Source organism: Lachnoanaerobaculum sp., assembly GCF_057250505.1.
The window spans coordinates 47,834-105,504 of the sequence record NZ_DBHIEQ010000004.1 but is presented as its reverse complement, the minus strand read 5'-3'; the positions used below and the strand labels follow the sequence as shown (position 1 = coordinate 105,504).

The 57,671-nt window shown below is 35.8% G+C and carries 46 protein-coding genes and 2 pseudogenes (1 of these 48 cut by a window edge); 44 read left to right on the top strand and 4 right to left on the bottom strand.

What is annotated here, in order from left to right:
* Positions 1-158 carry the start of an IS110 family RNA-guided transposase gene (locus tag ACO6FI_RS03150; protein ID WP_485456072.1) on the bottom strand. It extends 1,090 nt beyond the left edge of the window, so the window shows 158 of its 1,248 coding nt (coding positions 1-158); it begins with the start codon at positions 156-158; its stop codon lies off the left edge, out of view.
* A 316-nt stretch (positions 159-474) separates the two neighbouring features.
* Here ACO6FI_RS03150 and ACO6FI_RS03145 point away from each other — a divergent pair, with 316 nt between their 5' ends.
* The 9 genes from ACO6FI_RS03145 to ACO6FI_RS03105 all read left to right on the top strand — a co-directional run bounded on the left by ACO6FI_RS03145 (position 475) and on the right by ACO6FI_RS03105 (position 16,497).
* Positions 475-4,095 (top strand): restriction endonuclease subunit S, encoded by a 3,621-nt coding sequence (locus ACO6FI_RS03145; RefSeq protein WP_485456071.1) that lies wholly within the window; start codon positions 475-477, stop codon positions 4,093-4,095.
* Between the two features lie 12 nt (positions 4,096-4,107).
* Complete coding sequence (locus ACO6FI_RS03140; protein WP_485456070.1) at positions 4,108-5,253, top strand: aminotransferase class V-fold PLP-dependent enzyme; 1,146 nt, start codon at positions 4,108-4,110, stop codon at positions 5,251-5,253.
* Positions 5,254-5,270: 17 nt separating this feature from the next.
* On the top strand, positions 5,271-7,427 hold the full coding sequence (locus ACO6FI_RS03135) for a DEAD/DEAH box helicase family protein (RefSeq protein ID WP_485456069.1): 2,157 nt from the start codon (positions 5,271-5,273) through the stop codon (positions 7,425-7,427).
* Positions 7,417-7,581, top strand: coding sequence for a hypothetical protein (locus ACO6FI_RS03130; protein ID WP_485456068.1), 165 nt, complete (start codon positions 7,417-7,419; stop codon positions 7,579-7,581). Before ACO6FI_RS03135 ends, ACO6FI_RS03130 begins: the two co-directional genes overlap by 11 nt.
* A 13-nt stretch (positions 7,582-7,594) precedes the next feature.
* Positions 7,595-9,607: an AAA family ATPase gene (locus ACO6FI_RS03125; protein WP_485456067.1), complete on the top strand. Its 2,013-nt coding sequence runs from the start codon at positions 7,595-7,597 to the stop codon at positions 9,605-9,607.
* 10 nt (positions 9,608-9,617) lie between these two features.
* Positions 9,618-10,169, top strand: coding sequence for a hypothetical protein (locus ACO6FI_RS03120; RefSeq protein WP_485456066.1), 552 nt, complete (start codon positions 9,618-9,620; stop codon positions 10,167-10,169).
* Between the two features lie 13 nt (positions 10,170-10,182).
* Positions 10,183-12,894 carry a DNA-directed RNA polymerase subunit alpha C-terminal domain-containing protein gene (locus ACO6FI_RS03115; protein ID WP_485456065.1) on the top strand — a complete coding sequence of 904 codons (2,712 nt, stop codon included), beginning with the start codon at positions 10,183-10,185 and terminating at the stop codon, positions 12,892-12,894.
* Between the two features lie 65 nt (positions 12,895-12,959).
* Positions 12,960-14,918, top strand: coding sequence for a DUF262 domain-containing protein (locus tag ACO6FI_RS03110; RefSeq protein ID WP_485456064.1), 1,959 nt, complete (start codon positions 12,960-12,962; stop codon positions 14,916-14,918).
* A gap of 421 nt (positions 14,919-15,339) precedes the next feature.
* Complete coding sequence (locus ACO6FI_RS03105) at positions 15,340-16,497, top strand: ATP-binding protein (protein WP_485456063.1); 1,158 nt, start codon at positions 15,340-15,342, stop codon at positions 16,495-16,497.
* A 414-nt stretch (positions 16,498-16,911) separates the two neighbouring features.
* Here ACO6FI_RS03105 and glmS read toward each other — a convergent pair whose 3' ends face one another.
* The gene (gene glmS, locus ACO6FI_RS03100) at positions 16,912-18,753 is read right to left on the bottom strand and encodes a glutamine--fructose-6-phosphate transaminase (isomerizing) (protein WP_485456062.1); all 1,842 of its coding nucleotides are present in this window, start codon (positions 18,751-18,753) and stop codon (positions 16,912-16,914) included.
* 316 nt (positions 18,754-19,069) lie between these two features.
* Between glmS and ACO6FI_RS03095 the strand changes: the two genes are divergently transcribed.
* From ACO6FI_RS03095 to ACO6FI_RS03070, 6 genes and pseudogenes are all read left to right on the top strand, one after another.
* Positions 19,070-20,077: a hypothetical protein gene (locus ACO6FI_RS03095; RefSeq protein WP_485456061.1), complete on the top strand. Its 1,008-nt coding sequence runs from the start codon at positions 19,070-19,072 to the stop codon at positions 20,075-20,077.
* 84 nt (positions 20,078-20,161) lie between these two features.
* Entirely contained in the window at positions 20,162-21,715 is a 1,554-nt protein-coding gene (guaA, locus tag ACO6FI_RS03090) for a glutamine-hydrolyzing GMP synthase (protein ID WP_485456060.1), read from the top strand.
* Between the two features lie 118 nt (positions 21,716-21,833).
* Complete coding sequence (locus tag ACO6FI_RS03085) at positions 21,834-23,633, top strand: AIPR family protein (RefSeq protein ID WP_485456059.1); 1,800 nt, start codon at positions 21,834-21,836, stop codon at positions 23,631-23,633.
* A gap of 728 nt (positions 23,634-24,361) precedes the next feature.
* On the top strand, positions 24,362-25,132 hold the full coding sequence (locus ACO6FI_RS03080) for a nuclear transport factor 2 family protein (protein ID WP_485456058.1): 771 nt from the start codon (positions 24,362-24,364) through the stop codon (positions 25,130-25,132).
* Positions 25,133-25,189: 57 nt separating this feature from the next.
* Positions 25,190-25,630, top strand: a pseudogene (locus tag ACO6FI_RS03075) (Rrf2 family transcriptional regulator).
* A 39-nt stretch (positions 25,631-25,669) separates the two neighbouring features.
* Positions 25,670-26,290: a DUF362 domain-containing protein gene (locus ACO6FI_RS03070; RefSeq protein WP_485456088.1), complete on the top strand. Its 621-nt coding sequence runs from the start codon at positions 25,670-25,672 to the stop codon at positions 26,288-26,290.
* 35 nt (positions 26,291-26,325) lie between these two features.
* Here the strand turns inward: ACO6FI_RS03070 and ACO6FI_RS03065 are convergent, their stop codons facing one another.
* Positions 26,326-27,228 (bottom strand): LysR family transcriptional regulator, encoded by a 903-nt coding sequence (locus tag ACO6FI_RS03065; protein ID WP_485456057.1) that lies wholly within the window; start codon positions 27,226-27,228, stop codon positions 26,326-26,328.
* Positions 27,229-27,367: 139 nt separating this feature from the next.
* Here ACO6FI_RS03065 and acgA point away from each other — a divergent pair, with 139 nt between their 5' ends.
* Genes acgA through ACO6FI_RS03045 form a run of 4 tightly spaced genes read left to right on the top strand, consistent with a single transcriptional unit; the run spans position 27,368 to position 30,125 of the window.
* Positions 27,368-27,562 carry an ACGX-repeat peptide gene (gene acgA / locus ACO6FI_RS03060; protein ID WP_485456056.1) on the top strand — a complete coding sequence of 65 codons (195 nt, stop codon included), beginning with the start codon at positions 27,368-27,370 and terminating at the stop codon, positions 27,560-27,562.
* A gap of 34 nt (positions 27,563-27,596) precedes the next feature.
* Positions 27,597-28,652: a radical SAM/SPASM domain protein, ACGX system gene (gene acgM, locus ACO6FI_RS03055; protein ID WP_485456055.1), complete on the top strand. Its 1,056-nt coding sequence runs from the start codon at positions 27,597-27,599 to the stop codon at positions 28,650-28,652.
* 4 nt (positions 28,653-28,656) lie between these two features.
* Positions 28,657-29,145 (top strand): pyridoxamine 5'-phosphate oxidase family protein, encoded by a 489-nt coding sequence (locus ACO6FI_RS03050; RefSeq protein WP_485456054.1) that lies wholly within the window; start codon positions 28,657-28,659, stop codon positions 29,143-29,145.
* A gap of 14 nt (positions 29,146-29,159) precedes the next feature.
* Positions 29,160-30,125 (top strand): zinc-binding dehydrogenase, encoded by a 966-nt coding sequence (locus tag ACO6FI_RS03045; RefSeq protein WP_485456053.1) that lies wholly within the window; start codon positions 29,160-29,162, stop codon positions 30,123-30,125.
* Positions 30,126-30,470: 345 nt separating this feature from the next.
* Here the strand turns inward: ACO6FI_RS03045 and ACO6FI_RS03040 are convergent, their stop codons facing one another.
* Positions 30,471-31,346 (bottom strand): LysR family transcriptional regulator, encoded by an 876-nt coding sequence (locus tag ACO6FI_RS03040; protein ID WP_008753010.1) that lies wholly within the window; start codon positions 31,344-31,346, stop codon positions 30,471-30,473.
* Between the two features lie 170 nt (positions 31,347-31,516).
* On the opposite strand from ACO6FI_RS03040, the gene ACO6FI_RS03035 reads away from it, so the two are divergent.
* The 25 genes and pseudogenes from ACO6FI_RS03035 to ACO6FI_RS02915 all read left to right on the top strand — a co-directional run.
* On the top strand, positions 31,517-32,509 hold the full coding sequence (locus ACO6FI_RS03035) for an alpha/beta hydrolase (protein WP_485456052.1): 993 nt from the start codon (positions 31,517-31,519) through the stop codon (positions 32,507-32,509).
* Between the two features lie 250 nt (positions 32,510-32,759).
* On the top strand, positions 32,760-32,945 hold the full coding sequence (locus ACO6FI_RS03030) for a hypothetical protein (protein ID WP_485456051.1): 186 nt from the start codon (positions 32,760-32,762) through the stop codon (positions 32,943-32,945).
* Between the two features lie 30 nt (positions 32,946-32,975).
* Positions 32,976-33,485: a HEPN domain-containing protein gene (locus ACO6FI_RS03025; RefSeq protein WP_008754208.1), complete on the top strand. Its 510-nt coding sequence runs from the start codon at positions 32,976-32,978 to the stop codon at positions 33,483-33,485.
* Between the two features lie 29 nt (positions 33,486-33,514).
* Positions 33,515-33,775: a hypothetical protein gene (locus ACO6FI_RS03020; protein ID WP_008754205.1), complete on the top strand. Its 261-nt coding sequence runs from the start codon at positions 33,515-33,517 to the stop codon at positions 33,773-33,775.
* 10 nt (positions 33,776-33,785) lie between these two features.
* Entirely contained in the window at positions 33,786-34,154 is a 369-nt protein-coding gene (gene crcB, locus ACO6FI_RS03015; protein WP_485456050.1) for a fluoride efflux transporter CrcB, read from the top strand.
* Positions 34,118-34,366 carry a type II toxin-antitoxin system prevent-host-death family antitoxin gene (locus ACO6FI_RS03010; RefSeq protein ID WP_485456049.1) on the top strand — a complete coding sequence of 83 codons (249 nt, stop codon included), beginning with the start codon at positions 34,118-34,120 and terminating at the stop codon, positions 34,364-34,366. The genes crcB and ACO6FI_RS03010 overlap by 37 nt, the downstream gene beginning before the upstream one ends.
* Before the next feature lie 3 nt (positions 34,367-34,369).
* Positions 34,370-34,798, top strand: coding sequence for a hypothetical protein (locus ACO6FI_RS03005; RefSeq protein WP_485456048.1), 429 nt, complete (start codon positions 34,370-34,372; stop codon positions 34,796-34,798).
* 143 nt (positions 34,799-34,941) lie between these two features.
* Entirely contained in the window at positions 34,942-35,862 is a 921-nt protein-coding gene (gene pfkB, locus ACO6FI_RS03000) for a 1-phosphofructokinase (protein WP_485456047.1), read from the top strand.
* Between the two features lie 10 nt (positions 35,863-35,872).
* Complete coding sequence (locus tag ACO6FI_RS02995) at positions 35,873-37,822, top strand: PTS fructose transporter subunit IIABC (RefSeq protein ID WP_485456046.1); 1,950 nt, start codon at positions 35,873-35,875, stop codon at positions 37,820-37,822.
* Positions 37,823-37,943: 121 nt separating this feature from the next.
* Positions 37,944-38,423, top strand: coding sequence for a pyridoxamine 5'-phosphate oxidase family protein (locus ACO6FI_RS02990; protein ID WP_485456045.1), 480 nt, complete (start codon positions 37,944-37,946; stop codon positions 38,421-38,423).
* Positions 38,424-38,432: 9 nt separating this feature from the next.
* The gene (locus ACO6FI_RS02985; RefSeq protein WP_485456044.1) at positions 38,433-38,846 is read left to right on the top strand and encodes an EamA family transporter; all 414 of its coding nucleotides are present in this window, start codon (positions 38,433-38,435) and stop codon (positions 38,844-38,846) included.
* Positions 38,847-38,899: 53 nt separating this feature from the next.
* Positions 38,900-41,128: a beta-carotene 15,15'-monooxygenase gene (locus ACO6FI_RS02980; RefSeq protein WP_485456043.1), complete on the top strand. Its 2,229-nt coding sequence runs from the start codon at positions 38,900-38,902 to the stop codon at positions 41,126-41,128.
* Positions 41,129-41,153: 25 nt separating this feature from the next.
* Complete coding sequence (locus ACO6FI_RS02975; protein WP_485456042.1) at positions 41,154-42,434, top strand: VWA domain-containing protein; 1,281 nt, start codon at positions 41,154-41,156, stop codon at positions 42,432-42,434.
* A 250-nt stretch (positions 42,435-42,684) separates the two neighbouring features.
* Positions 42,685-43,554, top strand: coding sequence for an MBL fold metallo-hydrolase (locus ACO6FI_RS02970; protein WP_485456041.1), 870 nt, complete (start codon positions 42,685-42,687; stop codon positions 43,552-43,554).
* Between the two features lie 37 nt (positions 43,555-43,591).
* Positions 43,592-43,981: a thioesterase family protein gene (locus ACO6FI_RS02965; RefSeq protein ID WP_485456040.1), complete on the top strand. Its 390-nt coding sequence runs from the start codon at positions 43,592-43,594 to the stop codon at positions 43,979-43,981.
* A 113-nt stretch (positions 43,982-44,094) separates the two neighbouring features.
* The gene (locus ACO6FI_RS02960) at positions 44,095-45,555 is read left to right on the top strand and encodes a hypothetical protein (protein WP_485456039.1); all 1,461 of its coding nucleotides are present in this window, start codon (positions 44,095-44,097) and stop codon (positions 45,553-45,555) included.
* A 1-nt stretch (position 45,556) separates the two neighbouring features.
* Positions 45,557-46,786 (top strand): DNA polymerase IV, encoded by a 1,230-nt coding sequence (dinB, locus tag ACO6FI_RS02955; RefSeq protein WP_485456038.1) that lies wholly within the window; start codon positions 45,557-45,559, stop codon positions 46,784-46,786.
* A 34-nt stretch (positions 46,787-46,820) separates the two neighbouring features.
* Complete coding sequence (locus tag ACO6FI_RS02950) at positions 46,821-48,362, top strand: SWIM zinc finger family protein (protein ID WP_485456037.1); 1,542 nt, start codon at positions 46,821-46,823, stop codon at positions 48,360-48,362.
* An 11-nt stretch (positions 48,363-48,373) separates the two neighbouring features.
* Positions 48,374-49,207 (top strand): HEAT repeat domain-containing protein, encoded by an 834-nt coding sequence (locus ACO6FI_RS02945; protein ID WP_485456036.1) that lies wholly within the window; start codon positions 48,374-48,376, stop codon positions 49,205-49,207.
* Positions 49,208-49,219: 12 nt separating this feature from the next.
* Positions 49,220-50,305, top strand: a complete 1,086-nt coding sequence (locus tag ACO6FI_RS02940; RefSeq protein WP_485456035.1) for an ATP-binding protein — start codon at positions 49,220-49,222, stop codon at positions 50,303-50,305.
* Between the two features lie 9 nt (positions 50,306-50,314).
* The gene (locus tag ACO6FI_RS02935) at positions 50,315-52,543 is read left to right on the top strand and encodes a DUF5682 family protein (RefSeq protein WP_485456034.1); all 2,229 of its coding nucleotides are present in this window, start codon (positions 50,315-50,317) and stop codon (positions 52,541-52,543) included.
* Between the two features lie 9 nt (positions 52,544-52,552).
* Entirely contained in the window at positions 52,553-53,731 is a 1,179-nt protein-coding gene (locus ACO6FI_RS02930) for a VWA domain-containing protein (protein ID WP_485456033.1), read from the top strand.
* A 12-nt stretch (positions 53,732-53,743) separates the two neighbouring features.
* Positions 53,744-54,457, top strand: a complete 714-nt coding sequence (locus ACO6FI_RS02925; protein WP_485456032.1) for a hypothetical protein — start codon at positions 53,744-53,746, stop codon at positions 54,455-54,457.
* Positions 54,458-54,526: 69 nt separating this feature from the next.
* Complete coding sequence (locus ACO6FI_RS02920; protein WP_485456031.1) at positions 54,527-55,003, top strand: GNAT family N-acetyltransferase; 477 nt, start codon at positions 54,527-54,529, stop codon at positions 55,001-55,003.
* 284 nt (positions 55,004-55,287) lie between these two features.
* A pseudogene (locus ACO6FI_RS02915) lies at positions 55,288-57,671 on the top strand (hypothetical protein); the annotation flags it as partial.

The following is a 57,671-nucleotide window of genomic DNA, read 5'->3' as shown; positions in this document are numbered from 1 at the left end:
CATTGTAACAAAGTTTTCAGACCGCTCGTGTAGGTAGAAAACCGGTGGCTCTCATAAGAAGTTATACCTTTATCGTTTGTAGAAGCGATACAGGCAACTACAAAAGTCTTGTGGACATCAATACCACAACAGATTTTGTAGACGATTTTTAAAGACATAGGGACTCCTTTCAGAATCAGAAGATTCATTAGAGATTATAGGGAGAGACGGCATTGACTGAACGCCTAAGCCATAAACGAGATTGTTTATACAAAGATAAGATTACGTGTTCTACGACACACTTATTTGTGCTTGAAAAGGCGTACTACACATATAAGTATACGGTCATCCGGCAAGCCGGACAGCCCACTCACCTCCCCGTGATTTGTAGTATACCGAGTTCCCTACAAGAAGAATTATAAATAAAAAATGGCTCAAGGAAACATTTTCATAACGTTTTGTGCCTTGAGCAAAGCGAAAGGAATGGAAATAACTATGAGTAAAATGATTTCCGTTGCTTCAGGCTTTCAATATTCAGTGAATATTGGTTATGACCTTAACAGTAACGACAAGTTAAAAAATTTTATACCAACAAAATCTGCGCTCGTTCTTCTTGATGAGATTCTGTTGAGCACACTTCCAACGTCAACAGAAAGAGCTCGTGTTTTAATCGGTGCATACGGTAAGGGTAAATCACATATTGTCCTTATGATTTTATCTATGTTAATGAAAAAAGATTTGGCATTGTTTGAAAAGATGATGCCCAAAATAGATGAAATACTGCAGTTAAAACAAGGTATAGAACGATATTATCAGAGTAATAATAAGATACTTCCTGTGGTCATTTCTGGTAGTAATACTAGCATTTCGCAAGCTTTTTTAAATAGCCTTCAAAGAACTTTGGCTGAGAATGATTTGCTTGATATTATGCCGGAAACAAATTATAAAGCTGCAGTTGAAACAATAAAAAGATGGGAAAAAGAATTTCCGGCAACCTATACAGCTTTAGAAAACGAAATAAATATGCCGGTCAATAAGTTGGTATCTTTATTACAAGACTATAGCGTTGAAGCATATGAAAAATTTGAAAAAGCATACCCAACATTAACTTCAGGAAGCATTTTTAACCCATTTTTGGGATTTGATGTTGTTGAGTTATACGAACGTGTAGCTGTAGGTTTAAAAGATAAGGGATATACCGGAATATATGTTATTTATGATGAATTTAGCAAATACCTTGAAGCAAATATTTCCAGTGCATCTGTTAGTGATACAAAGATGCTTCAGGATTTTGCGGAAAAGTGTAATAGAAGTGGAGAAGTTCAACTTCATGTGATGCTTATTTCGCATAAAGAAATAAGTAACTACATCGATTCCTTGCCAAAGAAAAAGGTTGATGGATGGAGAGGAGTTTCTGAACGCTTCCGTCACATACGTTTGAGCAATAATTTCACTCAGACTTATGAAATCATATCGACAGTTATTCATAAGAATGAGAGGAAATGGTCTAATTTTGTTCTTAATCATAAAGGGGATTTTGCAAATTTAAATTTCAGATATGAAAGGCATCCAATTTTTGATGATGTGGATGGAAAGGTAGAGGATCATGTAATCAGAGCGTGTTATCCTTTGCACCCGGTTTCTACATATATTTTACCGAGACTGTCTGAACGGATTGCACAGAATGAACGAACATTATTTACATTTTTGTCTGCAAACGGTGCCAACACATTATCGAATTTTTTAAATAACCATAATGACTCTAATTTTAGTGTTCTGACACCTGATGCTATATACGATTATTTTGAACCATTGCTTCAAAAAGAAGTCTATGGAAGTGATGTATATCAAAATTATGCTTTGACAGCATCGATTCTTTCTAAGGTTGTAGACGGTGAACTTGAGAAGAAAATTATAAAAACCATATCGCTGATTTATATGCTGTCACAGTTTGAAAAACTGAAGCCTACACTAGATGAAATCATTGGAATTTATTCTGTTAGCAATACTGTTGATGAGATTGAGCAGGCAACAAAGAATCTGCTCGAAGAAGAATTTGTTGTTTATCTTAAAAGAAACAATAACTTTTTGAAATTAAAACAGACATCTGGTGTCGATATTAAAAAGAAAATAAATGACACTATACAGATCCAAGCATCTAAGATAAATATCAAAGCTGTGCTTAATGGAATGAATTTTGATAATTACATGTATCCGTATCGATATAATGATGAATATGAAATCACTAGATATTTTGCTTTTGAATTTATTGATTCAGATGAGGTGGCAAACGATGTTGATTGGGAAACGAAGACTCAGTCAATTGATGGTGATGGGGTCATATATGGTGTCATTCCAAAATCTCAGGAAGATATTGAAAGAGTATGTGAATCATTAAAATTGACGAGTGCTAGCAAGGACAGAGTTATATTTATCGTTCCTAAAGTATTTAAAGATATTACCGGAATTGTTCGAGAATTTAATGCGGTGAAATTGTTAAGGGATTCCACTTTAGATGATTCGATGCTTTTTGATGAGTATGCTGTGATTTTTGATGATTTACAAGAGGTTTTAGCTGGCTATGTTAGTGTGTTTACTCATCCGGAAAATTATGCTGCTTTTTATATTCACAATGGAAAAAATAAGTATATTACAAGAAAAGCAGCTTTAACAGGATTATTATCTACAATTTGCGATGAGATTTATTGCAAAACGCCAGTAATAAATAACGAAGCAATAAATAGAAATGAAATTACATCCATAGCAAGTAATAGTAGAAATAAGATTATTGCAGGTTTGTTGAGAAATGAAATAGAGCATAATCTTGGATTATCTGGCAGCGGACAAGAAGTATCTATTATGAGAAGTGCATTGGTTCGTACAGGGATACTTGTTGAACAAAATGATTATGTGCAGATCAATTTACAACCAGAAAATAAAAGAATATGCAATATGTTAAGTTGCATTGAAGGTTTCATTCAAAGCACACGACAGGATGGAAAAAAAGAATTTGGTGAATTGTTTAACGATCTAACTTCTCCTGAAAATCATATAGGACTTAAACAAGGTCTTATTCCAATTTATTTAGCAGCAGTACTTCATGAGTATAAACAAGAAGCAATAGTTTTGGATCGATTTGGACAGGTTCCACTTAATGTGGATACATTGATGCAAATTGTAGCAAATCCCAAAGCCTATCAGCTCTCTTATTTAGATTGGAATCCCAAAAAAGAAGAGTACATTAAGAAACTTTCAAATGTTTTTAAACCTTATATTGTTGAAGCAGAGAAAGGTATAAATTACTACGACTATGTTGCATCGGCAATGAGAAGATGGTACATGTCTCTTCCTAAATATTCAAAGGAATGCAAAAAAAATATATTTGATGAGAAACTAGATAAAAGATATTTAATTTTCTTAAAACTTTTGAAGCAAAGCACTGGTAGTCAAGAACTACTTTTTGATGCTATTCCAAGAGCATTTGGGTATTCAGATGGATTCAATCTCGGCGCTTATGAAAATATAACAGCTGCAAAAGAGTATTATGATGAGTTGCTTTCAAATTTAAAGCACCAACTTGTGATTAAAACAAAAGATACATTTGTTCTTCCAGAACACCGTATCAGGGTTAAGCATATGTCATTGGCTTCCGTTATCGAGGATTGGCGTTCATCTTTAAATGATGGGGTATTTAACCAATTGTTTAAAGATGGTACGGATAAGTGTTTAGGATTATTTAAAACAGTAACAAATGATGAGGATATGTTTATTTCATGTCTTGCAAAATTAGTTACTGGTCTACGCTTAGAGGATTGGGATGATGGTACTCATGAGAAATTTTTTAGTACGCTAAATCAATATAAAGAAACAGCAGAGTCATTTGATTCGAAAGAAAGATTGAAGGGAGAAAATCCTGATGATTCAAAATCCTACCAGATCTCATTTATGGGAGAAAGCGGAGAAACTATTACAAAACGTTTTGAAAGCGTTGAAACAAGTAAAAGAGGCAAACTTTTATATAACCAAATAACTGCTGCTTTGAGTTCAATGGGACATTCCATTACTGAACAAGAGAAGCGACAGATACTAATTGATGTACTTAAAGAATTGTGTTAAGGGGGACATATTATGGCTTATTTCGACAATGCATCAACTACATACCCTAAACCGGAAAGAGTGTACACCTTTATGGACGAGTTTTACCGTGGAAGTGGAGCGAGTGCCGGAAGGGGCCAATATACCCTTGCTATGTCAACTGGAGCGTTGATTGCGGATACAAGAAAAAGAATACAATGGTTACTCCATTGTGAACAGAAGCAGGTAATATTTACAAATACTGCAACAATAGCACTAAATATGATTATTCAAGGGATTATTAAAAAAGGAATAAAGGATATATACATTTCCCCTTTTGAACATAATTCTGTAACTAGAACTCTACATAATTTTGATGAACAAAATCTTGTGAGGGTTCATGTTCTTGCAGTAGATTCCGATTTGAAATTCAATTTGGAGAAGATTCGATACCAATTCGATGATACTAAGCCAGAATTTGTGATTATCAGTCATGCAAGTAATGTGTTTGGAATTATATCACCAATAGAAGATGTTTTTATGCTCGCGAAAAAGCATGGGGCACTGACATTAGTTGATATGGCTCAGACAGCAGGATTAATTGATTTAAATGTTGGTTCTAATTTAATTGATTTCGCTGTGTTTGATGGACACAAAACGCTTTATGGACCAACTGGAATAGCAGGTTTTGTGATGAATAAGCAAATCGAACTTCCACCGGTACTGTTTGGGGGAACAGGCTATGATTCAGCTAATCAAAATATGCCGGATAGTTTGCCTGAAAAATATGAGATGGGAACATTTAATACAGTGGGAATTGCTGGACTTAATGCTGCATTACAATGGATTGAAGAAGTTAGGATTGAATCACTGTACAAGCAAGAGATGGAACATCGCAAAAAACTTATTAATGTGCTTTCTGAATACTCTTGGCTTCATATTATTGGAAACAAAGAAACCAATAAGTATGTTGGAATTGTTTCATGTGTTATTGATGGAATAAGTAGTGATAGTGTAAGTAAAGTATTTGACAGATTAGGGATTGCAGTAAGAACTGGATTGGAATGTGCACCTTTGGCACACAAATTTATGAATACTTTTCCAGTAGGAACAATTCGATTTAGCGTGAGCTATTTTACTTCAGATACTGATTTTGAATGCCTGAAAGAAGCACTTGAGAAAATTGATGAAGAAATATAGCGGAAGGGAATGTAATCATGGGACTTAAAGACTTGGATATAAAAAAAGAATATAGATCTTTAATCGATGACGTCATTATGGAGTTTTATGTTCCCTTATTGAACGAGTCTATTTTATATCAAAGAGCAGTTGGATTTTTCTCATCATCAGCATTAATTGCTATTTCCTCCGGAATTGAAGGATTGATAAAGAATGGTGGAAAAATCCAAGTCGTTGCTTCTCCAAGATTAACAAAGGAAGATATAGAAGACATTCAAAAAGGCTATGAAGTAAGGAGGATAATTGAAAATGCGTTGCTGAGAGAAGTGGTCGATCCTGATATAGTGGCAGAAAAGGAAAGTCTATCATATATAGCACAACTCATATCAGAGGGAATTTTGGATATTCGAATTGCCTTTGTATCATCAAATAATTCAATGGCTATGTACCATGAAAAAATGGGAATCATAACAGATGAAAATGGAGATGTTGTTGCATTTTCTGGATCTATGAATGAAAGTGATAATGCTTTTCGAGGAAATTATGAATCGTTTGATGTATTTTGTTCATGGAGTAATGATGATGAAAGGGTGTTACAAAAGAAGATAGCATTTAAGGCTATCTGGGAAGGTTATGAACCTGGAATTGAAACAATTGATTTTCCTGATGCAGTCAAACGAAAATTATATGAGTACAATCCACCTTTATCTAACACCATTATAGAAGAGAAAAATAATATTATTACGGAATCCTATTCAAAAGATGATATCTATCTACCAGAAGATTTTTCGATTCGTCCGTACCAAACAGAAGCTATAAAAAAATGGCGAGAAAATGGCTATTCTGGCATTTATGATATGGCAACAGGTACAGGAAAGACATTGACTGCACTAGCAAGCATAGAAGATTTATACCGTAATAATCATAAAAGACTTGCTGTAATCATTTTGTGTCCATATCAGCATTTGGTTGAGCAATGGGTTGAAGATATCGTTAAATTTGGAATGAGACTAATTATTGGCTATTCGTCTTCGAAACAAAAGAATTGGAAGAAGATGCTTGAACAAGCGGTACGCTCATTTAACTTAAGAGTTTCAAATCATTTTTGCTTTGTGACAACTAATGCATCTTTTGTAACAAAGAAAGTTCAAGAGCAGATTAAATTACTGAGCGAAGATACAGTATTTGTGGTAGACGAAGCTCATAATATAGGTGCTTATAATTATAGAAAAAATTTGCCAAAGGATATTAGATTTAGATTAGGGCTCTCTGCAACTATTGATAGACATAATGATGAAGAAGGAACAGAAGCTTTATCAAAATATTTTGGTAGTAAATGCATAGAGTATTCATTGAAAGATGCAATCGAAAATAGAATGCTTACAAGATATTACTATTATCCTGTATTGACAAGTCTTGATGAAGAAGAATTAGAAAAATATATTGTTTTAACTTCTCAAATCGCAAAATCGATTACTAAGAGAAAAGGAAAAGTTGTTCATTCGGAGTACGTTAAACAGTTACTGATAAAAAGATCAAGAATCATTGCAGGCGCAAGAAGCAAACTCGGTGCACTTGAGGAAACAATGAAAAACCACGTTAACGATAAGTATCTGTTGGTTTATTGCGGAGCAACCACTGTAAAAGAAGATGATACTGAGGACTTAGATTTTGGTAAAAGACAAATAGATTTAGTAACAGACTTGTTGGGAAATAAAATGAATATGCGTGTTGGCAGATTCACCTCACAAGAATCTGCCCAAGAACGTTCCCAAATTAGAGATGCATTTGCAGATGGTGAAACTCTCCAGACACTTGTGGCAATTAAGTGTCTAGATGAAGGCGTAAATATTCCGAGTATAAAAACAGCGTTTATCTTGGCAAGCAGTACAAATCCTAAGGAATATATACAAAGAAGGGGAAGGGTGCTTCGGAAATTTCCAGGCAAAGATTATGCAGTAATATATGATTTTGTTACTCTTCCTTTCGAACTAGATAGTTTATCTCTTCAAAGCGAGGAGCTTATTGAATCAACAAAAGGGTTGGTGAAGAGAGAATTAATCAGAATGATGGATTTTGCACAAATATCTGAGAATCCATCAAACACATATGACCTAATGTATGATTTAAAACATGCATTCAATATAACGGAACAGGATTTGATGGAAGAGGAGGGAAATAGTGATGTTATCTGATGAGATTAATAAAATTGAAATTGATGAGAAGAAGCTTACACAAATTAAGAAACTAATAATTTCTGCCGAAAGAAATAACATCAAAACGGGTAAGTACACAACTCAAGATATGGTTAAAGCACTATGCCGTATTATCGAGAAAAATGCAGAATAAGGGGGGATAAAAGATGTTGATTAAAAGCATTACAATGAACAATTTTCGCCAGTTTAAAGGTAAACAGACACTTTTATTCTCCTGCAATGTAGAGAAAAATGTAACTGTGTTATTAGGTGATAATACATTTGGAAAGACAACAATTCTACAAGCGTTTAACTGGTGCTTATATGGCTTTGCGGATTTTCAGAAAGATAGTAATCCTGATTTCCTTATGAATTTGGAATTGGCTGAAGAACTTGTTGGTATACAGCAAAAGTGTGAAGTTTCTGTTGAGCTAGTAATAATACATAAAGATATGGAGTATATTGTTGCTCGAAAACGCCCGTATATCGATAGAGCATGTGGATCATGGAGTGCATTAGGCGATCAACTTACGGTTTCATACAAAGAACAAGGGATAACGAAGCAAGTAAGAGAGGGTGAAGAGCGAGCAATTATCAATAGCATTCTTCCACATTCTTTAGCAGGATACTTTTTCTTTGATACAGAGCGTGTTTCTGACATTAGCACAAGAAAAGATTTATCTGATGCCGTTAGAGGACTTTTGGGTTTAGCACCTGTGGAAAATGCACGTAAGCATTTAGGAAGTAGAACTCTTAAGTCAACAGTTATTGGTCATTGGAATTCTGCTCTTGATTCTGACGGCGATGACAGAGCGAGAGATGCTCAGCAGACTATTTCTGATGAAGAAGACAAAAAAGAACGTTTACTTAAGGAAATAGAAAATGCAGAGGCAGAATTAGTTTCATTAAATTCTCAAAAAGAAAAAATTGCAGAAATATTGAGAGATAACCAAAGTACTTCAGAGCTACAAAGGAAAAAACAATCGTATGAAGCGAAACTTGAAGAAAAAAAATCAGAATTAGCATCGTACAATAAACTGTTTTTGGATTTTTATAATAATGGAATAATCGGATATTTTTCTTTGCCATTGATAGATGATGCTGAAGAGTATTTGAAGTCGGCCAATATTGATGATAAAGGTATTCGCGATATGACCGAAGCTTCAGTTAGAGATTTAATTAAGCGTGGAAGATGTATATGCGGTGCACCAATTATCAGCCCATCGGGAACAGATAATGGAAATGAGGCTTATATTCATATATTGAGTGAACTTCAATACTTGAGACCTGCACACTTGGGAACCGATATACGGAATTTCAAGCAGTTAACGATATCAGAAAAGAGAGCTTCTGAGCAGTTTTATCCAACCATCGATCAAAAGTACAAAGAAATTCAAAAACTAAGAGATGATATTGCAAGATTAGAAGATGAAATTTCGAAAATTGATAGTAGCATCTTTGGAAAAGAAAATATGAGCAGTTATGAAGCTGATATGAATAGAATAAAGGCTGCTATTAAAGGAATGAATGAGAAAAAAGATCGTTGTAATAAGGAAATTGGTGCCTGTGAAAGCGCAATTGAATCTGCAAGAAAGGTTTATGATAGTTTGATTTCTGCGTCTGAGCGTAATCAAAGGCTTATTCGTTATATTGCCTATGCTGAGAAGGTATGTGAGTGGATTGATGAAACCTATGTAGAAAAAGAACAAGAAATGCGTTCTAAATTGCAGGAACGTGTCAATGATATTTTTTCTAAAATGTATCACGGTGAAAGAAGAGTCCAAATTGATAAACAGTATCATGTAACATTGTTTGCACATATTAATGGTAAAGAAATTATTACAGGTGAGTCAGAAGGATTAAAACGTGTTAAGAACTTTGCTTTTATTGCTGGATTAGTAGATTTAGCAAAGGAGAAAGCTACTTTAGGAAATAAGCCTATAGATTCAATTAGCTGGGATAATGAAGCTTATCCACTTGTAATGGATGCGCCTTTCTCGAATGCTGACCAAACACACATAAAGAATATTTCCATAATTCTTCCAGAGGTTGCTAATCAAGTGATTATGTTTGTTATGGAAAAGGACTGGCAATATGCAGAACCAGTTATCGAAGGAAGAGTTGGAAAGTATTGCAAGCTTGAAAAAATAACTGAATCTCATACAGAGATTGGAAATTGAGGTGGAATTTATGTTTGAGGGCGATTACACAATATATGGGAAGCATGCAACTTATATAAAATATTTAGTAAATGAAACGAAAGCATTCAAAAGATATATTGATGTATACATGGCTGGCGCAGTTCTTGGAGCTTTAAATGAAAAAAAAGGTGAGATAAGTGATTCGAGTGATAGGGCAAGAATTTATTCAGATGCTTTTAACACAGAGTATGTTAGGTGTAATGAATTATTCAAGACCATTATTCTTTCAGAAACCTCGAAGTCTTGGGCAACAGAAGATCGTGTGAACATTTGTTTTAGATATAGAGATAAATTAGATCCTATTGCAATTCCTCCGGTATCAGAGGAGGAAGTCTCAACTATGAAAGATGCATTGAATTTGTTTAATTCATATGTGTTGGGAGGTATTGAAATTCTCTATGAAGCATTTTCTACGAATGCAACCATATCAATGGATGATGCTGTAGATTATGCTTATAAAACAGTGTTTGATCAAAAACTGTTAATCGAAAATAGGCAGGGAGATGAGGAAGCTAGTCAGCTCCTGATACCAGAATATTAGAGGACGTAATATAATGAGCGATATTTCCAACGAAAATACAGGGTTGTCTGTTCGGGCACTTCATGTTTTACATAAAATGAACATCAATACTATTGATGAATTGTTGGCTGCTTCTATAGAAGAAATTTCAGAACAGAGGAATGTAGGAGCCAAAACTGTTTCAGAAATTTCTACTTTAATTGACTGTATTGAGAAGGGCAATTTAGAGATAGAAAGTAGAGACACAAATGATGTGAAAGAAGTTGTTGCGTCTTTTACCACAGAACAATATGAATTCATGAGCTTTCACACAATAGAAGAGTTGAATTTGTCTACTAGAGCCTATAATGGTTTAAAAAGAATTGGAGTTTCTACAGTTAATGAGGTAGTTAAGTTATCTGTTAATGATTTGGATGAGATAAAAAACCTTGGTGTAAAATCAAAACAAGTCATCCTCGATGCGAGAGAACATTGGCTTAAAGAAAATGAAATTTTTCCATGTATTAGGGGTGAAAAAGCTGAGTTATCAGAAGAAGATCATTATTTTAAGAAAATATGTGAGCTGATTAAGCCGATTGGATATGTATATTGGTTTGATTTAAAACAAGCGGCTTTGATGTCTAGAAATTACGACAGAATTACAAATAATGGATTTCAAAGTGTTGATAGCGATAATCTTATTGCATTATTTGAACTTAAACTGCTGCATTCGGTGTTGGAACAGTTGGCAATTAAAATGCTTAACGGAAGAATTGTCACTGAAGAATACTTTGGTGAAATGATGGGGTCTTTATCGTTAGAGTTTAGTGCAAAAATAATTATAGATAGATTGTTAGAATCGAATATTTGTGAAAACCTGTATGGGTATTTTGTTATTACTCGTCAAAATGTCAGGGATTATTTCGAATCTATATCTGCACAGCTCGATGAAAGAGTACATTCCATAATATACTTTAAGCTTGATGGTGAGACGTTACAAACGATTGGAGAGTTGCTAGATGTAACCCGAGAGAGAGTAAGGCAAATTGCTGCAAAACAGATAGACAAATTTCCTTTGCTTATTGAGGATTATTTTAGAATTCCGTTTGAATATTTTAATATCGATAAAAAAGATATGATTGTTCTGTTTCCAGAGATTGACAAGTGGGGATATGAATATCTTTCTCAACGATATAAGCACGGGAAACAAATATTATCAAAAGACTCTTTAGAGGGATATACAGGACCTTATGTTGAGAGAATCCGAGAATTTTGTTTAGAAAAAGCCCAAAGAGTTGAAAAGGACTCTGTTTCTCGTACGAAAATGGTTTATAAGGTACTGATGAACAATTCCGACATTTCTGTTAGTATGGAAGAATTTGAAGCATTATATAATCAATATATTTTGACATATGGATACGATAGTAAAAAGCTGAAGCTAAATCTTAGAACTCTTACTAATCATTTAAGAACTGCCAAAAATATTGTTTTTAATAATGATAATAAATTTAGATATTTAAATGTTGATTGTAAATCATTAGGCAAAGAAATTGATTTTAATATATACCAAGATTTGGTAATCTCAGCTGAATTAATATGGCGAGATTTTCCGGATGTTATGATTGATTACGATATTCGTGATGGACATGAATTATATTGTTTGATAAAAACAGCGGAAGATTTTTCAAGAGAAAACGGCATTACATGTCGCCGAATTCCTACATTGATAGTTGGAGATGGAGATGAAGAAAGGCAAGCTTTACACTTGCTAAAAGAGCTTTCTCCCATAGAATATTATGATTATTACGCAGCATATGAAGAAAGATTTGGAGTGAGAAAAGATAGTGCACTTGGGAATCCAGTACTTTCGCATTTCCTCTCTAATTATTTAGCTAACGGAATATATGCTATTGATGTACCAGAAATCAATGAAATAGATGTTGATGCTTTTATTAGCGTACTAGAATCTTCAAAAATATGGTTTATTGATGATTTGGAAAAGATCTTTAGGAATATCTGCATAAACTCATCGGAGGATGCATTAAATGCGACGTCTTTTATGCGTATCGGATATACTCTTAATGCAGGTTATGCGTATAAATCATTATATGGTAGTGTTACGAATTTTTTTGATTCGGAAATATTTTCTGAGGTTGTCATTGATTTATCAAAATTCGATCCAAGACTGATTAGTTTATCTTCATTTACATCAGCATTGGATAAAAAGAAAAGATCTTTGGAGTATATTGAAGTATCACCCAAAATTCTTTTTTCACTAAGCAAAGTAAATAAAGATTATGGATTGTCACTTGATGAAATTCAAGATATTCAGCAATTACTTTCAAGTTATGTAACGGAGGATTATTTTAATGCACAAAGCATTTGGGATAAAATCTCTAAATTGTCAATCATTGATAAGCTGAATTCAAATATTTGGATGTGTAATTGTATCATGAGACAACAGGAAGGAACATGTTCTTTAAGGGTTGCAGGCAACATTATTTTATCTAGAAACAGTGAAAATCTGAATCTTCAAAGCATATGTAAATGGATTACACAAGGATATGGGAAAATGACATTGAATATGCTCACGGATAAGCTGAACGAAATGTTTGGAACGAGTATAACGACGTGGAAGATTGCAGAAAAAGTAAAATCATCTGGAGCGTGGGATGATATTATTACAGATTCTCTAGACGAGTATATTGATTCACTTATGGATAGTTCAAACGGAGAGAAGGATTTCTTCCAAGAAGAATTTTTCTAAGCCGGATAAATAATACAGGAATATGCTTGGGAAAATAGTACACAGCAAAAGATAAGGAGAAAAAAGTGAACCATTTGATAAGTAGTGTTATTTATATTGATCAACTGCTGAAAAAATCAGAAACTACGATTATGTATTCTGATAATGGAGAGAATTCAAAAAAATATAAATTAAATTCAAAAAGAAAATATATTATTCCAGGATATCAGAGAGAAATTCAATGGAGAAGAAATAATCTTCAAGTACTTATTGATGATTTATTAGTTGGAAATAAATTTTTAGGTATTTTACTTGTCAGTAGCTCTAATGAAGAAGACTTTGAGATTATTGATGGGCAACAAAGAATGACTGTCTTTTATATGATTCTCAAAAGAATTTTTCAAAAAGAAAATGAGAATACAGGTGAAGAATTTACATATTGTGGTTTTGAAAACGACACATTTAAGTATTTCTGGAAAGTATTGACTGATGAGTTTGCTTCAGAAATCGAAGAAAGTCATATTGAAGAGTATAGAGTAAGTGATTTTTTAGAACAAGAAAGTCGAATTAAAGACTTATGGGAATGTGTAAAGCAAAATATTGATGGTATGTCGAATATTGATAGAGATACTCTTAAGAAAAATCTTTTAGAGAGTACCGTTAATATTCTAATTGCAGATACAAATAAGAATGATCCTAGCGCAAAACGAGTATGTGCAGATTATTTCATAGATATAAATAATAAATCTGAGAAATTACAACCTTCTGATATATTAAAAGCGTATGCATTTAGAGAGCAATATGATAATGCAGCTACATATTGGAAAAAGATACAGCAAGCTTGTTTTAGGTACGAAAATGAACATAATATCCAATACCCTAAAGAATCAATGTTCTTGCATTATATGCTGTGTACTTTAGGACCAGTGACAAACTATAAAATTAAAAGTATTTCGGAGGACTATAAGCTTAATAAAAAACTAATAATTAATGATAAAGTTTACGACCTTGGGACCGATATTGAGGTTCTAGTTAAGGAACCAAATTATTACAAAAGTATGTTTAAAAGAGTAGAGCAGTTTCAACAATTTTGTGAAACAGTTTCGAATTCAAGAAAGTCACCAAGCATTTATTTTAAAGGTTATTTTAATGAAGGTGCAAAATTAGATGATAATAGTTATGATGCGATTTTTATTATAATACAAGATATTCTGAAGTGCTCTGATGTTGTTCCTAAAATGCTTTTAATGAAATACTTTATTGACGTGATTCAAAATAAAAAGGCTTCGAAAGAAGAGTATTATTTGATATATCCAATAAATGTTTTAGCAACTGTTTTCTCAGCCGGAAATCCTAATGATAAGCAGAGTAAAGTGTTTGCTCCAATTGTTTTGAAGAATAACTGGATGGAAGAGTTGACAAAACGAGGCTTAAAATATCTTGAGTCAATATCAAGTAAGGTCAAGCTGAACAAGAATGTGGTTAGTAGGGATAAAGATGAAATAAAAAATATTGGTAAATACAAGGCTTCTAGAGTTCTGGCAATTATAGAAACCTATAATATTTCTTCATCGAAATGTAAGCCAAAAATAGCAGATTACGTAAAGTATAGAAATCCTCTTGTATGTAATGATGAACATTTTGCAATTAATGCCAGTGGAAAAATAAGTACCAAATATCGTGGAGAAGAAGTAATTGAGTTTGAATATCAACAAAAAATATACTCCAAGGTATGCTATATAGGGAATTATATTAAATTAGATCCGAACTTGAATAAAAAAATTGGAAATGAAACCATTAGGAATAAAATTGATATGATAAAAAATGAACTATCAGGACAAGCAAACGTTTTATATGGTTCAGTAAGTCAAAAAAATTTAAATAAGGCGGATGAGATATTTTCAAAATGCCCCTCTAAAGCTGAGCTTGATAGTTGTAAAACCTTTGAAGAGGCGAAAAATCTATTAGAGGAATATTATAATAGTGCCTTTGAACAAGAATTTGAAAACTTCATCGAAGAGATAATCGAAAATTATAAAATCTAAAACACGATAAAAATTTTGAAATTTTAGATTGAAGGTAAATGAAAAACTTATTATGACGTAAAGAAGTGTGGAGAAAGAATCCGTAAGCAAATTAAAGTGGAGGGATAGACACAGGAGGAATTTGCAGAGAAAGATTATGGAAGCTTGGCACATCTAAAATATATTCTGAGTGAGAACTGAAGGTTTTCAATAGATACACTAGATGAAATATCTTGTGCTTTAGATGTAAGTATTGATTATCTACTTTTAGGCCATGATTGTAAGCGTGTAGAAGCAAGAAACAAACTGCTTGACGTGATTGGTACCTGTCGCAAATAGAGAGAGTTATAAAAGTGATACTATAGGTAAGAGTGATGATAACAACTCATCATAAAAATGCAGCAATACGCAAAAATTTTACGAGTACTTGGTATCTACCGGAGTGTCAGAAGATAATATAGTAGAGTTGGCATTGGATGAAATCAGTTATGCAAAATATAGAAATCCAATGGAACTTGATCAATATATCCGAGCTGCTATTTCTGATAAAAAGCAGAAGTGCTATGTGTTCATCGATGAGATTCAAAAGGTGTCAGAAATTCAGAATCCGTATGTAGATGACAAAGAGGCTAAAATCGGATTTGTTGATGTGCTGTTAGGATTAATGAAGCTGAAAAATATGGATTTATATGTAACAGGTAGCAATTCAAAGATGTTGTCTTCAGATATCTTAACTGAGTTTAGAGGGCGTGGAGATGAGATTCGTATGAATCCACTTACTTTTGCAGAGTTCTATTCTGCATACGAAGGGGATAAGAGAAATGCGTGGAGAGAATACTATACCTATGGGGGAATGCCGTTTGTATTGTCTTTAAAAACGCATGAAGAAAAAAGTAAGTATTTAAAGGATCTATTTTCAAAGACCTATATTTCTGATGTGCTGGAGCATAATAAGATTGAAAATGATCAGGATGTTTTGGAGGAATTATTAAATATTGTGTCATCGGCCATTGGATCGCTTACGAATCCAAATAAGTTGTCCAATACATTCCAGTCAATGCGACAAGTACGGGTCGCACTTGCGACCATAAGTAAATATCTTGATTACTTTATTGATGCGTTCATTTTAAATAAGGCATATCGTTATGATATTAAAGGGAAGAAGTATATTGACACTCCACTGAAGTATTATTTCAGTGATGTTGGATTAAGAAATGGCAGACTGAATTTTAGACAACAGGAAGAAAATCACATCATGGAAAACGTGATTTACAATGAGCTAATTGCTAGGGATTTTGATATTGATGTTGGTGTTGTGGAATACAACTATCGAGACAAAGACAAAAAATCAAAAAGAGTTCAGTTAGAAGTTGATTTCGTAGCGAATAAAGGAAGTAAGCAATACTATGTGCAATCAGCACTCAGTGTTGAGGATGAATCTAAGAGACTACAAGAAATCAATTCGCTTGTTCGAGTATCAGATTCGTTCAAAAAGATTGTTGTCGTAAGAGACAATATTATGCCTTGGCATGACGAAAATGGAATCCTATATATTGGAATAGAAGATTTCTTATTAGAACCGGAATCGTTAGATAAATAAGAAAATAAAGGAATACAATAATTATCAGAGGACTTTCAAATAAACTTATAAATGCAAGGACACAAGCAAGCGTTCTCTGATAACTGAATACCATTCACTTGGTACACTACTTCTTGTGGGAGCTTGCAGTACGCCATGATGTCTATCGGGACGGTAGTGGATACATATTGTAGAAATAGTCAAGGATGTTAGTATGCAGATGACAATGCTGTGATTGCAAGAAGGGACAATGATACTTCCGTAATTCGCGGCCCGGCTATAATGCAGGCGGGGGTAGATTCTAATGGAGCAGTGATGTAGGATGTCAGCAAGATGAAATCCCTGACTACCGGGGTATAGGACAAAATAATCAAAGTCTACAACTTAAGTAGTCATAGACTTTGATTAATTGTACTCGATTTTAAAATTTATAGTTTACTCCACCGTAACAGACTTTGCCAGATTTCTCGGCTTATCAGGGTCTAAGCCCTTTAAGAGGCTTACCTGATAGGAAAGAAACTGCAGCGGAACTACCAAAAGGCTTCCGGCAAAGAGAGGTTGGGTCTTCGGGACGCTAAGTATTTCTTCAAAGTCGTCTTCCTCTACTGAAATATCTTCCATAGTGAAAGCAAAGCATTTGGCACCACGGCTTTTTACCTCGTGAATATTTGAAATGCTTTTTGCGGCAAGCTCCTCTTGAGAAAGAAGAGCAATCACAGGACTGTCCTTTTCTATTAAGCTGATGGTACCGTGCTTTAACTCACCGCTGCTGTAGCTTTCACAGTGAATATAGCTGATTTCTTTAAGCTTCAAAGCTCCTTCCATGGAGACTGCCCAGTCAAGACCTCTTCCAAGAAAGAAAATATTTTTATCATCCTTCAGTTTTTTTGCCATAGGTAGGGTTTCACTGTCAAGTGAAAGACATTGTTGAATCTTACCGGGGAGATTGAAAAGCTCCTCTTTAAGTCTATGAGCCTCTTCATCTTTAATTTTGCCCTTTGCTTTAGCTAACAGCAGTGAGAAAATGTAGCCTGCAACAAGCTGGCAACTGTAGGCCTTGGTGGTGGCTACCGCAATTTCAGGTCCTGCCTGTGTATAAAATACAAAGTCGGATTCACCGGCAATGGCTGAGCCGTTTACATTTACTATGGAAAGGGTTTTAGCCACCAATTTTTTAGCTTCCTTTATTGCGGCTAAAGTATCCGCAGTCTCTCCCGACTGGCTGATGCCTATTACCAGTTCTCCGTCTTCTAAAATCGGGTGATTGTAGCGAAACTCACTTGCAAGTTCCACCTGTACCGGAACTCTTGCCAAGCTCTCACAAACCGACTTTAATACATATCCTGCGTGGTAGGCGGAGCCGCACGCAATGACCCTAATCCTTGTAATATCTCGGAAATCTTTTTCACTCATTGAGAATGCCTCATAGGAAAATTCATTATTTTCCTTGTCGCAGGAGTAGAGCAGAGTATCCTGTACGGCCTGAGGCTGCTCGAAGATTTCCTTTTCCATAAAGTGAAGATATTCTCCTTTATGAATCATGCTGCTGTCAAGCTCTGCGACAGTGGAGGAGCGCTTTACCTCTTCTCCGTTTTTGTTGTATATATGTATTTCATTTTTTGTAATGCTTAAAATTTCTTTATTTTCTAATTTATAGAACTCCTTGGTATAATCAAGAAAAGCTGAGACATCGGAAGCCGGATAGAATCCGTTTTCACCTTTTCCTACAACCAAAGGACTGTCCTTTCTCATGGCATAAAGTGTATTTGCATCATCCTTGAACATAATTGCAAAGGCGTAAGAACCCTTCAACTCCTTTTGTACTGCGAGGAGTGCTTTTAAGATATTCTTTTCCTGTAGGTAAAAATACTCAATCAGATTTACAGCCACTTCCGTATCTGTGTCTGAGTAGAAGTTGTAGCCTTTTTCTTGTAAAAAGTTCTTTAAATCCGCAAAGTTTTCAATAATACCGTTATGTACCAACACCACTTCCTTATGCATGGACAGATGTGGGTGAGCATTCTTTTCATCAGCCTTACCATGAGTTGCCCAGCGTGTGTGACCGATTCCCATAGAGAAGGGAAGCTCACATCCTTTGGAAGCTGCGACCTTCTTTTTCAATTTTTTTAATTTACCTACAGCCTTTACCACAGTGAAAGGTCTTGAATAAAGAGCTATTCCCGCAGAATCATAACCTCTGTATTCAAGACGCGAAAGACCGGACAGTAGAATATCCTTTGTATTCCCCTGCCCAACAAAACCGACAATACCGCACATTGTATTTTCTCCTATTTGATTGTTTATTGTGCGAAGAAAGCTTTTGTTACGATCTTGATTTCGCTTTTTTTCTTCCTCTTACGATGCACTACTCCGAAACAGCATCCGCCGAATCTTTCGATAACTGTTTACCTCGTCGACTTGGGACTCCCCGAAGTCATGGCGCTAATTTTTCCTCATTCCTCAGTAAAGAAAAATTTGTGTTATGATAACACATCAAAATGAAATTTGGAATGCTTTTTTGCAAACATTAAAAAAATTCATACAAAATATGGTAGAATAATATTATATAAATGCAGTAAGGGAAGGGATAAGAATGAGTGTCAGATTAATATTTATAGGGTTAATGGTATTTCTGGGATTTTGGTATATTGCTATATTGATTTGGTTGATGGGAAGGCTTAACAAAAATTCCGAGTACGGTATAAGCGGAGAGAAAAAATCTCAAAGCGGTACTGGTAAAATAAAAATCAGCGACTTGTTTTTTCATATTTTGGTTATAGCTATTGTACTGTTAACAGTAATAAAGCTTATGAGTTATGTCGGACCGGCTTTTGCGTCCCTTGGAGGTATGATTGTAGCTATACCTGTCAGAGCACTTATAAATGCAAGCGGACGTAAGACTAATGTTATACTTACTCTTTCAGGTTTGGCTTTACTATTTGTTTATTTATGCTTTTGGTATATTCTTATAGGCGTGCCGGTAAAGCCCCCTGTAATGACTATTGGAAATATGAAAGTAACAATGAGTAAAACAAGTGTTTCAGACCTCTTGGATAAAGGCTTTGACATATATGTAATGAATGATGAGAATACATATGAATACAGTGAAATGCTGACAAGCGGCTCGTATACCAAATATGACGAAAATCAGGATATTACCGTAGAAAAGGGATATAGAAGTACCGGAGAGACCTTAAGGGGAGCGCCATATTTATTGGCGAAAGATAGTACACTTATAGGTGCGATAGATTTGTATGGAAGCCTTAATAAAGATGTGGATATAAAGGATGCCAAGGTCGTGAATTTCTATATGGATAAGGACTGTAAAGATGCACTTAAAAGTTCGAATATAGATGTTAAGCTTGGTGATTTGAGTCTGTTGGGTACTTTTTATACAGATGATTTAAGAAAGCTTTTTAAAAAGAAACTTTGGATGATACCGGATGAATCTGAGCCTACAGATTCGGTATATGGAATATCATGGCGTACCAACAGTGATTCTATATTCTGGAATGAGTATTATGCCTATATACGAATTGATGAAAATAAGAATATGAGGGCTTTTATAATATCAACAAGCGTTGCAAAGGATAAGCATTAAAGGACAACTTAATAATTGCGTTTTTTTACTATTTAGGATATATTATTGTAAGTAAAATTATTTTATCAAGTATAGGAGATACAGATGGAATTAAAGCAGGAGCTTATAATTGTTTTGGACTTTGGAGGTCAGTACAATCAATTAGTTGCAAGAAGAGTAAGAGAGAACAATGTATATTGTGAGATTTACTCATATAAAACCCCTTTAGAAGATATCAAGAAGAAAAATCCGAAGGGAATCATACTTACAGGAGGACCGGACAGTTGCTATCTGCCTGATTCGGCCACATATTCAAAGGAGCTTTTTGAACTTGGGGTTCCTGTACTTGGACTATGCTACGGTGCACAGCTTATGCAGCATCTGCTTAGCGGAAAGGTAGAAAAGGCAAGCGTAAGAGAATACGGTAAAATAAAGCTTACAGTTGATAAGGCTGACAGTGCATTGTTTGAGAATGTGCCTAAGGAAAGCATTGTATGGATGAGCCATACAGACTATATAAGTAAAATTGGTGAAGGATTTGAGATTACATCACATAGTGATGACTGTCCTGTAGCTTCATATGAGAATACAGCAAAGAATCTATATGGAATTCAGTTCCACCCTGAAGTTTTACATTCGGAATATGGCTCTGTAATGCTTGGAAACTTTATAAAGAATGTCTGCAAATGTGAATGTAACTGGAAAATGGATGCCTTTGTGGAAAACAGTATAAAGGCAATCAAAGAAAAGGTCGGCAACGGTAAGGTACTTTGTGCACTTTCAGGCGGTGTTGACTCATCAGTTGCTGCGGTAATGCTCAGCAAGGCGGTAGGTGAAAACCTTACTTGTGTATTTGTAGACCATGGACTTCTTAGAAAGAATGAAGGCGATGAAGTTGAGGCTGTATTCGGACCGAACGGCAATTATAAGCTGAACTTCATCAGAGTAAATGCAGCGGAAAGATTCTATTCAAAACTTGCTGGTGTAAGCGAGCCTGAAAAGAAGCGTAAGATAATAGGTGAGGAATTTATCAGAGTCTTTGAAGAAGAGGCTAAAAAAATAGGTAAGGTAGATTTCTTGGTACAGGGAACAATTTACCCTGATGTTGTAGAATCGGGACTTGGTGGAGAGAGTGTAGTAATCAAGTCACATCACAATGTAGGAGGACTTCCTGACTATGTTGATTTCAAGGAAATCATAGAGCCGCTTAGAGATCTTTTCAAGGATGAGGTAAGAAAGGTGGGACTTGAGCTTGGTATACCGAAGCATCTTGTATTTCGTCAACCGTTCCCGGGACCGGGTCTCGGAATCAGAATTATCGGTGAAGTTACAGCCGAGAAGGTAAAGATAGTTCAGGATGCAGACGCTATATACCGTGAGGAGATAGATAAGGCAGGACTTTCACAGGAAATCAACCAGTACTTTGCAGCTCTTACAAATATGAGAAGCGTAGGAGTAATGGGCGATTACAGAACTTATGACTATGCTATAGCACTTCGTGCAGTTAAGACAATAGACTTTATGACAGCAGAGGCTGCAAGACTCCCTTGGGAAGTACTTGAAAAGGTGACCAACAGGATTATCAATGAGGTAGACCATGTAAACAGGGTACTTTATGATATAACAAGTAAGCCACCGGGGACTATTGAGTTGGAGTAATGGTAATTATTATTGTAATATAAGTATATATTAGAGTTGAGTAATTATACTGAATAGAAGTATATTTATTTTATTTATACAATAAATAAGCGATTTTAAGCAAATATGGAGGGTAATATTGGCATTAAGTAGGATTTTAGAAGGTTGTTTAAAGGATTTTACTAAAAAGTATAGTTTAGAAAATCTAGGAACTACAAAACAATTTGAGTATTTGATAAATTATTTATTGATATCAAAATTTCATCCAGATGCATTTTCAGATAGAGGTGATTTGGATGTGGTAGTGATTGATGATAAAGGGCAGTTTGGCTTAGATGCAATTGCATTTGTTGTAAATGGCAATTTGGTATTGAGTAGTGATGATATAAAGACATATTCAAAATCAAAGAAATTAGATGTTGATATTATTTTTATACAATCGAAAACTAGCGAGGAATATGATAGCGGAGATCTATTAAAAACAATCACAGCCTCAAAGTTTTTTTTGAATGACTTTGATAAAATTTCTGAGAAAAATGAGAATATAATGAATGCTAAACAAATATATGATGAATTGTTCGAGTATGATAATTATAAACTTTGTACTAGCGGATCTCCTAAGTGCCATATTTATTATGTTACAGCAGGTAATGATGACAAGCCTGAAATAATAAATAGTATTTGTGAGGATGTAGAGAAAAAAAATGATTTAGGCAATAGTGATATTAAAAATATTGAGATCAAAGTTTTGGGAAGAGAGTATATACTGACGTCATATCGTGAAATAACAAATAGTGTAAAGGCACGTATCAATCTTAAAAATTGTATTACTTTAGAAAAGATTGAAGGTGTTAAAGAAGCCTACTTAGGATATTTGTCTGGTGAGGATTACTTAAATATTATTTGTGATTTAGATGGAGGTATCCGGAGGAGGATATTTTATGATAATGTTAGAGATTATCAAGGAGTTAGTAATCGTGTCAACGCAGAAATAAGAGAAACCATTAGTAGTAAAGAGCATAGAGATAAATTTATACTTTTAAATAATGGAGTTACTATAATAACAAAATCTGTGAGTTCTTTAGGTGCAAATCAATACGAACTATCAGATTTTCAGATTGTTAATGGGTGCCAAACTAGTAATGAAATATTTAATTGTAGATATAATGCAAAAGATATATTTGTTCCTGTTAAAATAATTTATACTATTGAACCAGAGATTATTGCTAGCATTGTTAAGGCAACTAATAGACAGAGTCCAGTTCCAGATGAAGCATTTATAGCATTAGGTGAATATCATAAAGAGCTACAGCTTATATTTTCTGAGTACTCAAGGGATATGCCATTAGAAATGTTTTATGAGCGTAGAGCTGGAGAAAGTCATGATATAAAGGATATGAAAGGAAAATATCAAGTAGTAACATTACATGGACTAATTAGAGCAGTCGAAAGTGTGTATTTTCAGAAACCATACTTTGTATATAAAAATAATCCGGCAAATATACTAAAAATAGATAATAAAAAAATATTTGATAAAAATCACAAATATGAGATATATTATATTGGTGCATATTTGTTTGTAAAATTTGTTAATATGCAACAAGATGATATGTTTGAAAGTAAAGATTATAAAATTAGATTCTATATAATTATGGTTGTTAGATGTTTGTTAATAGGAGATGTAGATGTTCCTAGTTTTGAAAGTAAAAAAATGAAAACAGAGTGCCAAAACATAGTAGACAAACTAAAAAATGATTGTGATAAATATTTTATAGAGGCAAAAGATATTGTATATAAAACATTAGAAGAATATATGAGAAATAAGCATAGTAGTATACAAGAAACTTTAAAAAGCGATAAGTTTTGTGAACAGTTGATAGAATATTTGCGAATAGTACTAAAAAATGATGAGTCTAAATTATTAAATCAATCTAAATAATAATATCAGCATCTTTATTTATGGATTACAAGAGTACTAAAAAGTATTTGGTCTCATGTCAAGATTTAGTATAAATTAAAATGAGAGGTTCTACCGACTAAGATGTCGGTAGAACTGTTGTGGTCAAGCATTTTTGTAACATGATGACCTAATTTGCTGCTATAGGGTAATTAAGCCCCATAGCGTGCCTCAAAGGGCGTTCTATAATTATTGTAAGAATGTGGTCTCACATGATTATATTGAGTATATGCAAATTTTTCTATAGCGAGACTATGAATAAAAGTCTGTAAATAAGAATCTTCTATTGATAATAAAGGATGAAAATCTTTCTGATGGGACTTTCATCCTTGTTTCATATATAACAGTTAAAATAGTATAAAACAAGGCACATAACTTTAAGACTTATAATCTTTCAGATATGTGCTTTTTCTGTGCTTATTTATATCGAAAGAAACTTTTGCTCTGATACCACCTCTGTAGAACCTTACATTATTTTATTCAAAGGGAATACAATCTTTTCATACTGTCGGGATAGTTCACTTTCCAATACTTCTTTTGTAATTTCTTTATTCTTATAGTTTGATTTCCTTTCCTTACAATTGTCAAGTATATCGGAAAAAATAGATGTAACTATTGACATTACATCCACATAGTGATAATATAAGTTCACAAGATGAAACAATAAAGGTTACATCAATACAATAAATCAAATTCAGGAGGAAATTATCATGACAAACAAAGAGAAAGCATTGGCACTTATTAGCACATTTGCATCAGGAGATACAATGAAGGCAAGGGAACTTCTTGCAGAGGGTTACATTCAGCATAATCTTGCTTATGGAACAGGAAGAGATGCTTTTGTAGGAGCAGTTGAATATCTTACATCGGCACCGGTTAAAACAACTGTTAATAATGTTCGTGCATTTGAAGATGGCGATAAGGTATTCTTACAGACGGTATATAATTTTGCAGGAGCAGGAGAGCAGGTAGCGTTTGATATTTTCAGATTTGACTCAGAAGGAAAGATTGCAGAACACTGGGACAATTTGGCTACAAAAACGGAACCTAATCCGTCAGGACATACACAGGTTGACGGCAACTTAGAGAAGAAAGATGTGGATAAGGAAGAGACAAGAAAGGTTGTAGAGGGATTTGTAGGAGATGTCCTTCGTGGAGAAAATCCTGATAGGCTTACTTCATACTTTGATGAAGATAATTATATTCAGCACAATACAGCAATTGCTGACGGACTTTCAGGGCTTGGTGCTGCACTTGAAGCGTTGGCAAAACAGGGAATACAGATGATATATAATAAGACTTATTTTGTACTGGCTGATGGAGATTATGCACTTGCAGTAAGTGAAGGAACATTTGGGGGTGTAGCAACATCCTTCTATGATTTGTTCCGTGTGGAAAATGGGAAAATTGCAGAACACTGGGATGTTATGGAAACCATAGCTGACAAAAAGACTTGGAAAAATCAAAATGGAAAGTTCTAATGTAACAATTGATAATACAACATAAAGAGTGTAGAATGACAGCAGGAGGAAATTACTATGCAAATATCGAGCAGATTTACAGTAGCCTTGCATATTTTCACCTGTGTGGATACTTTTGGTAATGAGTATAAAATTACAAGTGATTTTCTTGCAGGAAGTATAAATACAAATCCTGTTATCATTTGAAAAATTCTCTCACAGCTCAAAAATGCAGGACTAATTATGGTAGCAAGGGGTACAGGAGGAGTAGAGATAACAAGACCTTTGAATGAGATAACATTTTATGATGTATATGAAGCGATTGATCCGGTAGAAAATGGGGATTTGTTCAGTTTTCATGCCGGTCCTAATCCTCAGTGTCCCGTAGGTCGAAATATTCATGTGTTATTGGATGATAAGCTGAAAGCCGTTCAACTTGCTATGGAAAATGAGATGAAGAAATATACTTTAGATGATCTAAAGAGTGGAATGAAAGAGCTTTTGGCAAAAGAGATTTAAGACTCCGGATGAAAACGGAGTTTTTTAGGAGAAATTATGATGGAAGCGAAGAATTATTTGAAATATATAGTAGATGAAATTCATACAGTCATAGTTGCTACTGTAGATAGTGAAGGTCTTCCGGTTACAGCGGCTATTGATATGATGGATGCAGATGATTCAAGTTTATATTTTTTGACCGCAAAAGGTAAGAACTTATATGATAGATTATCGGACAAGAAATTTCTTGCATTTACAGCTATGAAAGGCGAGGACACAATGTCACGAGTGGCGGTATCTGTAAGAGGAAAAGTTAAGGAACTTGGATATGAAAAAATTTCTGATTTATTTGAAAAGAATCAATATATGTATCAAATATATCCAACTGCTGAATCAAGAAAAGCCCTGACAGTATTTCAAATTTATGAAGGTACAGGAGAATGGTTTGACTTATCTAAAAAACCGATAGAGAGAGCAAATTTTTCTTTTGGAGTTAAAACAGATGAAATGAAAGGTTATTTTATTACGGATGATTGTATCGGATGTGGTAAGTGTGTGGAAGTTTGTCCACAAAATTGCATTAACCAAGAGACCATACCCTATGTAATTGAGAATAAGCATTGTCTGCATTGTGGTAACTGCTTAACGGTTTGTTCGGTTGGTGCAGTGGATAGAGTGTAAAAATGGAGAAAAAATTTTTATCGGTTATAACGATACTATGAGGTTTCTTTTGCATTATGAATAAAGGTATATTCAGGGGATGTTATGTCTTTAAGTGCAGATGCCTTACTATAGATACCGAATGGAGCATGAGGAGATTCTTCCCAAGCAAAAACTTTCAAATCCGGGTGCTCAATAATCTCATGTTCAGGAATATAGGCATAGCCAAAGCCTGCTAAAATAAGCCCATAAGTTTCATTTGAATCAGAGCAAATTGCATTATCTACATTATCATTTACAGGAAGAATACGGTGTCCTCTTGAAAAAAAGTTTTTCAGGAGATAAGGAGGTATTGAAATGATTTGATTCATATCCCATAAATCCTCTGTTGTAACAGAAGTTTTACCGGAGTCTTTTAATACTTTAGCTAAGGGGAGATCATTTTTCATTACAACAAAAAAATATTCATCACGCAAATGTGTGAAAGTTATATCTGCATCTTTAAATTTCGCATCCTTCATACCGATAATGAGGTCAAGCTGATTGTTTATCAGATGGCTTAAGTTGGCATCTGTCTGATTATGTCTAAATTCAGGAATAACATTTGGATGAGATAACAGTACAGACTTAAGAATTTGACTGATAATATTTATAGTATGAGGATCCATATATCCAATTCTAAGTGAGCGACTTGCTTTTCTTTGAAAGCTTTTTATACGATCCACAGAATGATAATATGTGTCAATCATGATATTGGCATCTGACAAAAAGGCGGCACCTACATTAGTCAAAGTTACCGACCTTGTAGTTCTATTAAAGAGTTTACATTCAAGTTCATTTTCAAGAGCTTGAATCTGTTTTGTGACAGCCGGCTGTGTCAGTCCCAGTGTCTCTGATGTCTTCATGTAATTTAGTGTATTGGCAAGACTGATAAAACATTCTAATTGATCTATATTCATTGGCTAAACCTCTATTTATATTTATTCCTATTAGTTATAAATAATAACATATATTCATTTCACAGAGAAGTATTTTATTGTTAATATTATATTGCAAAACAAAAAGGCATTGCAGCAAAGCTGCAGAAAGGAAATGAAAATGTCATTAAAAAATTTATTTGGATGGAATGAAAAGGAAGTAAAAGCACAGTCAGCATGTGGAGCATCTGACAATAAGACAGAAGCACCTGTAGCATGCGGAGCGGCCGATAAGCCGGAAGAAGCACCTGCAGCATGTGGAGCAGCCGATAAGCCTTCAGCGTGTGGAACAGCATGCGGAGCTTCTGACAAGTAAGTATCAGCAACAGTAAAGGGATGGAGGAGAAATCATGAAGCCATATTTTTCATTTCAGTGGCATATAACAGATGAATGTGATCAAAGATGTAAGCACTGCTATATTTTTTCAGGAGGCAATTATAATTGTCTAAAGTCTATGTCATGGCAGGAAATGCAAGATACATTTAATAATTGTTTGGACTTTTGTGAGACATATGGTCGTACACCTTATTTTTACTTAACAGGCGGTGATCCGATTCTCCATCCTGATTTTTGGAAACTTTTAGGACTTTTTAGAGAAAATAATGTCAAGTTTACAATTATGGGAAACCCTTTCCATCTAAACGATGATGTATGTAAGAAGTTGAAAGAGTATGGATGTGAAAAATATCAGATGTCTATTGATGGTATTAGAGAAACTCATGATTGGTTTAGAAAGCCCGGATCCTATGATTGTACACTTGAGAAAATAGGAAGTCTTAACAGGGCAGGTATTCGAAGTGTTATTATGACTACAGTTTCTAAAACAAATCGTAATGAGGTTCCCGGTATTATAGATGCTGTTGTAAATACAGGTGTTAATATTTTCTCATTCTCAAGATATGTTCCAAGTGGTGGAGATTTGGATGCATCTATGACTGCACAAGAGTATAGGGAAAGCCTGTCAGATATTGACGCTAAATTTAAATATTATGAGGCTCAAGACTGTAAGACATATTTTAATCGTAAAGATCATTTGTGGACGCTACATCAGTATGAGACCGGAGAATTTAAAATTCCTGAGTATGCACAGGAGGGAATGATTTACAACGGATGTAATTGTGGAAACTGCCATATTACAATTTTACCGACAGGTGATATATATGCTTGCCGACGAGTTGCACAAAGCAAGGTTGGTAATGTGTTTAAGGATCGTTTGGCAAAGGTATGGGTCAGTTCGCTGGATAACTATCGAGAATATGATAATTTCAGTAAATGCAGTAAATGTGAGCTTCTTGCATGGTGTAGGGGATGTCCTGCTGTAGCAAAGGGTACAAGCGGCTCATTTTATGCGGCAGATCCTCAGTGTTGGAAAGAAAAGAATGATTTGACCGGAGAAATATTGTAAGACAATGAAATCGAAAAAAAAGACAACAAATACAATGAGCTATTTACAGTCACTTGATTATGAAGATGGTATCGGTACAGTTACTTCACTATTGAAGTACTGGCCTATGCAATATGTAACAACACTTGGTCTGGACGGTAAACCCAAAATCAGACCGCTTGAATATAAATTCGAGGAGGATGGAGTTTTGTATTTTGATACAGTAGACTTTTATACCTCATATAAGGAGATGCAGGCGTATCCATATATTACACTTTGCATTGGAGATCAGGAAACAATGAGTTACTTGACAGTAACAGGAAAAGTAAATTTTATATATGATGAGGACATCATAAACAAATGTTTTGAAAATAGTGAGGTCCTCACATCACAGTTTGGAAATAACAGATCCCATGTTATTGCATACTATCTGACTGAATGTAAGTCTGATTTTGCAACATTTGTAAAAGAACTTGGAAATCATCACTGGGATCTTTCTAATAAATTTGATTAGGTATATGTGCAAATATGAGAGCAGTTATAATTGATAAGCCTACAAAGGCAGAGGATATATTTCTTAAGGAGGTTCCAATACCGGAGGTTAAATCCGGATGGGTCCTTGTAAAGATAATGGCTTTCGGTCTGAATCATTCTGAACAGATTCTTAGGGAATATGAAATAGAAAGAGATTATATAAAAAAGCCTGTTATTCCGGGAATTGAATGTGTCGGACTTATTGAGGATCCTTCAGATTCCGGATTGCCAAAAGGACAGAAAGTAGCTTCCCTTATGGGTGGAATGGGAAGAAGCTTTGATGGAAGTTATGCAGAATATGCACTACTTCCTATCAGTCATGTATTTCCTATAGAAACAAGACTTAGTTGGGAAGAGATGGCAGCAGTGCCGGAGACATATTATACAGCATGGGGATCACTGTTTGAGGGACTAAGGCTGGAGCCCGGCGATAAACTTTTGGTTAGAGGCGGTAGCTGTGCACTTGGGTATGTGTCAATTCAGATTGCCAAAGCATTGGGTTGCAAGGCTGTAGCGACAACACATAGGTCATCAAAACTTCAACTTCTAAAAGATGTAGGTGCTGATGAGCGTATTCTTGATAAAGGTGATTTGTCGGATGGCAGTATAAGAAATAAGGTAAGTGGAGTGACAAAAGTACTTGAGCTGATTGGTGGTCGCACTGTAGTTGACAGCTTAAGTTGTCTTACAAATGGTGGAATTGTATGTCAGACGGGAGTGCTCGGCGGGTTTGCAATAACTGAATTCTATCCTATCACACAGATACCGAACGGGGCATATTTGACAGGATTTCATTCGAATTATCCGACTGCAAAAGATCTGAAAGATATATTTGCATTTATAGATAATCAAGATCTAAAGCCACTTATCGGTAACATTTACAAATTTGAAAATATCAGAGAAGCTCTGATTGATTTGGATAATCATAGGACAAATGGTAAAATTGTTATTGTAGTTTGATGATATAACAATTAGCTCAAAATCACCTTCCTGTAAACAGATGGAGACCTTCGGTTCTATGTCTTTGCTGCAATCTATGTAATCTAAATATATCATTCCATTGCCACCTGATATTGTATCGGCAATAATAACACCCACATTTCTTGGGTACTCCCATTCATCAAACCACATATTTTTATTGGGTTTACCACCGTTTTGTGTTTTCATAAGTTCTATATATGATTTCGTCTGTCGGATATAGAGTTAATTTCAAAACTAAGCCGATATCCACGCAAAAGGGATAAACCCAAGTATCCGGTGTGACTTCTAAGGGTAGTTCCAACTCACAATAAATTTTTAAATAGATTAATTCAAGCTCTTTTTCAGTTCTTCTAAAAATAATTCGGCTGTCTTTGATAATATGGATTTGCTTGGCCATATTATCTTCATAGGAGATGAGATATGTGGGGAAATTTCTTTGAAAATTAAATCGCTTTCTGAACTTGTATCTATCAATTTATCAAGGCAAAAAGCATATCCTAATCCCTCTTTAACAAAAATACTTGCATTATAAAGAAGGTCGTATGTGCCTACTATGTTAAGAGTTGATTGTATGTTTTTTAGTTCATTCGGCATTTCATCAGAAAAACCCTGTCTTGAAATAATAATAGGTATTTTTGAAATATCATTTATAGTTATATTTGTTTTATTGGACAATTTGCTATCTTTACGCATTAAAATGCCCCATTTGTCCATATAAGGTAAGTTTAGTGAATTAAATGAGGAGGTATCAAGACTCTGTACCGTTACAGCAAAATCTAAAAGTCCTCCATTTAACTGTTTGGTAACTTTTTCAAAATTACCGCTGTATAGATGAAATTTGATATTGGAATATTTATCGCTTAGTGATTTAACGGCTTTTGCAACTATAGTTATTCCATAAGACTCGGCACAGCCTATGTGTAAATCACCACCGTTAAAATTATTCATAGACTTAAATTCATTTTCTGTTTTATTAACTATGTTTAGTATATCTACCGCTCTTTTGTAAAGAAGTTCACCTTCAGAAGTAAGTTTCACACTGTAGTTGGAGCGGATAAACAGTTTTTGCCCCAGCTCATCTTCTAAATCTTTAAGTTGTTTTGAGAGAGTAGGTTGTGTTACATGCAATCTTTTTGCCGCTTTTGTCATGCTGTTTTGGTTAGCTGTTTCTACGAAATAGTTCAATACTCGAATTTCCATACTTACCTCCTAAAAAGTTTAATACATTATAACACAATTATAAATAAAAGGAATATCTAAATATAAGATATAGATATTTGATGTTTTTAAAACGGAGATTTATAATACAGTTGTTGACGGTGTTTCGGCAAAATTATAAAAGGATTGAAAAACAATAGGAGGATAATCAAATGATGACAACAGAAAAATTAGATTTAATAAATGTATGGGATAAGAAATTTGATAAAAGAGAGGAAGTAAATCATAGAAAAATAACATTTATAAACCGTTATGGAATAACTCTTGCGGCTGATTTATATGAGCCTAAAAATCATACAGGGAAACTTCCGGCTATAGCCGTAAGCGGACCCTTCGGTGCGGTAAAGGAACAGTCATCAGGATTATATGCACAGGAAATGGCAAGGAGAGGATTTCTGACTATTGCATTTGATCCTTCATTTACAGGAGAAAGTGGTGGAATCCCAAGATATATGGCTTCACCGGATATTAACACGGAAGATTTTCAAGCGGCGGTTGACTTTTTAAGTAATTATGAAAAAGTGGACCCGGATAAAATAGGTATTATCGGAATTTGCGGTTGGGGCGGTATGGCAATTAATGCGGCAGCGATAGATACCAGAATTAAAGTAACGGTAGCTTCTACCATGTATGATATGACCAGAGTTGCGGCAAAAGGGTATTTTGATTCACAGGACAGTGAAGAAGCAAGATATGAAGCAAGAAAAAGATTTAATGAGCAAAGAACAAAGGACTATCAGACAGGAACCTATGAAAGGGCAGGTGGAGTAGTTGATCCGCTTCCTGAGGATGCTCCTCAGTTTGTGAAAGACTACTATGCCTATTACAAGACAGAGAGAGGCTACCATAGCAGATCTCTTAATTCAAATGACGGATGGAATGTGGTAGGAACCATGTCATTTCTTAACCAACCTATTTTGAAGTATAGCAATGAAATTCGCAGTGCAGTGCTTATAGTTCATGGAGATAAGGCACATAGCTACTACTTTGGTAAAGAAGCCTATGAAAACATGATAAAAGACAGCAAGTATACAGATAATAAAGAGTTCCTTTCGATTGAAGGAGCCTCACATACAGACCTCTACGATAATATGGAGGTGATTCCTTTTGATAAAATACATAAATTCTTTAAAGAGAATATGTAATCAGGTGATTCATAGAAAGTAATAACATAGATCAGTATTCTATTTTGAATTTAACAATGCCCGACACACACTCTTATAATGTTTGTCGGGTTATTTGATTTTTAGTGAGAAACTACTTAAAATCCTCAAACATTGTCTATTCCCCATTTTTCCAAACTTGAATTAACTTATCAACTTATATTATAATCATGTTTAGTAATTAAAGTAACTATTAATAAAGATAAATCCTATAGGGGGAGGTCTTAGTGATTTGGATTTAAAACAAAGTGCATTTATACTTGATGAAATTGAACAGTATCTTTGTATAAATAAATTTCTTAATCATGATAAGTCGGTTAAGTATTTTAATAAGCGTATAGTATCAAACGAGTTTGAAATAAATCCACAAAATATGGTTTTGGTTATGATAGAAAGCTTACTTTGCAGTAAGAGTTAAGTATAAAATTATAGTAAGTTAGGAGAGTAAATGTATTTAGGTAATCGGAAATTTTTGAAGGATTCTTTGGAAGTGGCACATGAGTATCTTAAAACGGCTATGCAGGATGAAAAATCTGCGGTTATACTTGAGAGCAGAGAACTTTATAATCAGGCAGCGTACTTTTATGTGCAGGCTATGGAAAAACAAATTAAAGCCAAAATTGCTCAGATTGTGGATGTGACAAATGCTTATTATAAGGAAATGATAAAAAAGACTATAGGGCATTCACTTGATAAGTCAATTGAGATACTGGTTCAGATATACGGCAAGGGCAATACTATGGTTGAAGAAAGGTTGAGAGAACAGCTGCTTATAAAGGTGCTGAAAGATATCAAGTTTTCGGCACTCAACAATAAAACCAGATATCCGGATTTTGATGAGAATAAGAAAAAGTATGCTTTGATAGAGATGGGCAAAATAGATTGTGTTGAGCTTGCAAAAATGCTAAAAGCACTTAAGCAATATTTAACGGACTTGGAAAGATATACTGATTTATAGGAACGGAATAATTATGGGTGGTAAAAAATATGTGTGATTATTGTTCAGATATTAAAAAGATAGAATACTTTTCCACGCCCAAACTATATGAAGAAACCATAGAGTATATTAAAGAATTGGTTGAAAACAGGGGTTTTATAGTAGTTGAAGGAAGTTGCAAATTAGGGGAACATATAAAAGACGGGTATTGGATTGATGATATTATTTACCATGTTATAAAATGTCCGAAATGCGGGAAGAGATTTACCTGCACTGTAAATACCTATAGAGGTGGCGGGTCTTTTAAATAAAGGAGGAATTATGAGTTTTTTATTTGTGGCACTTGGAGGAGCTCTGGGAGCAATGGCAAGATATGCGATAAGTCTTATACCGGTTAAAACAGGATTTCCGATACTTACACTTATTACAAATATAGCAGGTGCAATATTGATCGGTTTTATTGTCGGGTTTACAAGTAACAAAGACAATATATCGGGTAATACCGTGCTGTTTTGGAAGACGGGTGTATGTGGTGGATTCACTACATTTTCAACATTTTCACTTGAAGCGTTTAACTTGCTTGATAATAAGCAATATACATTAGGCGGATTATATATTGTATTAAGTGTTGTATGCTGTATATTAGGCATATTATGTGGAAAGAAGCTGGCTGCGGTGGTAAAGTTATAAGTAATGAAGTCTTGAAAAATTGTCATAAGGGAGAACCTGTATATTTGACTAAGAATGGCAGAGGAGGTTTTGTAGTTATGGATATTGAAGATTATGAGCGTGATCATGCAGAGAAAAAGCTTTTGATGAAGTTGCAGGAGGCTGAAGAGGTTGTAAAAGATGGTGAAGGTTGGTTGAATTTGGATGAATTGAAAGCACCGGTGGAGGAGTAAGATATGCTGTTGGATGCAGAAAGATATGCAAGTGTTATCGAATACGGTAAGGACGCAGTAACTAAAATCAACGAAGGCAATTTAAAAGAGGGATTTGAAAGTGCAGATAAAGGCTGGAGTGCATTCCCGGAGTCCGGAGCCAAGTGGAATCAGGGCTATGGGTATGCCAAATCTTTCTTTAATAAAGCTGTTGAAAATAATGATTTGGTAAATGCCAAAATATGGCTTGACAGAATGACTGAAAATAATGATAATCTACATAATTTTGATGAAGAATTGGAGCATATGAAGGGAAAGTATGCATATGAAAGCGGTGAGCTTGATAAGGCCTTTGAAATATGGCAGAAACTTGTAAAGATAAAGGCTGTAAGTTACAGATACTTTGAATATGACGATCCTAAGTATAAGGAATTTTATAAGTCAAGGAAATAAAAGAAAGCATAATAATAAAATTGCCCAAAATATCGGATTTTTGATTCGATTTGAGGGCTTTTTATTTTACACAATGTATAATAAGTATGTTATAATGTACCCACAAGTAAGATATTTACTGTATATAGTCATGGAGGTTTTATATGTACTATACAATTACATTGAATCCGGCTATTGATATGCTTACAAAGGTTGAAAATTTTGAACTTGGTAAGCTCAACAGGACCGGTGAGTCAAAATATGTCGTGGGAGGCAAGGGAATAAACATTTCTCTTTTGTTAAAAAATATCGGTAAAAAGAGCAAAGCACTTGGCTTTATTGCCGGATTTACAGGGTATTACATCAAAGAGGAATTAAGGAAGCAACAAATAGATTCAGACTTTGTTGAAACGGACGGGTTTACAAGAATCAATATAAAGCTTACTACAGAAACCGAGACGGAGATAAATTCACAAAGCAGCAGTGTAAATAAGAAAAATATAGATGATTTCTTTAAGACTTTAGACGGACTTTCAAGTGAGGACTGTGTATTTTTATCGGGAAACATTATACCGGGAATGGAAGCTGACGACTTTGTAAATATAGCAAAGAAAGTAAGAGAAAAAGGCGCCAAGCTCATAGTTGACAGTAATAAGGATATGGTACTGAATACGCTTAAATATAAACCTTTTGTAGTAAAGCCTAACGAGTTTGAACTTGGAGAGATGTTTGGTGTAAAGATAGATACTGTTGAAGATATTGCAAAGTATGCAAGAAAGCTTCAGGAAATGGGCGCTTTAAATGTATTGGTTTCAAGAGGAAGCAAGGGAGCAATACTCTTTACAGGGGAAGGTGAGGTTTTCAGTGCAAATATTGCAAAGGGAAAGGTGGTTTCCACAATAGCTGCAGGTGACAGTATGCTTGCGATGTTTGTAGCAAAGTATGATGAGACCAAAGACTATAAGCTGAGCTTACAGTATGCATCGGCGGCAGGAGGGGCGACATCATTTTCCGCAGGTGTAGGAAAAAAAGAGCTTATTGATGAATTATTGGTACAAATAAAAGTAGATAAATGTAATCTGTAAAGGAGGTTATATGACTTTAACAGAGTTGATTAGATTTGATTTGATTCAGTTCGGGTTCAAAGCCACAGATAAAAAGGATGCTTTGAACAAACTGACCGATATGCTTGTGGAAAAGAAGGTTATCACTACAAAGGATGAGTTTTTAAATGCTCTTTTGGAGAGGGAAAAGCTCTCAACAACCGGTGTAGGAGACGGGATAGCCATACCGCATGCCAAGGCAAGTTGCTTTGATAAAGCAATGATTATATATGCAAAAAGTGATGAAGGTGTGGAGTGGGAGAGTTTTGACTCTCAGCCTGCAAAACATATATTTATGATCTGTGCTCCTGCAAACGGAGCGGACGAGCATCTTAAGGCGCTGTCCACACTTTCTACGGCACTTATGAATCCTGATGTGAAGGGCAGACTTGACAAAGCTACCACAAAGGAAGAGGTACAAAGTATATTTGAGGACTTTGTAAAATCGACTGAGGAGCCAAAAAAAGAGCCTGAAGAAGAAAGCACCAAGTCTGATGAGAAAAGAAAATATATTGTAGCCGTTACAGCCTGTCCTACAGGTATTGCGCATACATTTATGGCTGCCGAGAAGATAAAGGAAGCCGCAAAAGAGATGGGACTTGATGTAAAAGTTGAGACCAACGGACAGATCGGCGTTGAAAACAAGCTTACAAAGGAAGATATTGACAGGGCCGAGGGTATTATAGTAGCGGCTGATAAAAAGGTCGAGATTGCAAGATTTGACGGACATCCTACACTGTTTACAAAGGTTGCCGACGGCATCAATAAGCCTAAGGAACTTATACAGACTATACTTGACGGCAAGGCAAGCATATATCATCATAAGGGCGATGAGGTCAGCAACGAAGGAGATGACGGCGAGAGCGTAGGAAGAAAAATCTATAAGTACTTGATGGACGGTGTCAGCAATATGCTTCCGTTTGTAGTGGCAGGCGGAATACTTATAGCTTTGTCATTTTTCTGGGGAATCAATTCATTTAATCCTGAAGACCCGAGTTATAATAAGTTTGCCGAGCTTTTGTTTGTACTCGGTAAGTTGTCATTCAGTATGATGCTGCCTATACTTGCAGGTTTCATAGGAAGAAGTATTGCGGACAGACCGGGATTTATTGTAGGTATGGTAGGAGGTATACTTGCAGACCCCAGTATACTAGGTCTAAAGAGTGAGGCTTGGTTAAGCTACACACCTTCAGGTTTTTTAGGAGCACTGGTAGCCGGATTCTTGGCAGGAGGCATTATAATCGTACTCAGATATGCATTCTCGTGGGTTCCACGTTCAATGGACGGTATCAAGCCGATATTTTTATTCCCTGTACTCGGCTCATTTATAATGGGAGTGTTGATGTTGTTCGTAGTGAATGCACCTATGGCGTTTATTATGACGGCATTCCAAAAATTTATTGAAAGTATGAGCGGCGGTGAAAAGGTTGTATTAGGATTTATAGTAGGCTCCATGATGGCTATAGATATGGGAGGCCCTATAAATAAGGCGGCATATGTCACGGGAACGGCTCTTGTTACTACATCAGGTACGGCCGGTAGTGATGTAATGGCGGCTGTTATGGTGGGAGGTATGGTACCTCCGCTTGCAATCGCACTTTCCGCTACAATTTCAAAGAAGCTTTGGTCACAGGCACAGAGAGGAAGCGCTTTTGTAAACTATGTTATGGGATTTTCATTTATAACGGAAGGGGCAATACCTTTTGCGGCAAGTAATCCTTTAAGAGTAATACCGCCACTGTTTGTATCAAGCGGTGTGGCAGGTGCTTTGAGCATGGTATTTGATTGTAAATCAAGAGCACCTCACGGCGGAATGTTTGCAGTATTGGTAGGAGCCGTTTCAAATCCGATTATGTATATAATCGCACTGATTGTAGGTATGGTTATGGGTGCACTTCTTTTGATGCTGTCACTGAATCTTGGAAAAAAGAAAGAAAACTAGAATTTACAGGCTTATGGGTTTTACCATAGGCCTTTTTGCGTTAAAATTGTATTCAGTAAGAATTATTCTATGATATAATTATTTGAAAGACTTATATAGTTTGAAACAGAATGGAGATAAGATGGAATTTAGAGCGATGAGAAGATTTAAACAGCAACTTTCAGAAGATGAGTGCGTTGAAATATTGAAGAGTGCACCAAGAGGAGTTATAGCTATGAACGGTGAGAACGGATATCCGTATGCTGTTACTATAAATCAATATTTTGATGAGACTGACGGTAAAATATACTTTCACGGTGCACTTCAGGGGCTGAAGGTCGACCTTTTGGAAAAAGATAATAAGGTATGTTTTACAACTACAGATGAAGGTCATATAGAAGAGGGAGATTGGGCAAATACCTTCAAAAGCGTGGTATGTCTTGGGCGTGTAGAGGAAGTGAACGATGTGGAAAAGATCTATGATCGCTTGAGAAGGCTTGCAAAGGGATTTTATCCAAGCGAAGAATCCATTGAAAAGGAAATTGAAAAAGCAGGCAGCAGAGTAAAAATGTATGTGATAAATATTGATCATATTACGGGTAAACTGGTACATGAAAAGTAGGGAGCCTTTATGTGGTTTGTTTTTGCACTTTTTTCAGCGATATTTGCAGCACTCTCATCAATACTTGCAAAGGTAGGTATTGACGGGGTAAACTCAAATCTTGCAACGGCAATAAGAACGGTTGTTGTGGTTTTTATGGCATGGATATTGGTTTTTATAACAAAGACTGAGAGCAATATATTTGATATAGGTAAAAAGAGTTGGATATTTCTTATATTATCAGGGCTCTCTACAGGTGCTTCATGGCTTTGCTATTATAGAGCGTTGCAGATAGGAGATGCGTCAAAAGTAGTACCTGTTGATAAACTCAGTGTAATTATAACTCTTGTACTTGCATTCATTTTTTTGCGTGAAGGTTTTACCTTTAAGTCACTTATTGGTTGTATACTTATAGGAGTCGGCACATTGATAATGGTGCTTTGATGTTTTGTAAGATATGAGTATGAATTAAATTTTGGAACCGGCGGAGAATACATATGACAAAAAAGCGACTTATATGTGTATTGTTGTTTATAATTTCGACTGCAATAAGTATATACAGTTACTTGCTGTTGGCTAATCAGACTCAAATATTAGAATATATAGAAGAGTCGGCCACAAAAGAATTATTTATTGAGCATTTTTTGCTTTTTATAGGCTTTTATCTGATTTTCAGAGTTGTAAAAAGTAAAAGTATAATTGTTTTTACGGTAAGCTTTATATCAGGAACGTATTTGTATCTGCATCAGGCCGCCACGGCTTTGATTATAGTCTTTATATATGTTAAGGCACTGATATGGCTTGGAGATATATTATTACTGTTTATAAGAAAAAAATATAAAGAGGAGAGCAATATAACAAGGATGCTAAACAGCTTTGTTATCGGCAGTCTTTTTTATATTATTTCTGTTTGCATAATGTCGGCCTTACATATAGCGTCAATAGAAGTGCTGAGAGTATATACACTTTTGCTTGTAGCGCTCACTATAGTATTATATCTTTGGCTTAGAATTTTTAAAGTTATAGAGGTGAAGTCCGATTCCATATTTGAATATGAAGAATTTGTAAAGCTTAAGGATAAAAATTATTTCTGTGTAGGCACTGCAATAATGCTTTCGGCTTTGCTTTTGCAACTTGGCAGAATTAACATTGCACTTGACTATGACTCATTAAGATACGGACTCAGGAGCTTGTCCGTACTTATCGGAAATACCGGAATCTATGACAAGCTCGGCACTGTAAATGATGTATATGTGTACCCTAAGGGCCTTGAAATTCTTACACTGGCTTTGAATAATAAAATTACTTTCGGATTTGTACTCAGCTTTAATTATATTTGTGCAATATTGATGCTTATATGTGTATATGAGATAATATCGGTATGCACTGAAAGTATAAATAAGGCATGGCTTGGAGTTGTACTTGTATCAGTGACACCTGCTGTTATGAATATGAGCATATCTGCAAAGACGGATATGATAACATTGCTTATGCAGCTTGTTTCGGTGCTGAATATTTGCCTTTATATCAAAAACAGGCGAAATTTGTATATCATATTCGCATTGACGGCATTGCTTGCAAGTATTATATATAAGCCCACAAGTTTTTTGTTCAGTTTCGGAATAGGAGCGGCAAATCTTATTTATTTATTTTTTGAGCATATACTTAATAAAAACAATCCTGAGAGAGTAAAGGATAAGAAAAGTTTTGATGTAAGATTTATATATCTGCTTGCATTTCCTTTGCTTGCCATAGTATTTGTATATGCAAGGACATATATGCTTACAGGACATATTATTACCTCTGTGTATTCATCTGTCTGGTATAAACTTGGAATAGAGACGAAATATCCTTATACAATCGGAATATATAAAAGCGGCGGTATGAATATGTCATCCGGAGAGAGTGTGGATATGATTTACAGATTGTTTCAGCTCTTTATAGCTCCGACTAAGGAAGCGCATATATATATTGCGTCGCCGACTGTACTTATAGCGGTATTGGCAGGTGTATCAATTATACTATCTGTAAGATTTTTGTTTAAGAAAAATAAAAATAAGGAGAAATTTGCATACATCGCTGTTTTATTGGCGGCGGATGCCTTGGTAAGTTTAATAAGCCTTTTTATATTGAATCAGATAGACGGCAATTATTTTATACTGCTTTTTACACTGATAATAACGGCAACCTGCTTTTTGGTTGAGAGAGATTCTCTAAAGTATCTCTTTAGAGGTCTGCTGCCTTGTATAGTTTTTGCATTCTTTATAACAGGTTTAACAAACTGGGCAGGAGTAAGAGGACTCAGTGAAACAATAAATGACGAAAGTACATTCGGAATCTACAATCATCATAATAAGTTTTTAGACAGAGACTTGAAAGAGAGAAAAGAATTTGCAGACGCATATGAGGATTTGAAGGAACTTGGCAATCCCAGAACGCTTTTATTATCAGATGACGATTCATTATCCGCTCTGGGACTTGATATCAGGACATATACGGATATTACGGGAAGCGGCGGAAATCCTGCGGTAGTAAAGACACTTGACCACTTCAAAAGATACCTTGACTATGCACAGATTAAGTATATCTGTGTGGATAAGGAGTATTTAAAAGACAGACAAAGGGCATCGGATGTGGTGAAATATATGTATGAAGATGGAAGTACAAAAATTTTTAAAAAATATGGTGATGCAGTGATATATAAAGTGGATGTGAAGCAGAACTAATCGGTAAATTTTAGGGAGAAGAGATATGATAAGAGGTTGGAAAGATAAGCTTGAAAAGTATGTAAATTTGAATGAAGATATCTGTGTGGATATGCAGATTTGCGGCAATGCGGAGTATGATTTTTGTTGTTTCGGAGTGGACCGGGAAGGGAAGCTTTCAGATGACAGATATATGGTGTTTTACAATCAAAGGCAAAGCCCTGAAGGTGAGTTATCATTAGAAGATATAGGGAACGGTGTTAGGTTTAAACTTAAGCTTTCAAAGTTGCCTGAAAAAATAAACAGACTTATTTTCACCCTAAGTATAGACGGTACTCAGACGGTGGGGGAGATGCAAAGCCTTACTACAAAGGTATATCAGGCAGGCAAAGAAAGTATAGATTTGGAGCTTACAGGAAAAGACTTCTCAAATGAAAGGGCTGTTATAGTTATAGAAATCTATCGCAAAGATACATGGAGAATCGGCTTTGTGGCAGGTGGATTTGACGGCGGGCTTTCAGCACTCTTGAAGCATTTCGGCGGGGAAGAGATAAAAGATGAAAATACTGATGATACTCCAAAAGAGACAAAGAAGCCTGAGGCTACAAACACCGGTTCTGAAAGTATCACAGTCAAAAAAGTATCGCTTGAAAAGAAACTGGAAAAAGCTCCTCATCTTGTGAGCCTTGTAAAGCCGCTTGTATTTGAGCTGAAGAAAAAGAATCTTGAAACCACAGTTGCAAGAGTAGGGCTTGTCTTGGATATATCGGGATCTATGAGTCAACGCTTTAAAAACGGAACTGTGCAGGAAATAGTGAATAAGACATTGCCTTTAGCGGTACAGTTTGATGATGACGGTGAGCTTGATTTTTGGTACTACGGCACTACAGCCAGAAGAATGAAGAGTGTAAATCTTGACAACTACATGGAGGCGGTTCCGGCTGATTGGAAGCGTCTGATGATGGAGCTTGGCGGAAGGAATAATGAGCCGACAGTACTTAAAATGGTGGTAGATGCCTATAAAAACACAAAGATACCTGCGTATGTGCTGTTTATTACAGACGGAGGAGTCAACCATAAGAAAGAAATACAAAATATTATTACGGAGGCTTCACATCTGCCTATCTTTTGGCAATTTGTAGGAGTCGGCGGACAAAACTACGGCATACTTGAAAAGTTGGATACTATGACCGGAAGATATGTTGACAATGCCGGTTTCTTTGCGCTGGATGATTTCAAGAAAGTATCAAATGAAGAGCTTTATTCAAGACTTCTGGAGGAATTTCCGAAGTGGCTTGAGGACATAAGGAAAAAGGGAATGATTTAGATTATGAAACAATATGTGCCGAATTTGCTCCCGGAGACGATTCAAATTGGGAGGAAAGAAGTTCATTTATCAGGGAACTTAGATCCAGCATAGGTGAGGATGAATATGATTGTTTTGATGAAAACGGTATATTCAAACTGAGGAATAATAAGCAGGAAGAATGCGAATATTTGGACAGTGAATACTTTAAAAAATATACAAACGGTGAAGATCCGTTTTAAAATAAGGTATCATATGAGGAGGTGATATAATGTCAAAATCGGATTCAAAGTCACAAGTGAAATTTATGTCGGCGATGTTTAAAGGAAAGGAAATATTTAAGCCTTTAAATACAGGTTTTATTGATGAAAGAGTGAGCTGTATCAGGGAATATGTGGTCAATATTTTCTTTTATACAAAGAACGGACATACGATAATGGTTGATGCGGGGTATAACTATGAAAAACTTGCAGAAAAGATGAGTTGGCTGAGTATTGACTACAAAGATATCAAGGAGATTTTAATAACTCATTTGGATACGGATCATGTGGGAGCGATTGAAAAAGACAGTGAAGGTATATTCAAAGACTCAACAATATATATCGGCAGAATTGAAAATGAGTACTTAACGGGAAATAAGCACAGGAAGGTCTTTTGGGGATTATATAAATTGCCGAGAGTAAACATTGATAATAAAAAGGTTTTAGTTGATGACTCTCAGGTTATTTTTATCGGAGATATTAAGATAGAAGCCTTCATTGTGCCGGGGCATACATGGGGGCATCTGGTATATCTTATTGACGATATGTACCTGTTTACAGGGGATACGATTTGGTTCGGAGCTGACGGAGGATATGCATTTTTAAATACACTGGCGGAAGACGGAAAGCTTCAAATAAAATCTCTGAAAAGATTGGAAGAAATCCTTAGAAAAAGGAATCTTAATTTAAAGATTATTACAGGTCATACAGGTTGGACTGATGATATAAACTTTGCCTTTGCCCATAGTGATGAAATTTGTAACTCGTTAAGAAGAAAACCGAAAGTCCATGATCCTAAAGCACCTTATGACGGCTTTGATGAAAGCGGTGATAAGAAAGAAAATATAGAAAAAGTATTACCCAAAATATTGCAGAAGTAGTATAGTGTAAATATATTTTTATGCGAAGGAGAATATTATGTTGGAAGTAGGAATCAAAGGACAAAGAGAAACCGTGGTTACCAAGGAGAAGACTGCAACAGGTATCGGAAGCGGACTTTTGGAAGTATTTGCAACACCTATTATGATTGCACTGATGGAAGAGTCGGCATTTATGAGCGTAAATGAAATACTGGATGAGGGATTTACTACAGTCGGTATTGCAGTGGATATAAAGCATATAGCGGCCACACCTGTAGGTATGAAGGTAGTTGCAAAGTCGGAACTTTTAAAGATTGACGGAAGAGAACTGACCTTTAAGGTGGAGGCGTATGATGAAAAAGGACTTATAGGTGAGGGTATTCACAAGAGATTCATTGTAAATAATGACAAGTTCCAGGCAAAGACCGACAGTAAGTTGGAAAAGTAAATATATAAATAAGTAAAGTGTAAGGGCAGGAGCCGATGCACTTTTTTATATTAAGACTATTGTTATATATAGTATTTTACTTTTATGATAAGATACATAAAAAGGAGGATACTATGAAAAAGAGATTGTTATATTTGATTCCTGCATTATTTTTACTTTCAGGCTGCGGTAAGAGTGTTTCCATATCTATAAACTTACCCGGAAACGAAAGTAAGATAAGTGAAAGCGGCGATACAGACGAAAGTGAAGCTACAGAGGCTACAAAGGAGAGCGTGAAAAAAGGCGTAGAGATACTTGATGCAAATGTGTACTATAAGCCTCAAGACGGGTATCAACCGCCTGAAAATATTATACCGCAGATAAAAGCGGATAATAAAAATCTTGAAGATACAATAAAAAAGATAAATTCGATTTGGACAAGCGACTATTCAAAAATACAGCTGACAAGGTATGATTCCAATATATTCAGCTTATTGATAGATACTGTAACAGTTGACAACACAGCTTCAAGTGAAGAATTAAGAGGGGTCAATATAAGCTCAAGCACAGGTAAGGAGCTTAAGATTACAGCTGTTTTAAAGAATGCAAATACTCTGTATGAAAAATTGATGAGTGATCATGATTTTGTAGACGATTATGATGATATTGATAATTTTAGTGAAAAACTGAAATCGGTTTTGACGGACCCGGATGCTTTTACTGACGGTGAGAACAAAGACAGTGATGTTGCCTGGTCGCTTGGTAACGGCGCACTCATGATATATATGCTTGAAAATACAAAGTATGGGAAGCAGTCGGTGTCTATTCCTATAGACTATATAAAGTATAAGGAGTTTTTTAAGCCTGATGTACTTACTTTACCGGATGATTATGCTTTCAAAATCATTCCGGACAGGGAGATGACTGTAAATATAGGCGGAACGGAGCGTGTTGTGGAAGTCGATGAGGACATTGACGAATACGGTGTATTACAGGAAGTCGAGATGAAAATTGACGGAGCAAAGAGAGAGTATAAGGATGACAGCTATAGCTACGGTATTACAGATGCCTATATTTTTAAAAGGGGAGATTCGGCATACCTATACCTTGAGTTGACCTATGATAATGACTATAGGAGCATCAAGGTGATTGATTTGAATAATGATAAACAGTCGGATATCAGTGAGTGTTTTGCAGATACCGATCCTCTAAATCCGAATAAGTTCTACCTTGGCGAGAGGGTTGCGACTATAAGCACTGTGAATGTTGAAAGAAAGTATGCATTAGGTGAGGGAGGCAGTCCTAAGGCATTGGAAAACTACTATACTATTGTTACTCCTGTAAGCTTGGTCGCTAAAATCGAGTTAAGCGGAGAGCGTTTAAAGTGGATAAACGGAAGTTATGACAGCAGCATTACTCTTCCTGTAGGAATATTACTGACCCCTGTAGGCAGTGACAATGAAACTTTTACAGATTACAGTACAAGTAGCGGAGATATTATAAGGATACCTATGCAAAAATCATCGGACGGTGAAATAACTATAAACGGCAGAGATGTAAGAGATGTATTTGACGGTACATTCTTTGCAGGTTGATATGAACACAAATCAGATTATTATTCATGTGGATATGGATGCTTTCTATGCTTCAGTAGAGATGAGAGATGATAAAACTCTAATAGGTAAGCCGCTTATCATAGGTTCAAAGCCAAGTGAGCGGGGTGTTGTTGCAACCTGCAATTATGAAGCCAGAAAATACGGTATTCGTTCAGGTATGAATATTAAGGAGGCGTATAATCGTTGTCCTAAGGGGATTTTTAAACATCCGGATTTTGACAAGTATAGGGCGGTATCAAACAGCCTACATAAGATACTTGAGAGTTATACCGATATAACGGAGTATATTGCACTTGATGAGGGCTACCTTGATTTGACAGAGAAGGTATCTTCGTGGGAGGAAGCAGGAAAAATAGGATTTGAGATCAAAAAAAGGGTAAGGGAGGAGCTCTCTCTTACCTGTTCTGTAGGTTTGGCATATTCAAAGACTGCAGCAAAGACGGCAAGTGAAGAGAAAAAGCCTGACGGATATTTTGAAATAAAGACAAGAGAAGATTTTGTAAACCTTGTAATTGACAGAGATGTGAGAGCATTGTATACAGTTGGCAAAAAGACTGCCGGGAAGCTCCATATGTATGGTGTAGACACTGTGAGAGATTTACAAGACAAGTCGGATTTTGTAAAAAAATTTATGGGAAAACAGGGTGAATATCTTATCGGTCTGGCTTTCGGATATGATAACAGAAAGGTGATACCCTACAAACAGGAAGATGCCAAGTCAATCAGTAAGGAATTTACATTTCAAAAGGATGTATCAAGCTTTAAATTTTTGGATGATGTGCTTTTTATAGTAGCTTTTCGTGTAGAGGAAAGGGCAAAAAGACTTGGACTCTACGGGGAGGGAGTTTCTCTTAAAATCACCTATTCAAATATGAAGAGTATCACAAGGTCAATGCTTGTAGATGAATGCAGCAATGATGCTTATACAATATATGAGAGTGCAAGTATGCTTTTAAAGAATGTGAAAAAGGGTGAGATAAGGCTTATCGGAACGGGAATATATCATCTGAGAGAGGAAGAGGGCAGGCAGCTTAGTTTTAACGATATTTTTTCAAGAGAGCGCGATATTATAAGCCAAAAAGTGGAAGATAAGTGGCGTGAACTGAAAAATTATTATAAAATAGATTTTGATGAGATAAAAAATTCATCAAACAGGCTTAAAACTTATGAATGTATAGAAAAAATGAGAGAAGTTATGGAGTCTATGTAACAAAAGGCTCAAAACATATAAGAAAGGATCATATATGAGAACTTTTGATGAGCAGGCTATAGTTTCTATAGCACCTAATGCGAATGCGGTTTCAAATGGCAGAAAGCTGTCATCAGGAAACAGTTTTGTAAAAAGAATGAAGTCGGCTGATGACAGTCTTTATTTTGGTGAGTGTAAAGGAAGTGGAAAGAGCAATTATAATGTTTCCATAGACTTTGAAAAAGAGGGTGAACCGGTATTTAGATGTTCTTGCCCAAGCAGACAGTTTCCATGCAAACATGCTATAGGCTTGATGTTTGAGATGAAAGAGGGCAAGAGCTTTGAAACGGCTGAGATTCCTCAGGATATTTTGGATAAGAGAGAAAAGATAGAGGCAAGAGAAAAGAAAAAGGCCGAGAAGGAGATTGAAAAGGAGAAAAATCCTGACAAGCCGAAAAAAACAAGTGCAGCCTCAAAAGCGGCTAAAACAAAGAAGATAAAGAAGCAGATTGAGGGCTTGGATCTGTTAAAAGATGTTATGAGTCAAATAACAGGTTCAGGTGTGGCAGCCTGCGTGGATAAAGCATTTGATAAAAAATATGATGAACTGGCAAAACAGTTGGGAGATTACTATTTGCCGGGAGTACAGATAATATTTAAAAGATTTTTAAAATCTTTAAGAACGATAAAAAATGATCTGTTTATAGAAGAAATAATAAATGATTATCCTAAGAGCTATATAGATGAGTTAAGAAACGACTATCCAAATGACTATGTTGAGGAGTATTTGTTATCTTTAGCGGTAAAGGAGCTAACAAAGCTTAGATATATCGAAAAGAGAGCAAGGGATTACCTTAATAAAAAGCTTGAAAGTGATTCTACCGACCCTGATGATAATATATTCTATGAGGCACTTGGCGGAGTCTGGAAGCTTGAAGAACTTGGTGAAACAGGTCTTAAAAAGGAAAATGTATCAATTGCGGAGCTGAGCTTTATATCGGAATATGATGATGTAAAAGCAGAATATATAGATAAAGGCTATTGGATAGATCTTGATACCGGAGATATAAATTATACAGCCAATTATTGCCCTCTAAAAGCAAAGAAATATATTCAAAGAGATGACAGCTTCTTTGGTAAAAAGTTTATTGAAAAGCTGTATTTCTATCCTGCAAATGAGGGGGAAAACAGAAGAATCCGTTATGAGAGCGGCACAGATGAAGATTTGAACATAGATGATATTAAAAAGATAAGAAGCTTTGCAAAGAAGAACATAACAGAGTTTTTAAAGCCTGCTAAAAATATATTGAAGGCTACTTTATCCGATAATGCTTATGGAGTACTTTTTGAGTTTGCTAAGATAGGTACAAACGGAAGTGATGTTGTAGCAGAGGATAAAGAAGGAAAACAGATCTTACTAAGGGCGATGACTAAGGATAAAACAGCCATGGACGCAATATTCGGACTTCCAAGTAAAGACTATCTAAAAAATCAGGTGTTATTCGGATTGGCACATTATGACTCGATGCTGAAGCAGATTTGTGTAGAGCCAAGAAGTATTATCACGGAAAACGAAATACTCAGATTGGCATATTAAGGGAGGCTATTATGAATTTGGATATTTTATATAAATTACAGGAACAATTAAGAAACAGTGTAATTACAGGCAGCTCTCTTATAAAGGAAGACTTCAGACTGAAAAAATGTGTAGATGATATGGAGGCTCTTTCAAAGGCGGCACCTGTTTTTGCCCAGATCAAAAAGCAGGCAGATGAGCTGTTTGTATGTGATAATCCCGGCGAGAAGACTTTGGATCTGCTTGCACTTGTAGATGCGGTACTTGAAACTCAGGCAGGTATATATGAAACAGGTGAGCTTTCAGATATCGAAGCGGGTTGCGGAAAGATTAACGGAAATTATTCTTATAAGATGCTTGAGCCTGTTATAACTGCACTTACTACAACAGGAAGCGGTAGATGGGAAGTGTTGGTGGAAGCCAGAAAAGAAAACCCTGATATCTTCTTAGACTATAGAATATTGGCAAAGTTTATTGCAGGACTTGGAGACGGATACAGTGAGATCTCATTTGCGATCGGAAGATGGATCATGCAAAACGGAAAGATGATGGTAGAGCCGCTAAAAAGAGGCTTTGATCCGATGGGAAAGAGTGAGATGTATCTAAGATTTGATATTATCGCGGACCTTGCAAAAGAAGAGGAAAATGATTTTTATTTGTCTGTTATAAACGGTGAGGCAAGGAAAGATATAAGAAAGAGGGCTATAAGGTCTTTGATGTATAGTGAAGATAATATAGACTTTTTGATTGAACTTGCAAAAACATCCGATAGAGCAAGTAAAACCGATGCTATAGAGACTTTAAAGACATTTAAAAATAAAAAGGCAATCGAATTTTTAAAAACTGTAGTAGTTAAGAAGAAATAAAAGGTGATAGATATGAGTGAAGAATTACAAAGACTCCCTGCGGAGGTCATGTTCCAAAAAGAAATAGATACACTTATTGCGGCTGAAAAAAATCCGATTCCTACAGGATGGAAGATGTCACCGAAATCCGTACTTACTTACATTATGGGCGGTGAGTGCAACGGTGTAAAAATAATGCCGAAATACATAGGAAATAAGAGAATAGTTGAAATAGCAATAGCCACTTTGGTAACAGACAGAGCATTGCTTTTGATCGGCGAGCCCGGTACTGCAAAGTCATGGTTGTCGGAGCATCTATGCACCGCTATAAACGGTAACTCAACCTGTGTTATACAGGGAACTGCAGGAACTACAGAGGAGCAGATAAGATACTCATGGAATTATGCTATGCTTATAGCAGAAGGTCCAAGTGATAAGGCAATTATAAAGAGTCCTGTTTTTGAGGCTATGGAAGAGGGTAAGATTGCCAGATTTGAAGAGATATCACGTTGTGCCTCCGAGGTACAGGATGCCCTTATTTCAATTCTCTCCGAAAAGAGAATTTCGATTCCGGAACTTGGTAAGGACAGTGCGGCTAAGAAGGGATTTTCAATAATAGCTACAGCAAATACAAGAGACCGTGGTGTAAATGATATGAGTGCCGCTCTAAAGAGAAGATTTAATATAGTGGTGCTTCCAAGTCCGAATACTCTTGAAGAGGAGATGGATATCGTAAGGACAAGAATTGAGAAGCTTTCAGAAGGTATGGCATTGCTTTCAAAGGTGCCTGAGGCTGAGGTAATAAAGAAGGTCTGTACAATATTCAGAGAGCTTAGACAGGGTGAGACACTTGACGGAAAGCAAAAAATCAAATCCACAGCAAATGTACTTTCCACTGCAGAGGCTATATCCTTACTTACAAACAGTATGTCTTTGGCAGGGAGCTTCGGAGACGGAGAGATAAGTGATGCGGACCTTGCAGCAGGACTTCAAGGTGCAATAGTAAAGGAAGATTCCAAAGACTCAAAAGTTTGGGAAGAGTACCTTGAGAATATAATGAAAAAGCGTGGAAAAGAGTGGATTGGACTCTACAATGAATGTAGGATGCTCAATGGCTAGGAGGCAGCCATGAAAACTTTTGGAATTAGACATTTTTCACCTGCAGGTGCATATTTTCTAAGACAGTTTTTGGATGAAGTAAAGCCTTCACTTGTGCTTATAGAGGGACCGGCGGATTTTGACTTTTTGATAGATGATATTGTCTCAAAAAATCTTGTTCCTCCGTTTGCCATCATGGCATATACAAAGGAAGCACCTATTGACACAATTCTCTATCCTTTTGCAGAATATTCGCCGGAGTATCAGGCAATTCTTTGGGCAAGGGAAAATAATACGGAATGTCATTTTTTTGATTTGGAATCCGATATAATTTTGGGACTTGAAAAAAGGAATGATGAAACTAAAGATGAGGAGATTATCTCAGAAACAAATCCAAAGAAAAGTATTGAAACGGATATGGAAGGTTTTTGGGAGAGAACCTTGGAGCAGAGTGAGGATATGCATGCCTATAGAGCCGGCAGTGCTTTGTTTGGAGAAAGCATAAGAAAAGATACAGATTCAGATGACAAATCCTTTATAAGAGATACAGTCCGTGAAAGCTTTATGAAAAGAAAGATAAAGGAATATATAGAAAAGGGATTTGATACTGAAAAAATAGTGGCTATTACAGGTGCTTTTCATACATCAGCTATTGAAAGTCTTGAAGGAGCAATGTCCGATAAGGAATATAAGGCATTGGTAAGAAGAGAATCCAATGTCACACTGATGCCGTATTCTTATTATAGACTTAGTAAAAGAACCGGTTATGGTGCGGGAAATGCGGCGCCGGCGTATTATGAGTTACTTTGGCAGGGATTTTTAAACGGAGATATTACTTATCATGAAAGAAAGTATCTGAGCAGTCTGGCAAAGTATATGAGAGAGCATGGCGGAATCGTTTCATCCGCTCAGGTAATAGAGGCGACAAGGCTTGCAAGAGAACTTGCTGTTATTCGTGGAGGCTCTGTTCCCACACTTGAAGATTTAAAGGATGCAAGTATTACCTGTATGGGCGGTGGAAGTTTCGGTGAGATGGCAATGGGCTTTGCCGAAACCGATATAGGCAAAAAGATAGGCAGTGTTCCTCAGGATGCTATGCAGACATCTATACAGAGTGATTTTACTTCTAAACTTAAGCAGTTAAAGCTTGAAAAATATAAGGAACTTGTGGCTACACCATTGCAGCTTGATTTAAGAGAAAACCTAAGAGTAAAGTCAAAGGATAGTGCTTTTCTTGACTTAAACAGATCGTTTTTCTTATACAGACTTGTTGTACTTGGAATAGATTTTGCTAAGATTAAAAGAAGCAGTCAGGATAATGCAACCTGGGCCGAGAACTGGATACTTCAGTGGACACCGGAAGCTGAGATACAGATAGTTGAAAGCGTATTAAAGGGAGATACTATAGCGGATGCAGTAGCATTTGTGCTGAGTGAAAGGCTATTAGAGGCTACAAAGATATCTGAAATAGCGGATGTTATAGAAGATGCGTTTAATTGCGGACTTCCTAAGATAGTGGAGGGTGCGAAAAGAAGTCTTGATGAGATGACAAACGGTGCAATAGCCATGTGTGATATCGCGGATACCGTAAGTAAACTTTCAAATATGATTTCATTCGGTGATATCAGAAAACTGGACAGAGAACCTCTGATACCTATTGTAAAAAGACTTTGTATCAGAGCTTCTCTTATGCTTGTCGGGGAGTCGGCATGTGATGATATAGCGGCGGCTGCATTGGCGGAGGACATTCAAAAAATACATAATGTTTTTATGTTACAGGACTTTTTGGATGAGAGCCTTTGGTTTGATAAGCTTACAGAACTCTCAAATAGAGATGATCTGAATACAAAAATCTCAGGACTTGCTACTGCAATACTGCTTGATGCAGGTAAGATAGATGAGCCGACTCTTAGAAAAGAGGTATCAAGACGACTTTCTGTAGGTATGCCTGCAGAACTTGGTGCAAACTGGTTTGCAGGTCTGTCTATGAGAAATCATTATGCTCTTATAGGGAGACTTACACTTTGGGAGAGCCTTAGTGAGTATATGGATACCTTGGATGAAGAGGAATTCAGACGTTCGGCAGTTTTTTTAAGAAGAGCTTTTGTAGAGTACAGCGCTAAGGAAAAAGATATGATTGCTGAAAATCTTGGTGAAATATGGGGACTCAATGCTCAGGAAGTAAGTGAAATAATAAACTCTGAGATAAAGGAAGTAGACACGGAGATTCTCGAAGACTTTGATTTTGGAGACTTTTAGGAGATATAAATGGATACAAATGACAGACTGAGGCGATGGAGACTGATACTTGGTTCTGAAGCACAAAAAAGAATGGAAGGTATGGGAGACGGACCGGATTTAAGTCAGGAAGATCTTATGATGGATACGGCACTTGATGCTATCTATAACAAGGATATGAAATTCGGCTTCGGAGGTGGAGCCGGAAAAGGTGCATCAAGTCCGCAGATAAGCAGATGGCTTGGGGATGTGAGAACACTTTTTGATAAGGACATTGTAAAGATAATTCAGTCCGATGCTATGGAAAGATGCGGCTTAAAGCAGCTGATATTTGAACCTGAGCTTCTTGAAAATATAGAGCCGGATATGCATATGGCAAGTATGATACTTACCCTAAAGGATCAGATACCGAAGAAAAGTAAGGAAAATGCCAGAGATTTTATAAGAAAAATAGTGGAGCAAATAAATGCTTTGCTTGAAACGGATTTAAAAAGGGCAGTTACAGCAAGCATAAACAGAAAATTGCATTCTCCCATTCCGTCAGCATCAGCACTTGATTTTCAGACTACTATAAGAAAGGGTATCAAAGACTACAATACAAAACTGAAGAAGATAATCCCTCAAAAGTATTATTTCTTTGAGAGAAGCGCAACAACTGCCGCCAATAAATATACTGTTATTTTGGATATTGACCAAAGCGGTTCTATGGGAGAGTCGGTAATATATTCATCTATAATGAGCTGTATCCTGGCAAGTATGAGTGCTATAAAGACTAAGGTTGTGGCTTTTGATACCAATATCGTGGACTTAAGTGAAAAATGCGAGGACCCTATTGATTTACTTTTCGGATTTACACTCGGCGGTGGAACAGATATTGAAAAATCAATAAAGTATTGCACTAAATATATAGAGAACCCGAAGAAGACGATTTTCTTTTTGATTTCAGACCTTGAAGAGGGCGGAAACCGTGCAGGACTTCTCAGAAGATTGACACAGATGAAGGAAGACGGTGTTATTGTGATCTGCCTGCTTGCCATATCAGACTCAGGCAAACCTTATTATGATGCAAATATGGCACAAAGAATTGCAAATAACGGTATTCCTTGTTTTGCAGCCGCTCCGCAGATGTTGCCAAGGCTCTTAGAAAAGGCGATGAAAAATGAGGATATGAGTGAGTTTGCAACCAGTAAATTCGGTGTGGAAAAATAAGGAGATAAGAAAATGAGAAGATTATTTATTATGACACTTGGTTTATATTGTGCAGTTGCACTTATGGGATGCAAAGCCGATGCTGCAAACACTTCAGATTCTAAGACCGCTATAGAGTCGCAGACAAGTTCGGTTGCAACTACAGATACAAGTGTTGCACAGAGCGGTGAAGATTCTGAGGGTTTAGGCGGCTGGAGTATAAGTGAGAAGCTTTCACCAAGTGATAACAGTGAAGCAATGAGAGCCTTTGATATGGCTGTCAAGAATCTGGAGGGTTATTCGTATGAGGTTGTAGCCGTACTTGGCTCACAGACTGTATCGGGAACAAATTATTCATATCTTTGTAAAGGGATAGCAGTGACACCTGATGCCAAAGCGGAATATGCGGTTGTCAATGTATATGAGGATTTAAGCAAAAATGCAAAGATCACAGGAAGTTTGGAACTGTTGGAAGGTAAAGAAGGCTGGGAGTACAATGAAGGAAGTGCAAAGTTGGAGGATAATGCCGATGCCAAGACAGCTTTTGATAAGTCTCTTGAGGCCTTGGCAGGTGCAAACTATGAGCCTATAGCCTATATAGGTAAAAAGGACAATTCATATGCGATACTTGCAAAGATTTCAACAGAGGGTTCCGATTCACAGACAACCATATCAATGGTTTATGTAACTTCTACAGATTCGGGAGCGATGATTGATGATATCAAGGATGTGGATATATCTATGTAGGATACAAAGTACCTAAAGAGCAAATAGAGTATCTTATAGGAGTTGTAAAATAAATAATTAGGGGGAAATATGAATTTCAGATTTGCAAAAAGAGATGATTGCGCTTTAATACTTTATTTTATAAAGGAACTGGCATCATATGAGAAAATGCTTGATGAAGTGGTTGCTGATGAGAAGATTTTAGAAGAGTGGATCTTTGATAAGCAAAAGGCGGAAGTTATCTTTGTAATGGAGAATGAAAAGGAAGTCGGGTTTGCACTTTTCTTTCACAACTTCTCTACATTCTTAGGCAGAGCCGGAATATATCTTGAGGATCTTTTTGTACTGCCGGAGTTTAGAGGAAGAGGATATGGTAAGGCCTTATTAAAGAAACTGGCCTCCATCGCTGTAGAGAGAGGCTGTGGCAGACTTGAGTGGTGGTGTCTTGACTGGAACAAGCCGAGCATTGACTTCTACCTGTCTCTTGGTGCCGAGCAGATGTCGGACTGGACCACATACAGGATAAACGGAGATACATTAAGGAGGATGGCGGAAAGGAGAGAGTGACTATGTGCGAAGTACTTGATAGAGTAGAGGCAAAAGTATAACTTAAAATAGGGTACTGCAAAATCTGATTTATAACGATTTTGCAGTACCTTTTTTATTTTAAATTATATAGGCAAAAAATCAGTGGTACAGGCACTATTTGGCTACTTTTACATAGTATTTAGAACTTTTTTGTTATATAAGTAAATTAGCTTATTGTATAAAAATAAAGGAGGAACGTGATAAAAAATATAGAACAGAATGGTGGTATATTGTTAAAAAATAATGATTTTTGAGGGAAGGATATGAAAAGAAATATTTTAAGATGCTTTATGGCATATATTTTGAGCATATTACTGTTAAGTAATAACTTGGAAGTATTTGCAAGTACTTTGACAAACGGGGTAGAGATAACATCAGAAACCGAAGAAAGAAGTGATACCGTTATTTCAAGGGCAACGGATTCAAATGCAAGAGAATGGAATTTTACGTACTTTGGACCTTCTACATCTACAATTACAAATACAGTAAATGATGATGCAGATATAGATGGAGAAGTGGTTTTAAAATCAGCAACATATAAAAAAGACGGAAGTATAAATAAAAAGGGCGGAAAGTTCGTGTCTTCCGATCCGGCTGACGGAATAAGCTTTTATTATACAAAAATAGATCCGAGTAAAGAAAATTTTATTCTTGAGGCGGATGTGAGGATCGATTATATGAATCCGAAACCTGATGGACAGGAAGGATTTGCGCTGATGGTAAGGGACTCTATAGGTGAAAAAGGAGATCCGGCAAGTTCTGAATCAAATTTGGTATCTATAGGTGCAACACAACTTCCTAAGGGAGAACTCAATTCTACAACTCAAGTAAAGGATATGCTTGGAGTAAGGGCGTACACAGGTATTGATAATAAGATAAAGCCTAATCCCGACACATTTAAAGTTTATAGATTAGGATTTGACAAGGATGGAGACAAGGTAAGCAGTGGAGATACTTACAGAGTCAGGTTGGAGAAAAATTCTTCAAGCTATGTTGTATATCAGCTTGCTATGGACGGCACTGAGCTTTATAAGTATGAAATTCCTATACAGGCAAAGGATATTCGTACAAACAGTATAAGCGGATATGAAGAGTTAAATGACCCTATGAATGTACAGGATCGTTTTGCATATGTAGGATTTGCCGTTGCAAGAGGTATGAATGTCACATATTCAAATATAAAATTTGAAAAAAGTGAGTTTGATGCAAATGATTGGAGACCTCAAGAAAGCAGATATATAGATCTACAGGCAAAGATTACAAGTCCTGATACTGCGGCAGAAGAAAATTATACATTAGTTTTTAAAGCCAATGCAAACGGATCGGCTAAAATATATCAAGATAATGTACTTAAAGACAGCGTGGAAGTCGTTAATAATGAGGAACTTAAGAAAGATTATGATTTATCAGCAGGTAAAAACTTCAGTGTTGAGTTTACCCCTGAAGCAGGCTATGAACCGGAACCTTTTGTAAAGCTTAAATCTTATGCAACTGTTACACTAAATAAAAGTGTATCATTAAGAACTATAGGAAAAGATTCTTATATATATGTATCAAATACAGGCTTGGATGAAAATGACGGTTCAGGATATGATAATGCAATAAGTTTGGAGTCTGCAATAAAGTATGCTAAGCCGGGACAGACAATATTATTGAAACCTGAAGTTTATGATATGTCAAATAAGTCTCTAATTGTACAAAAGGGAAGAAACGGAAGAGAAGATAACCCTATAAGAATACAGGGAGACGGGGGTTTTGCAACATTAGACTTTAATAGAAGCGGCAAGGGATTTAGCCTTGGCGGAGATTATTGGGAACTTAAGCAGTTTAATATTACGAATACTGCAGACGGATATAAAGGACTTGGAATCTCGGGAAGCCATAATATAGCGGAAAGATTAAATTTATTTAATAACGGAACAACCGGACTGCAGATTTCAGGGAGCAGCGAAGATTCTAAAGATAAATGGCCAAGTTACAACTATATTTTAAACTGTACATCAATGAACAATGCCGATTCGGCCATGGAAGATGCTGACGGATTTGCGGCTAAGATAACATCCGGAGTAGGTAATGTTTTTGACGGTTGTATTGCGGCATATAATGCAGATGACGGCTGGGATCTGTTTGCAAAGGTGGCAACGGGGTCTATAGGAGATGTAACCATAAAAAACGGTGTCGCATATAGAAACGGATATATACTGATAAAGAACGGTGGTAGTAAAAAGAACTTTGAATTTGCACCGGGAACAGTGGATGAGTATGGAAATTTGTCATTTGACAAGCCCAATATAATGTTGGATGCCGGAAACGGTAACGGATTTAAAATGGGTGGCTCAAATGTATATGGTGCACATAAACTTGATAATTCAATTTCATATGAAAATAAAGCAAAGGGAATTGATTCAAATTCAGGTCCGAATATAAAGATTTCAAATTCAACATCATATAATAACGGAAGTTATAATGTAGCTTTGTATACAAGCGATAAAACATTAAAAACAGAGTTCAGTGCTAAAGGTATATTGTCATTTAGAAAGGGAACAAATATAGGAGAGCAGCTTTCTTTGCAAAGCCAAGCCGGTTCCGATGTAATGGACGGAACAACTTTTTATTGGAATAAAGATGAGAATATTTCAAAAAATAA

Bases quoted from the DNA above. Each gene is read 5' to 3' on its own strand.
- ACO6FI_RS03145 (WP_485456071.1), top strand. From the start codon at position 475: ATGAGTAAAATGATTTCCGTTGCTTCAGGCTTTCAATATTCAGTGAAT.
- ACO6FI_RS03140 (WP_485456070.1), top strand. From the start codon at position 4,108: ATGGCTTATTTCGACAATGCATCAACTACATACCCTAAACCGGAAAGA.
- ACO6FI_RS03135 (WP_485456069.1), top strand. From the start codon at position 5,271: ATGGGACTTAAAGACTTGGATATAAAAAAAGAATATAGATCTTTAATC.
- ACO6FI_RS03130 (WP_485456068.1), top strand. From the start codon at position 7,417: ATGTTATCTGATGAGATTAATAAAATTGAAATTGATGAGAAGAAGCTT.
- ACO6FI_RS03125 (WP_485456067.1), top strand. From the start codon at position 7,595: ATGTTGATTAAAAGCATTACAATGAACAATTTTCGCCAGTTTAAAGGT.
- ACO6FI_RS03120 (WP_485456066.1), top strand. From the start codon at position 9,618: ATGTTTGAGGGCGATTACACAATATATGGGAAGCATGCAACTTATATA.
- ACO6FI_RS03115 (WP_485456065.1), top strand. From the start codon at position 10,183: ATGAGCGATATTTCCAACGAAAATACAGGGTTGTCTGTTCGGGCACTT.
- glmS (WP_485456062.1), bottom strand. From the start codon at position 18,753: ATGTGCGGTATTGTCGGTTTTGTTGGGCAGGGGAATACAAAGGATATT.
- ACO6FI_RS03095 (WP_485456061.1), top strand. From the start codon at position 19,070: ATGAGTGTCAGATTAATATTTATAGGGTTAATGGTATTTCTGGGATTT.
- guaA (WP_485456060.1), top strand. From the start codon at position 20,162: ATGGAATTAAAGCAGGAGCTTATAATTGTTTTGGACTTTGGAGGTCAG.
- ACO6FI_RS03080 (WP_485456058.1), top strand. From the start codon at position 24,362: ATGACAAACAAAGAGAAAGCATTGGCACTTATTAGCACATTTGCATCA.
- ACO6FI_RS03070 (WP_485456088.1), top strand. From the start codon at position 25,670: ATGGAAGCGAAGAATTATTTGAAATATATAGTAGATGAAATTCATACA.
- ACO6FI_RS03065 (WP_485456057.1), bottom strand. From the start codon at position 27,228: ATGAATATAGATCAATTAGAATGTTTTATCAGTCTTGCCAATACACTA.
- acgA (WP_485456056.1), top strand. From the start codon at position 27,368: ATGTCATTAAAAAATTTATTTGGATGGAATGAAAAGGAAGTAAAAGCA.
- acgM (WP_485456055.1), top strand. From the start codon at position 27,597: ATGAAGCCATATTTTTCATTTCAGTGGCATATAACAGATGAATGTGAT.
- ACO6FI_RS03050 (WP_485456054.1), top strand. From the start codon at position 28,657: ATGAAATCGAAAAAAAAGACAACAAATACAATGAGCTATTTACAGTCA.
- ACO6FI_RS03045 (WP_485456053.1), top strand. From the start codon at position 29,160: ATGAGAGCAGTTATAATTGATAAGCCTACAAAGGCAGAGGATATATTT.
- ACO6FI_RS03040 (WP_008753010.1), bottom strand. From the start codon at position 31,346: ATGGAAATTCGAGTATTGAACTATTTCGTAGAAACAGCTAACCAAAAC.
- ACO6FI_RS03035 (WP_485456052.1), top strand. From the start codon at position 31,517: ATGATGACAACAGAAAAATTAGATTTAATAAATGTATGGGATAAGAAA.
- ACO6FI_RS03025 (WP_008754208.1), top strand. From the start codon at position 32,976: ATGTATTTAGGTAATCGGAAATTTTTGAAGGATTCTTTGGAAGTGGCA.
- ACO6FI_RS03020 (WP_008754205.1), top strand. From the start codon at position 33,515: ATGTGTGATTATTGTTCAGATATTAAAAAGATAGAATACTTTTCCACG.
- crcB (WP_485456050.1), top strand. From the start codon at position 33,786: ATGAGTTTTTTATTTGTGGCACTTGGAGGAGCTCTGGGAGCAATGGCA.
- ACO6FI_RS03010 (WP_485456049.1), top strand. From the start codon at position 34,118: ATGTGGAAAGAAGCTGGCTGCGGTGGTAAAGTTATAAGTAATGAAGTC.
- ACO6FI_RS03005 (WP_485456048.1), top strand. From the start codon at position 34,370: ATGCTGTTGGATGCAGAAAGATATGCAAGTGTTATCGAATACGGTAAG.
- pfkB (WP_485456047.1), top strand. From the start codon at position 34,942: ATGTACTATACAATTACATTGAATCCGGCTATTGATATGCTTACAAAG.
- ACO6FI_RS02995 (WP_485456046.1), top strand. From the start codon at position 35,873: ATGACTTTAACAGAGTTGATTAGATTTGATTTGATTCAGTTCGGGTTC.
- ACO6FI_RS02990 (WP_485456045.1), top strand. From the start codon at position 37,944: ATGGAATTTAGAGCGATGAGAAGATTTAAACAGCAACTTTCAGAAGAT.
- ACO6FI_RS02985 (WP_485456044.1), top strand. From the start codon at position 38,433: ATGTGGTTTGTTTTTGCACTTTTTTCAGCGATATTTGCAGCACTCTCA.
- ACO6FI_RS02980 (WP_485456043.1), top strand. From the start codon at position 38,900: ATGACAAAAAAGCGACTTATATGTGTATTGTTGTTTATAATTTCGACT.
- ACO6FI_RS02975 (WP_485456042.1), top strand. From the start codon at position 41,154: ATGATAAGAGGTTGGAAAGATAAGCTTGAAAAGTATGTAAATTTGAAT.
- ACO6FI_RS02970 (WP_485456041.1), top strand. From the start codon at position 42,685: ATGTCAAAATCGGATTCAAAGTCACAAGTGAAATTTATGTCGGCGATG.
- ACO6FI_RS02965 (WP_485456040.1), top strand. From the start codon at position 43,592: ATGTTGGAAGTAGGAATCAAAGGACAAAGAGAAACCGTGGTTACCAAG.
- ACO6FI_RS02960 (WP_485456039.1), top strand. From the start codon at position 44,095: ATGAAAAAGAGATTGTTATATTTGATTCCTGCATTATTTTTACTTTCA.
- dinB (WP_485456038.1), top strand. From the start codon at position 45,557: ATGAACACAAATCAGATTATTATTCATGTGGATATGGATGCTTTCTAT.
- ACO6FI_RS02950 (WP_485456037.1), top strand. From the start codon at position 46,821: ATGAGAACTTTTGATGAGCAGGCTATAGTTTCTATAGCACCTAATGCG.
- ACO6FI_RS02945 (WP_485456036.1), top strand. From the start codon at position 48,374: ATGAATTTGGATATTTTATATAAATTACAGGAACAATTAAGAAACAGT.
- ACO6FI_RS02940 (WP_485456035.1), top strand. From the start codon at position 49,220: ATGAGTGAAGAATTACAAAGACTCCCTGCGGAGGTCATGTTCCAAAAA.
- ACO6FI_RS02935 (WP_485456034.1), top strand. From the start codon at position 50,315: ATGAAAACTTTTGGAATTAGACATTTTTCACCTGCAGGTGCATATTTT.
- ACO6FI_RS02930 (WP_485456033.1), top strand. From the start codon at position 52,553: ATGGATACAAATGACAGACTGAGGCGATGGAGACTGATACTTGGTTCT.
- ACO6FI_RS02925 (WP_485456032.1), top strand. From the start codon at position 53,744: ATGAGAAGATTATTTATTATGACACTTGGTTTATATTGTGCAGTTGCA.
- ACO6FI_RS02920 (WP_485456031.1), top strand. From the start codon at position 54,527: ATGAATTTCAGATTTGCAAAAAGAGATGATTGCGCTTTAATACTTTAT.